Source organism: Kordiimonas gwangyangensis DSM 19435 = JCM 12864 (assembly GCF_000375545.1).
GTDB lineage: Bacteria > Pseudomonadota > Alphaproteobacteria > Sphingomonadales > Kordiimonadaceae > Kordiimonas > Kordiimonas gwangyangensis.
This window is the reverse complement of record NZ_AQXF01000001.1, coordinates 230,687-286,757: the sequence shown is the minus strand read 5'-3', so window position 1 is coordinate 286,757 and position 56,071 is coordinate 230,687. Positions and strand designations below refer to the sequence as shown.

General features: G+C 57.9%; 55 protein-coding genes (1 of these 55 only partly in view). 20 read left to right on the top strand and 35 right to left on the bottom strand.

What is annotated here, in order from left to right:
* The first annotated feature begins 191 nt into the window (after positions 1-191).
* The gene (locus B150_RS19195; protein WP_020398059.1) at positions 192-620 is read left to right on the top strand and encodes an iron-sulfur cluster assembly scaffold protein; all 429 of its coding nucleotides are present in this window, start codon (positions 192-194) and stop codon (positions 618-620) included.
* A gap of 98 nt (positions 621-718) precedes the next feature.
* Positions 719-1,780, top strand: coding sequence for a serine hydrolase domain-containing protein (locus B150_RS0101260; protein WP_020398058.1), 1,062 nt, complete (start codon positions 719-721; stop codon positions 1,778-1,780).
* Between the two features lie 4 nt (positions 1,781-1,784).
* On the opposite strand, the gene B150_RS0101255 is transcribed toward B150_RS0101260, so the two are convergent.
* The 6 genes from B150_RS0101255 to B150_RS0101230 all read right to left on the bottom strand — a co-directional run bounded on the left by B150_RS0101255 (position 1,785) and on the right by B150_RS0101230 (position 7,766).
* Positions 1,785-2,453, bottom strand: coding sequence for a hypothetical protein (locus tag B150_RS0101255; RefSeq protein ID WP_020398057.1), 669 nt, complete (start codon positions 2,451-2,453; stop codon positions 1,785-1,787).
* Positions 2,450-2,995, bottom strand: coding sequence for a hypothetical protein (locus B150_RS0101250; RefSeq protein WP_020398056.1), 546 nt, complete (start codon positions 2,993-2,995; stop codon positions 2,450-2,452). Before B150_RS0101250 ends, B150_RS0101255 begins: the two co-directional genes overlap by 4 nt.
* A 116-nt stretch (positions 2,996-3,111) precedes the next feature.
* A complete protein-coding gene (locus B150_RS0101245) occupies positions 3,112-4,533 on the bottom strand; it encodes a protein adenylyltransferase SelO family protein (protein ID WP_020398055.1) in 1,422 nt (473 codons plus the stop codon).
* A 26-nt stretch (positions 4,534-4,559) separates the two neighbouring features.
* A complete protein-coding gene (locus B150_RS23150; RefSeq protein ID WP_020398054.1) occupies positions 4,560-6,575 on the bottom strand; it encodes a GSCFA domain-containing protein in 2,016 nt (671 codons plus the stop codon).
* 113 nt (positions 6,576-6,688) lie between these two features.
* Entirely contained in the window at positions 6,689-7,276 is a 588-nt protein-coding gene (locus tag B150_RS0101235) for a nitroreductase family protein (protein WP_020398053.1), read from the bottom strand.
* Positions 7,277-7,283: 7 nt separating this feature from the next.
* Positions 7,284-7,766, bottom strand: coding sequence for a GNAT family N-acetyltransferase (locus B150_RS0101230; protein WP_020398052.1), 483 nt, complete (start codon positions 7,764-7,766; stop codon positions 7,284-7,286).
* A gap of 296 nt (positions 7,767-8,062) precedes the next feature.
* Here B150_RS0101230 and B150_RS0101225 point away from each other — a divergent pair, with 296 nt between their 5' ends.
* From B150_RS0101225 to B150_RS0101210, 4 genes are all read left to right on the top strand, one after another.
* Positions 8,063-9,340, top strand: a complete 1,278-nt coding sequence (locus B150_RS0101225; RefSeq protein ID WP_020398051.1) for a PQQ-dependent sugar dehydrogenase — start codon at positions 8,063-8,065, stop codon at positions 9,338-9,340.
* On the top strand, positions 9,327-9,737 hold the full coding sequence (locus B150_RS19190; protein ID WP_020398050.1) for a c-type cytochrome: 411 nt from the start codon (positions 9,327-9,329) through the stop codon (positions 9,735-9,737). Before B150_RS0101225 ends, B150_RS19190 begins: the two co-directional genes overlap by 14 nt.
* The gene (locus B150_RS0101215; RefSeq protein ID WP_081611258.1) at positions 9,652-11,715 is read left to right on the top strand and encodes a TonB-dependent receptor; all 2,064 of its coding nucleotides are present in this window, start codon (positions 9,652-9,654) and stop codon (positions 11,713-11,715) included. Before B150_RS19190 ends, B150_RS0101215 begins: the two co-directional genes overlap by 86 nt.
* Before the next feature lie 92 nt (positions 11,716-11,807).
* Positions 11,808-12,080 (top strand): hypothetical protein, encoded by a 273-nt coding sequence (locus tag B150_RS0101210; RefSeq protein WP_020398048.1) that lies wholly within the window; start codon positions 11,808-11,810, stop codon positions 12,078-12,080.
* 65 nt (positions 12,081-12,145) lie between these two features.
* On the opposite strand, the gene B150_RS22020 is transcribed toward B150_RS0101210, so the two are convergent.
* The 4 genes from B150_RS22020 to B150_RS0101190 form a co-directional block, all read right to left on the bottom strand.
* Complete coding sequence (locus B150_RS22020; RefSeq protein ID WP_020398047.1) at positions 12,146-12,742, bottom strand: methyltransferase family protein; 597 nt, start codon at positions 12,740-12,742, stop codon at positions 12,146-12,148.
* Positions 12,743-12,767: 25 nt separating this feature from the next.
* Complete coding sequence (locus B150_RS0101200) at positions 12,768-13,142, bottom strand: hypothetical protein (protein ID WP_040565116.1); 375 nt, start codon at positions 13,140-13,142, stop codon at positions 12,768-12,770.
* Positions 13,143-13,214: 72 nt separating this feature from the next.
* Entirely contained in the window at positions 13,215-14,465 is a 1,251-nt protein-coding gene (locus tag B150_RS19180) for a serine hydrolase domain-containing protein (RefSeq protein WP_020398045.1), read from the bottom strand.
* A 92-nt stretch (positions 14,466-14,557) separates the two neighbouring features.
* Positions 14,558-15,481, bottom strand: a complete 924-nt coding sequence (locus B150_RS0101190) for a fatty acid desaturase family protein (protein WP_020398044.1) — start codon at positions 15,479-15,481, stop codon at positions 14,558-14,560.
* 199 nt (positions 15,482-15,680) lie between these two features.
* On the opposite strand from B150_RS0101190, the gene B150_RS0101185 reads away from it, so the two are divergent.
* Both B150_RS0101185 and B150_RS0101180 read left to right on the top strand, forming a co-directional pair.
* Positions 15,681-17,597: an alpha/beta hydrolase family protein gene (locus B150_RS0101185; protein WP_020398043.1), complete on the top strand. Its 1,917-nt coding sequence runs from the start codon at positions 15,681-15,683 to the stop codon at positions 17,595-17,597.
* 149 nt (positions 17,598-17,746) lie between these two features.
* Complete coding sequence (locus tag B150_RS0101180; RefSeq protein ID WP_020398042.1) at positions 17,747-19,291, top strand: peptide MFS transporter; 1,545 nt, start codon at positions 17,747-17,749, stop codon at positions 19,289-19,291.
* A gap of 59 nt (positions 19,292-19,350) precedes the next feature.
* On the opposite strand, the gene B150_RS0101175 is transcribed toward B150_RS0101180, so the two are convergent.
* The 3 genes from B150_RS0101175 to B150_RS0101165 all read right to left on the bottom strand — a co-directional run bounded on the left by B150_RS0101175 (position 19,351) and on the right by B150_RS0101165 (position 21,572).
* Positions 19,351-20,226 carry a substrate-binding periplasmic protein gene (locus tag B150_RS0101175; protein WP_020398041.1) on the bottom strand — a complete coding sequence of 292 codons (876 nt, stop codon included), beginning with the start codon at positions 20,224-20,226 and terminating at the stop codon, positions 19,351-19,353.
* A 62-nt stretch (positions 20,227-20,288) separates the two neighbouring features.
* Entirely contained in the window at positions 20,289-21,059 is a 771-nt protein-coding gene (locus tag B150_RS0101170; protein ID WP_020398040.1) for a substrate-binding periplasmic protein, read from the bottom strand.
* Positions 21,060-21,215: 156 nt separating this feature from the next.
* Positions 21,216-21,572, bottom strand: a complete 357-nt coding sequence (locus B150_RS0101165; RefSeq protein ID WP_020398039.1) for a MarR family winged helix-turn-helix transcriptional regulator — start codon at positions 21,570-21,572, stop codon at positions 21,216-21,218.
* A 232-nt stretch (positions 21,573-21,804) separates the two neighbouring features.
* Here B150_RS0101165 and B150_RS0101160 point away from each other — a divergent pair, with 232 nt between their 5' ends.
* The 5 genes from B150_RS0101160 to B150_RS0101140 all read left to right on the top strand — a co-directional run bounded on the left by B150_RS0101160 (position 21,805) and on the right by B150_RS0101140 (position 26,706).
* On the top strand, positions 21,805-22,263 hold the full coding sequence (locus tag B150_RS0101160) for a VOC family protein (RefSeq protein ID WP_020398038.1): 459 nt from the start codon (positions 21,805-21,807) through the stop codon (positions 22,261-22,263).
* Between the two features lie 53 nt (positions 22,264-22,316).
* Complete coding sequence (locus B150_RS22015) at positions 22,317-22,787, top strand: SRPBCC family protein (RefSeq protein ID WP_020398037.1); 471 nt, start codon at positions 22,317-22,319, stop codon at positions 22,785-22,787.
* A gap of 75 nt (positions 22,788-22,862) precedes the next feature.
* Entirely contained in the window at positions 22,863-24,299 is a 1,437-nt protein-coding gene (locus B150_RS0101150; protein WP_020398036.1) for an amidohydrolase, read from the top strand.
* On the top strand, positions 24,296-25,558 hold the full coding sequence (locus tag B150_RS0101145; protein WP_020398035.1) for an amidohydrolase family protein: 1,263 nt from the start codon (positions 24,296-24,298) through the stop codon (positions 25,556-25,558). The genes B150_RS0101150 and B150_RS0101145 overlap by 4 nt, the downstream gene beginning before the upstream one ends.
* A gap of 89 nt (positions 25,559-25,647) precedes the next feature.
* Positions 25,648-26,706: a serine hydrolase domain-containing protein gene (locus tag B150_RS0101140; protein ID WP_020398034.1), complete on the top strand. Its 1,059-nt coding sequence runs from the start codon at positions 25,648-25,650 to the stop codon at positions 26,704-26,706.
* Positions 26,707-26,722: 16 nt separating this feature from the next.
* Here B150_RS0101140 and B150_RS19170 read toward each other — a convergent pair whose 3' ends face one another.
* Positions 26,723-27,331: a cytochrome b family protein gene (locus B150_RS19170; RefSeq protein ID WP_020398033.1), complete on the bottom strand. Its 609-nt coding sequence runs from the start codon at positions 27,329-27,331 to the stop codon at positions 26,723-26,725.
* 90 nt (positions 27,332-27,421) lie between these two features.
* Between B150_RS19170 and B150_RS22010 the strand changes: the two genes are divergently transcribed.
* Together B150_RS22010 and B150_RS0101125 are read left to right on the top strand one after the other, a co-directional pair.
* A complete protein-coding gene (locus tag B150_RS22010; RefSeq protein WP_020398032.1) occupies positions 27,422-28,384 on the top strand; it encodes a GNAT family N-acetyltransferase in 963 nt (320 codons plus the stop codon).
* A 356-nt stretch (positions 28,385-28,740) separates the two neighbouring features.
* Complete coding sequence (locus B150_RS0101125; protein ID WP_020398031.1) at positions 28,741-29,160, top strand: hypothetical protein; 420 nt, start codon at positions 28,741-28,743, stop codon at positions 29,158-29,160.
* A gap of 12 nt (positions 29,161-29,172) precedes the next feature.
* Here B150_RS0101125 and B150_RS0101120 read toward each other — a convergent pair whose 3' ends face one another.
* The 14 genes from B150_RS0101120 to B150_RS0101055 form a co-directional block, all read right to left on the bottom strand.
* A complete protein-coding gene (locus tag B150_RS0101120; RefSeq protein WP_020398030.1) occupies positions 29,173-29,490 on the bottom strand; it encodes a hypothetical protein in 318 nt (105 codons plus the stop codon).
* Between the two features lie 11 nt (positions 29,491-29,501).
* Positions 29,502-30,425, bottom strand: coding sequence for a hydrogen peroxide-inducible genes activator (locus B150_RS19160; RefSeq protein WP_020398029.1), 924 nt, complete (start codon positions 30,423-30,425; stop codon positions 29,502-29,504).
* Between the two features lie 699 nt (positions 30,426-31,124).
* Positions 31,125-32,108, bottom strand: a complete 984-nt coding sequence (locus B150_RS0101110) for a type II secretion system F family protein (RefSeq protein ID WP_020398028.1) — start codon at positions 32,106-32,108, stop codon at positions 31,125-31,127.
* Positions 32,109-32,110: 2 nt separating this feature from the next.
* Complete coding sequence (locus tag B150_RS0101105; protein WP_020398027.1) at positions 32,111-33,100, bottom strand: type II secretion system F family protein; 990 nt, start codon at positions 33,098-33,100, stop codon at positions 32,111-32,113.
* The gene (locus B150_RS19155) at positions 33,093-34,787 is read right to left on the bottom strand and encodes a TadA family conjugal transfer-associated ATPase (protein ID WP_020398026.1); all 1,695 of its coding nucleotides are present in this window, start codon (positions 34,785-34,787) and stop codon (positions 33,093-33,095) included. Before B150_RS19155 ends, B150_RS0101105 begins: the two co-directional genes overlap by 8 nt.
* Before the next feature lie 12 nt (positions 34,788-34,799).
* Positions 34,800-36,020 (bottom strand): CpaE/TadZ family protein, encoded by a 1,221-nt coding sequence (locus tag B150_RS19150; RefSeq protein WP_020398025.1) that lies wholly within the window; start codon positions 36,018-36,020, stop codon positions 34,800-34,802.
* An 11-nt stretch (positions 36,021-36,031) separates the two neighbouring features.
* Entirely contained in the window at positions 36,032-36,751 is a 720-nt protein-coding gene (locus B150_RS0101090) for a CpaD family pilus assembly lipoprotein (RefSeq protein ID WP_020398024.1), read from the bottom strand.
* Positions 36,752-36,766: 15 nt separating this feature from the next.
* Positions 36,767-38,206 (bottom strand): type II and III secretion system protein family protein, encoded by a 1,440-nt coding sequence (locus B150_RS19145; RefSeq protein WP_025896801.1) that lies wholly within the window; start codon positions 38,204-38,206, stop codon positions 36,767-36,769.
* A complete protein-coding gene (gene cpaB / locus B150_RS19140) occupies positions 38,203-39,105 on the bottom strand; it encodes a Flp pilus assembly protein CpaB (protein ID WP_020398023.1) in 903 nt (300 codons plus the stop codon). Before cpaB ends, B150_RS19145 begins: the two co-directional genes overlap by 4 nt.
* A gap of 76 nt (positions 39,106-39,181) precedes the next feature.
* On the bottom strand, positions 39,182-39,673 hold the full coding sequence (locus B150_RS0101075) for an A24 family peptidase (RefSeq protein WP_155859901.1): 492 nt from the start codon (positions 39,671-39,673) through the stop codon (positions 39,182-39,184).
* A 116-nt stretch (positions 39,674-39,789) separates the two neighbouring features.
* On the bottom strand, positions 39,790-39,978 hold the full coding sequence (locus tag B150_RS0101070) for a Flp family type IVb pilin (protein ID WP_020398021.1): 189 nt from the start codon (positions 39,976-39,978) through the stop codon (positions 39,790-39,792).
* Between the two features lie 585 nt (positions 39,979-40,563).
* Positions 40,564-41,139 (bottom strand): TadE/TadG family type IV pilus assembly protein, encoded by a 576-nt coding sequence (locus tag B150_RS0101065; RefSeq protein ID WP_020398020.1) that lies wholly within the window; start codon positions 41,137-41,139, stop codon positions 40,564-40,566.
* A complete protein-coding gene (locus B150_RS0101060; protein WP_020398019.1) occupies positions 41,126-41,686 on the bottom strand; it encodes a TadE/TadG family type IV pilus assembly protein in 561 nt (186 codons plus the stop codon). The genes B150_RS0101065 and B150_RS0101060 overlap by 14 nt, the downstream gene beginning before the upstream one ends.
* Positions 41,686-43,161 carry a pilus assembly protein TadG-related protein gene (locus B150_RS0101055; RefSeq protein WP_081611256.1) on the bottom strand — a complete coding sequence of 492 codons (1,476 nt, stop codon included), beginning with the start codon at positions 43,159-43,161 and terminating at the stop codon, positions 41,686-41,688. The genes B150_RS0101060 and B150_RS0101055 overlap by 1 nt, the downstream gene beginning before the upstream one ends.
* Positions 43,162-43,393: 232 nt before the next feature.
* On the opposite strand from B150_RS0101055, the gene B150_RS0101050 reads away from it, so the two are divergent.
* Positions 43,394-44,443 carry an alpha/beta fold hydrolase gene (locus B150_RS0101050; RefSeq protein ID WP_020398017.1) on the top strand — a complete coding sequence of 350 codons (1,050 nt, stop codon included), beginning with the start codon at positions 43,394-43,396 and terminating at the stop codon, positions 44,441-44,443.
* Between the two features lie 8 nt (positions 44,444-44,451).
* On the opposite strand, the gene hisN is transcribed toward B150_RS0101050, so the two are convergent.
* Entirely contained in the window at positions 44,452-45,270 is an 819-nt protein-coding gene (gene hisN, locus B150_RS0101045; RefSeq protein WP_020398016.1) for a histidinol-phosphatase, read from the bottom strand.
* A gap of 131 nt (positions 45,271-45,401) precedes the next feature.
* Between hisN and B150_RS0101040 the strand changes: the two genes are divergently transcribed.
* Positions 45,402-46,541 carry an NAD(P)/FAD-dependent oxidoreductase gene (locus tag B150_RS0101040; RefSeq protein WP_020398015.1) on the top strand — a complete coding sequence of 380 codons (1,140 nt, stop codon included), beginning with the start codon at positions 45,402-45,404 and terminating at the stop codon, positions 46,539-46,541.
* Positions 46,542-46,543: 2 nt separating this feature from the next.
* Here the strand turns inward: B150_RS0101040 and B150_RS0101035 are convergent, their stop codons facing one another.
* The gene (locus B150_RS0101035; protein ID WP_020398014.1) at positions 46,544-46,789 is read right to left on the bottom strand and encodes a GlsB/YeaQ/YmgE family stress response membrane protein; all 246 of its coding nucleotides are present in this window, start codon (positions 46,787-46,789) and stop codon (positions 46,544-46,546) included.
* A 12-nt stretch (positions 46,790-46,801) separates the two neighbouring features.
* On the bottom strand, positions 46,802-47,017 hold the full coding sequence (locus B150_RS0101030; RefSeq protein WP_020398013.1) for a YqaE/Pmp3 family membrane protein: 216 nt from the start codon (positions 47,015-47,017) through the stop codon (positions 46,802-46,804).
* A 201-nt stretch (positions 47,018-47,218) separates the two neighbouring features.
* Here B150_RS0101030 and B150_RS19135 point away from each other — a divergent pair, with 201 nt between their 5' ends.
* Positions 47,219-48,583: a methyl-accepting chemotaxis protein gene (locus tag B150_RS19135; protein ID WP_020398012.1), complete on the top strand. Its 1,365-nt coding sequence runs from the start codon at positions 47,219-47,221 to the stop codon at positions 48,581-48,583.
* A gap of 74 nt (positions 48,584-48,657) precedes the next feature.
* Here the strand turns inward: B150_RS19135 and B150_RS0101020 are convergent, their stop codons facing one another.
* Entirely contained in the window at positions 48,658-49,092 is a 435-nt protein-coding gene (locus B150_RS0101020) for a gamma-glutamylcyclotransferase family protein (protein ID WP_020398011.1), read from the bottom strand.
* 2,147 nt (positions 49,093-51,239) lie between these two features.
* Between B150_RS0101020 and B150_RS0101010 the strand changes: the two genes are divergently transcribed.
* Positions 51,240-51,746, top strand: a complete 507-nt coding sequence (locus B150_RS0101010) for a hypothetical protein (protein ID WP_020398009.1) — start codon at positions 51,240-51,242, stop codon at positions 51,744-51,746.
* Between the two features lie 59 nt (positions 51,747-51,805).
* Here the strand turns inward: B150_RS0101010 and B150_RS23145 are convergent, their stop codons facing one another.
* The 3 genes from B150_RS23145 to typA form a co-directional block, all read right to left on the bottom strand.
* Positions 51,806-51,943 (bottom strand): hypothetical protein, encoded by a 138-nt coding sequence (locus B150_RS23145; RefSeq protein ID WP_020398008.1) that lies wholly within the window; start codon positions 51,941-51,943, stop codon positions 51,806-51,808.
* 190 nt (positions 51,944-52,133) lie between these two features.
* Positions 52,134-53,291, bottom strand: a complete 1,158-nt coding sequence (locus B150_RS0101000) for a DUF547 domain-containing protein (protein WP_020398007.1) — start codon at positions 53,289-53,291, stop codon at positions 52,134-52,136.
* 131 nt (positions 53,292-53,422) lie between these two features.
* Positions 53,423-55,255 (bottom strand): translational GTPase TypA, encoded by a 1,833-nt coding sequence (typA, locus tag B150_RS0100995; RefSeq protein WP_020398006.1) that lies wholly within the window; start codon positions 55,253-55,255, stop codon positions 53,423-53,425.
* Positions 55,256-55,491: 236 nt separating this feature from the next.
* Between typA and B150_RS0100990 the strand changes: the two genes are divergently transcribed.
* On the top strand, positions 55,492-56,071 hold the 5' portion of the coding sequence (locus B150_RS0100990; RefSeq protein WP_020398005.1) for a hypothetical protein. It continues 365 nt past the right edge of the window; only the first 580 of its 945 coding nucleotides appear in the window; it begins with the start codon at positions 55,492-55,494; its stop codon lies beyond the right edge, outside the window.

The following is a 56,071-nucleotide window of genomic DNA, read 5'->3' as shown; positions in this document are numbered from 1 at the left end:
AGAGTTCGCCGGGGCAGTATGTTTTGATGCATCAGTTGCATATGCATCAACTAAGAACGATATGGTCAGGATTACAGGGATTTCAAGGCGAAGGCAAGTTTTGAGCGCGATCACGATATTGTCCCTTGGCAACGCTTCCTGAGCGTTTTACGTACATCACTGACCCATGGATCAAGTTTCCAGGCAAAAGCATGACCGACCTATACAATACCAACATCCTGCGCTGGACCACCCGCATCCCTCATCAGGAGCGGTTGGTGGCTGCGGATGTGACGGTCACCAAAACCAGCCGCATTTGCGGTAGCCGCATCAATGCGGATGCGCATCTTACGCTTGGCCGTATCCAGACCTTCGGTTGGGAAGTGAAAGCCTGCGCGCTTGGGCAGGCAACAGCCGCCATCGTGGGCCAGCATGTGGTTGGGCTTGATGAGGCGGAGCTGACTGATATCGCCGCCCGCTTCCGCCATATGGTGAAAACCGGCGAAGCCGACTTTCCGCAAAAATGGGCGGACCTCGCCATCCTCGCGCCGGTGCAGGACCACCCCGGCAGACACGGTAGCGTCATGCTGCCCTTTGAAGTGCTTGAGGGCATATTTGCAGCCGCTGAGAAAGCGGAGTAGGGTTCACCCCCAATAACCCGTATAACCGGCGACACCATAATTTCGCCCCGCTTGAAGCGGATGAAAGCTGATCGCTTTCGCCGCCATAAGGACTGCCCATGCGCCTCACCACCCTGTTTGCTGCCTTCATCCTTGCAGCCACACCCGCAGCACATGCCACGAACGGCACCACGGAAGCGCTGGTCCAGGCAATTGGTGGCGGCACCTTCAAGGGCATCACCAGTGTGTTGGTGGCCAAAGACGGCAAGGTGCTGGAGGAATATTATTTTGGTGATGGTGGGCCTGAGGTGCTGAATGACACGCGGTCTGTCACCAAGACACTGACCGGCATGGCGGTAGGTGCGGCCATCTATCAAGGCGCGCTTGAAAGCGAGAATGAACGTGTTTTCCCTTTCTTTGGTGACCATGCGCCGATTGAGAATATGACAGACACCAAACGCGCCATTACTGTGCGGGACCTGATGACCATGAGTTCCGCGCTCGACTGTGACGACAGCGATGCTGATAGCCCCGGCAACGAGGCACATATGCAAGGCGCGGATAACTGGACCGAGTTTGCGTTAAGCCTGCCCGCGCGCGAAGGTTACACGCGGGACGCTGATGGCCTTGGCCCGTTCCATTATTGCACGGCGGGTGTGTTCCTCCTTGGGCAGGTGCTTGAGCGTGCAACGGGCCTGAGCGTCGATGATTTCATGGCGGGTGCGATTTTCCGCCCGCTCAGTATTGAGCGGCGGGAATGGGCAAGGTCACCTGCAGGCGAGGAACAGGCAGGCGGTGGCCTCAAGCTGACGAGCCGCGATCTATGGAAGCTGGCGGAGCTCGCCCGCGCGGACGGGATCTGGAACGGCAGGCGTGTATGGGCAAAGGGTTGGACAGCGGCGTCCACCAAGCCATACCGCGAGGTGAATGAGCTGAAATCCTATGGTTACCTGTGGTGGCTCACGGACTTCAAAAGCGGCACCACGGGCAAAAAATATCCCGCCTATTTCATGGCCGGAAACGGCGGCAGCAAGGTGATCGTTGTGCCCATGCTCAAGCTCGTGACGGTCATCACCGCCACGGGTTTTGAAAACCCCGGCATGCATGACGAGACGACCGACATGTTTGAGCGTTACATCCTGCCCGCCTATGAGCGCGGCGCTATCCACATGGGTGGCTAGCGCTCTATTCTTTGGTGCCGCCTGGCTCCTTGCCATCCTCGATGTGCGGGACGCGCACCGAATCAATCTCGTACACTTCCTGCAGGAACAGATAGAGGAAAGCGAGAGAGAGCGTAAGCACCGTCACACCCGTCAGAGCGGACGTGATCTGTATGCCATCGAATCCTACTTTGATGTTGTTGGGCACTGAAGTAGTGCCGTCCGCGGCCACCTGGGGCTTACCCGCTTTTGCGGCCTCTATCGCACGCGCTTCGGCAGCTTCGGACGCCGCGATGGAGCGGTTAAGTTCCTTGGCGGAAAACAGCACGCCTGCCATCGTAACCACTACAACCACCACCAGAAGCGTGTAGGAGGCAATGTCCTGATAAAGGAATATATCCTCCTGCTTTTTGAGGAGCGCAGAGATGGTCTGGTTCTGCTGGGTCTGCGCCTCATAATAGGTCAGTTCCACTTTGCGAGCTGCGGCGGCTAACTCCTTGTCGGGCGAGGCTGCGGCCTTGAGCTTGTCGAGCTGCGCTGCAAGGTCAAGAAGAGCGGCCTCCTGCGCCTTGGCGATAGTGGCCAGATCCTCTTGGCTCATCGCGGCATACTGGTTCTCGTCTTGCGCGGTGGCTAGGTTGGGTACCCAACCCAGCAGGAGGGCAGTGCACAGTATTCTCAACGCATGCTTCATTGGTTGCTCCCCGTATTTCCGGTATCTGGGCATTTGCACAAAGGGCTGTCGGCGGGCAGGTGGCGGCAATAGGCTGGTAGCTCACATGGCGGGTTGGGCCTCAAGGGGGCGCCTGTTCCGGGCAGTGTTATCGTCGGTTGACCGGGCAGGGTTGGCAGCACCGGGTTGCCCACGGTGGGGATGCGGTACTCATATTCGGGCCTGCTCAGCCTTAGGGACATATGGTCCTCCCCCGCGCGCGCAGCTTCGCGTAGCAGGCGGCTGAGCGTCGCCGCATCATACTGTGCTTGTTGGCCGCTTGGCAGTTGTACAAGCGTTTGCGGTGCCGGGTTTTGCGCGGCCTGAATAAGCGCATTCAGCGCGCTTGAGTTCTGTGAGCCGAGCTGCGCCTGCAGGGCTTGCCTGTCAGCCTGGTTGAGCTGCTGCAGTTGGTTCGCGAGCGCGGAAAGGTCAGTTTGTGGTGCTTGTGGTGTCGCGTCCTGCGGCCATACAGGCGCGCTTAAGGCGCAGGCCAGCGCGGCCGCGGCGATAACTCTTGTCATGACAAAGCCCCCATCCAATGTGGGCAGGCGTCAGGGGCGAAATGAAAACTCAGGACGATGAAGCACCCGGCGTATGCCCTGATGAAAGCTTTTCATACAATAAATGCGGGAAATTTTCAATCTGAGACCGCTCGATTGTTCAGCGCTTCACCCATCTGCCTGATCTTGTCGATCTTGTCATTGAGCGGTTGCCAGTCGTCGCGCTCGGCGATGTGGGACCAGATTTCTTCCACTTCCTCAATCAGCATGGTGCAGGGCTCGCCCGCGAAGTAGGGGTGATTGAGCGCCTCGGGTCGTGCCGGTTCATAGGCTTTCAGTGCTGCTGTCAGCTCCTTATCGGCCTGATAGCGATTGACCTCGGGGCTTTTGAGCGCGCGTTCAGCACTCGCCTGACCGCCGTACCAGTCGAAGAAGAAGCGCTCATAGGGAAACTTCTCCCGCAGCATGAAGTTGTTGACCGTGGTCAGCAGCTCATCGTCCGCCTTGTCGCCCTTTGGTTTGACACCCATGCGCGCCAGCAGCTTGGACCGCAGCGCTTTAAGGTAAACCTGCGGGAAGGGTTCCAGCACGTCTTTAAGCGCTTGTTCTTCGCAGATGTCCGCCAGCGCGCCGCCAAGCTGGTAAATGTTCCAGTGGAGCGCGTCCGGCTGGCGGCCAAAGGCATAGAGCCCGCTTTCATCAAAATAGGCAGCGGTAAAGCCAAGTTCCATATGCGGCAGGAAGCGCCATGGCCCGAAGTCGAAAATTTCGCCGGTGATGTTGATGTTGTCGGTATTGAGCACACCGTGCACAAAACCGGCGGCCATCAGGTCTGCAGCCTGCACTGCGACACGCTCCATCACAAGACCAAGGAAATGCAAGGCTTTGTCTTCGTTGCTGGCTTTCATTTCGGTATCGAAATAATACTTAAGACAATAGTCAACCAGCCTGTTCGTGCGTTCGGTGTCAGTATAATAGGCGTGGCGCTGGAAGGTGCCGATACGGATGTTGCCGTGCGTGAGCCGCACCATGACGGCGGAGCGGGTGGGCGATGGTTCATCGCCGCGCATCAGGCTTTCGCCCGTCTCGATGATGGAAAAAGTACGGCTGGTATAGGCGCCGAGGGCCTCTAGCATTTCGCTCGCCATAATCTCCCGCACGCCGCCCTTGAGGGTCAGCTTACCGTCGCCGGACCGGCTGTAGGGCGTGCGGCCCGAGCCTTTGGTGCCAAGGTCCATCAGGCGGCCTCTCACGTCCCGCATCTGCGCGAACAGGAAGCCCCGGCCATCACCGATGTCAGGGTTGTAGACCTGAAACTGATGGCCATGATAGCGCTGCGCAATCGGGCGTGGCAGGTTGCGCGGAAGCTGCGCGAAATGTGCGCAATGCGCGACCCACTCGTCGTCGGTCAGGCCCTCTAGCCCCACCTCAGCCGCGGCGCGGTCATTCCTGTATCGCAGGATCGCCTTTGGAAACTTGGCGGCGTCCACCTCGTCCCCAAAACCGTCACCCAGCGTGAGGAAGGCAGGGTCAGCCTTGTAATTCCCTGATAGGGGCATTGTCGGTTCTCCTCTGCTCGGGGTCGTCAGGTGTCGAGCAATTCTTCATCGCACAGCAGCGCAGCCGCCTCTGTGCGGCGTGCCATCAGTTCGGCTTCATATGCTTTGTTCTCTTCATCCTCGGCTGCAGTGCCGGGTACAGTGTTTTCCGGGTTCGCATAATGCCTGAGGAACAGGCGCATGACATGGTCCACACCTTCCGTTTTCACGTTGCGCAAGTCGTCCCCGAAATAGCTTTCGCCGTGCGTGTGCGCGGTGATGATCTCATAGGATGGGAAGTAGGATACGTGCTTCCAGCGCCGTGCCGCCACATCTGCCGCCGTGCGGAGCACGCTCTTGCTATAAGTCGTTGACACCAGCACATGCCGGTTTTCAAAGGTCGCCATCAGGGGCACCGGAGAGACGGTAAGAATCACGCGGGCCTCAGGATTGAGCGCCTGCAGCCTGAGGATGAACCGGTCGATGTCACGTTCAACCTCCTGCACGGTGAAATTGACGAAAGCGTACCGGTCTTCGTCCATTGTGCCCGCGGCGACACCGGGGGCCAGTGGGAACACCGCGCCGTCTACCTTCGAGCACCAGCTTTCCGTCAATCCCAGCGTGAAGACAAAGACATCCGATTGCTCGAAAACCTGCCGCACTGCAGACAGATGGCCTTCCCTGTCGGCAAGCAGTGCATCAGCGTCAGCGTATCCATCCGGTTCGATTTGCGGGCGGAAGGGGTCGGCAAGGCGTCCATCCGGCCGGACCCAGAAATCGTCAACCGGGGTGAAGCGGCCATAGGCCCGGTCGAACAATTGAACGAGCTGCCGGGCCGTATAGATATTGCCGTAGCGGGCTGAGAAGATACCATGATTTGCGGCTTTTGCCACATCGGCTGGCATGTCTTCGGGCGGGGTTTCCGGAATGTAATAATTGAAGCCATGGGCTTGCAGCGCCCGGCCAATATGCTGTGCAAAGCAGCTCCCCGCTGTGACAACCCTGTCCTCTTGGGAGATTGAAAATGCGCCGCGCACCACGGGATCGAGCGCGCCGGGTGCCTTTGCAGTAACGGCGCGGCGCCAGAACTGATGGTCGGGCAGGTCGCTATAGGGGGGGCCGGTGCGACTTGAGCACCGCACGGGCCCCTTAAACAGTCCTTCAGCGACCGCGTCGAGCCGCGCTTGCTGGCGAGGATGGAGCGCGCGGTCGAAGTCGATATTGTCAGCGCCTGTGTGACGGTAGCGCTTGAAACTGTCGGCAATCATGTCCTGAAGTGACAGGAATCTCGCCGCGCCGGGCTGGCCGCCGGTCTTGAATTCATAAGACCCCTCAAAGCCCAGATTTGCCGCGAGGGCGGGATAAACCGGCCACACGGCACTGCTTGCCAGCGGGTCCCGGACAAGCGCGGACACGTCAAACGCTGGAACCTGAATGCCAAGGGCCGTCATACAGCGTCGCGCGATGCTGGCCATTACAAAAAATTTCGGATGGTTGACCGAATGCATGAAGGCACCGCGGCTGACCCAGTCCGCCACATCGTCAGCATAGGCCTGGCGGTGCTCGTCAACGTCGCCAAGCAAATGGGGCAGGTCTTGTGCAAAACGGTCAAAATAGCCAAGCGCTTCAAAGGCCTCATCTGCAAACAGCTTTTTTGCCTGCCCTTCGTCATATCCTCGCATGAAGGCATAGAGCGCGATGGCGGAGTGATAGTCATCCATCGCGGTCGAGATATGGGCCCCGGTGTCCTTGCGGGCGACATAGGCAAGGTCGGGGTGCAGGCCGGTGAAGAAGAGCGTGGGATAGTTGAGAACCGGTCGGCCGTGGCGTCGGAGCTCGTGCTCTGCAAGGGCGCCCAACGCCGTATCGTCTGCGCGCTTCTGGACCAGCATTACGTCATAATGGGGAAGCTGCTTTTCAATCTGGGCCATCTCGGCCGGCTCGACAGGCAAGCCGAGGTGCACGCTGTTTACCCGTGCCGAGGGCACCAGCCGTTTCAGCGCCATCGCGAGCGGGACACTTTGGCAGTTACCGGTCACCAGTATATTGACTGCAGCGCTCACTCTCTGGGCCTTTCATTCAGGGGGTCACGAGATTGGGCAGGGTCGGGTTCTCCCGTCAATAGCCTACATGGCTAGCGTCCGCAGCGGCGCGGCGCAACCCGGCTTGCCTCAGCTCAGGACGGGAAACCCCACTTCACATGCGCGTCAAATTCAGGCCGCGGGCGTTCTTCAGGCTCACTTGCCTGATTGCCGAAGAAGATAAAACCCGCAATATTTTCATGCGGTGCGAGGCCAAGGCCGCCTTTCACCGTCGGGCTATAGGACGCCCAACCGGTCAGCCAGCAGCTGGCAAAGCCAAGGGCGTTGGCAGCGACAATCATGTTCTGGCAGGCGGCACCGGCGGACAGTTCCTGCTCCCACACCGGGATGGAGCTTTCGCCCGTGGTGCTCGAGATCGCAACGACAAGGACCGGGCCTTGTGTTGCGTAGCCTTTCATTTTCTCGGCCGTTTTGGGATTGGCTTCATTTTCTTCCACCAGCGCGCGGGAGATAAGTTCACCCAGCTTCTCGCGCTCCGCGCCCTCAAGTACAAGGTAGCGCCAAGGGAACAGCTTGCCGTGGTCTGGCACCCGCAGCGCGGCGGCGAGGATTTTTTCCATGTCTTTCCGGTTTGGCCCCGGCCCCACCATGTCGCGCGCTTTAACACTGCGGCGGTTCATCAAAAGGTCGTAGGTGGCGGCGTTCGGGGTATTGAAAGGCATCAAATTCTCACTTGGCGGGGGTCAGGTGCTTATAGAAGAAACAGGTATCGTGGCTCGTGCCGTCACTGTCAATCGTGAAGGCAGGCACAATACCAAAGCGGGTATAACCCATACGGCCATAAAGGCCATCCGCAATATCGCCGCGCCGTGTGTCAAGAATAAGGAGCGTGCGGCCAAGTTCCCACGCTGTATGCTCAAGCGCTACCATCAGGCGTTTGCCGATTCCGTGCCTACGGGACCTTGGCGCCACCATCAGTTTCTGAACTTCAGCCCGGTGGCGGGCATTGTCCTTGCTGCTGGGCGCAAGCTGGACCGCGCCATATGCTTTACCGTTCTCTATTGCCAGCAACTGGATGACAGTGCCCGCGTCAATCATGGCCTGAACGCCGTGCCAATAAGCTTCCGCGCCGGCGCGCTCAAGCGGCGGCAGAAAGCCGACGGATGCCCCACTGGCGACCGTGTTTACCAGAATATCGGTCAAATCCGCCAAATACGGCGCTAAATCAGTAATCTGCTCAACTTGCATTCGTCTGAAAATCCAAGTCTAGAAATAAACTAGTTTATAAGGGAGACAGTATAGATTGTGTGCCCCACTTGCCCCTGCTGCAGGAATGCATGACCTGCAAAAAGGAGACTATGGGGTGTTGGAGTAAAAGGCCATAGAAAATTTGCATTCTTTTACAAAAGCTTAGCTAAGCATATATGTGTGACTTCATCACTTTCTTGTTGGTTTGCAAGCGCGCACGCATAGGTTATAGGAGAAGGCAAATTAGTGGGAGATTAACAATGAAACTGCAATTGCTGGCAGTGCTGATGATGGGTGCGGCGCTTGCGCCTGCGCATGCAGATGTGATGGGTGTGGACGAGAATGCACCGGTTTCCGAAGAAACCGGAATCAAACTCGCGCCGGGTTTCCGCGCCACCGTATTTGCGGACGGTATTGGTTCCGCGCGCCACATGGCAGCCGCAGAAAATGGGTGGGTTTATGTTGCGCTCATGAAACCGCAGGACGGTTTTGGTGCAGTTGCCCTTCATGACAGCAATGGTGACGGCGTTGCCGACGAGCGAGTGCCCTTCGCGGAAGGCATGATTGGCACGGGCATGGGCATCAATAACGGCTTCCTTTACTACGCGGAAGACGAGCGTGTGATGCGGTGGCCGCTGCCGGAAGCTGGTGCGCCGAAGGGTGAGCCTGAGATGATCATTGAAGGCTTTCCCAACAAGCGCCAGCACTCCGCTAAACCCTTCACCTTCGATGCTGACGGCCACATTTATGTGAATATCGGCGCGCCGTCGAACGCCTGCATGGAAAAGATGCGCACCAAAGGCTCACCGGGCATGGATCCATGTCCCATTCTCGAAGACTTTGGCGGTGTCTGGCGGTTTGACGCTAACAAGGCTGGGCAAACGCAAGCTGACGGCGTGCGCTACGCGACCGGTATCCGAAACGCTATGGCGATTGACTGGAACCCGCACGCCGGTGCGCTTTATATCGCACAGCATGGCCGCGACCAGTTGAACACCTTCTTCCCGGACTATTTCACCGATGAGGATAACGCGCGCCTGCCAGCTGAAGAGTTCCACCGTGTGGATGAAGGCGCCAACCTTGGCTGGCCCTATAGCTACGTCGACCCGGAAATTGAGGGCCGCATGAAGATGCCGGAATATGGTGGTGACGGTAAAATGACGTCAGACATCGGGCAATCGCCGCTTATCGCCTTCCCGGGCCACTGGGCGCCGAACGATTTGATGTTCCCCCGCACCGCAGCACTGCCGGACGACATGCAGCAGGGTGCCTTTATCGCCTTCCATGGTTCATGGAACCGGGCACCCAAGCCGCAAGCAGGCTACCGCGTTGTATTTGTGCCTATGAACGCAAACGGCGAGGTTTCCGGTGATTGGGTTACCTTCGCTGACGGCTTTGCCGGTGAAGAGCCCGTCATGAGCCCACGCAACGCAAAACACCGCCCCACAGGCCTTGCCGAAGGGCCGGATGGCGCGATTTATATCTCCAGCCTGATGTCAGGCGGTCGTGTATGGAAAGTGGTCTATGATGGCAAATAACTTTGTTGTGGCACTGGCCGTCCTCACTCTCTCGGGTGGCGCGCTTGCGCAGGACGATGAAGCGGATGGCGGCACGGGCCAGGCGCTTTATGAGGCCAACTGCGCAGCCTGCCACCAGTATGATGGTGGCGGTGTGCCGATGATGCAGCCCGAGCTGATCTTGAGCCCGAAAGCAAATGGTGATGTTGGTGAAGTGATCGACATGATCCTGCTCGGCAGCGCTGCTGTGCCCGCGGGTATGAGCGAATACTCGAACGAAATGCCCGCCTTTGACTATCTCTCCGACGAAGATATTGCCCTGATTGCATCCTATGTCCGCACGCACTTTGACAATACTGGCGGGGCTGTCACTGCCGCTGACGTCAGCGAACGCCGCGCTCTCCACTCAGGGGAGTGAGGCAGACGCGTTTGACGGGCAGGAAATCTCGGTCGTCGAGAAACGCCTGCCCGCGGACGCTGTCGGCCAGAAGAAGCTGAGCCTTGAAGTCGGCACCGCGCCCGGCTTCCGGCTCGATACCACGCTTGCTACCTTGCCCGGTGTCACGCTTTTCCGCCGCGCGGATAGCCTGACCGGCCATCCCACAACACAAGGTCTTTCGATGCGCGGTGTGGGCGTGAGTGCCGCTGGCCGTGTGCTCGTGACCCTTGACGGTGTGCCGATGGGTGACCCGTTTGGTGGTTGGGTCTATTGGTCCGCGCTAGACGCTTTCGAGCTTTCCGACATGCAGGTTAAACCCGGCGGCAGCGCAGGTGCATACGGTGCGCAGGCACTGGCAGGTGTGGTGGATATCCGCAGCCGCAGCATCAGCAGCATGCAGCCCGGCCTTGACGCCTGGTATGGCTCGGACGACAGTTTCAGTATTAAAGCCCGCGCGGGTTTTGAAGTGGCTGAGACCGGCCTCGCCATTGCAGGCGGCCATTTCCGCACAGACGGTGATTATTTGCTCAGCCCCGCTGACCGCGGTGCTGTGGATGTGCGTGCTGCCAGCAAGGCCTCCTTCGCCAGCATGAAGGCAGAGCATGACTTTGGTGGTGTTGAGGCACGCGGCACCTTGCGCTATTTCCGCGAAGAACGGGTCAATGGCCTCGCGCTCGCCACCAATGCGACAGAGGCTATGGATGCCTCGCTCACGCTTTCAGGCGATGCGGGTGAGGGCGCATGGGAAGTGGTGAGCTACTACCGCACGCGCGATTTCGCCAATGTGTTCTCCTCCGCCCGCGACGAGCGCACAAGCGAACTTGCGGTGCTGGACCAATATGACGTGCCCGCATGGGGCGCCGGTATGCTGGCGCGCCTGCAGTTTGACGGTTTCGAGTTCGGCATTGATGGCCGCCGCATGAGCGGGGAGACAAACGAACGATTCCGCAACTTGGGCACGGGCTTCACGCGCGACCGCACAGCGGGCGGCGACCAATGGACCTTGGGTGCGTATGGTGAGGCGGAGACGAAGCTGGGAGAGGCCACCCTTTCCGCGACGCTGCGGCTGGACCGTTGGCGCAGCTACAATGGCTCACGTATTGAAAGCGACAGTGTGAGCGGCGATGTGCTCAGGGATGACGTGGTGCCGAACAAGGGCGGCTGGCAACCCTCTGCAAGGCTTGGTGCCGTGGTGCCGGTTACCGGCGCGATTGATCTGCGCGCGGCGGCCTACCGTAGCTGGCGGTTGCCTACCCTCAACGAATATTACCGCCCGTTCCGGGTCGTGAATGACATCACCGAAGCCAACCCCGACCTTGTGCCCGAAAAGCTCTATGGCCTTGAGATCGGTGCGGACTATGAGCCGCTGAATACCTTCCGGGCCTCCATCACCTATTTCCGCAATTGGCTAAGGGACGGGGTGGGTAATGTGACCATTGGCTTTGGTCCCGGTTTCTTCCCGCTCGGTGGTTTTGTGCCCGAGGGCGGTGTGCTGAGGCAACGTGCGAATATCGACGCGAGTGTCACGGACGGTATTGAACTTGAGGGCGAGCTGAAGCTGCAGCCGGGCTGGACGCTTGGCGCGCGTTACCAATATGCTCGCGCGCGCATCACGGCATTTGATGCCATGCCTGACCTTGTCGGCAACCGCCCGGTGCAAACACCAAAACATGGCCTCAACCTCTCCCTCGCCTATGAGGATGGCGGACCGCTCAGCGCACGGGCGCAGGTGCGCTATGCGTCTGGCCAGTATGATGATGACCTGAATACGCGGAAGCTGGACAGCATCGTGACCTTCGATGCGCGGGCGGATTACCGTGTTGCGAAGGGCGTCACCCTGTTCACGGACATCCGTAACCTGTTTGACGCCAAGGTGGTCTCCGCCGTCACTGAAGACGGGCTTGAAACCCTTGCCCAGCGGCGCTTCTGGCGCGTGGGTGTGACGGTCGATTTCTGAACATTGGGCTTGCGCGTGGGCGCGCAGCCCTGTATCAATCCGATATATAAAAACCAAAACTATATAAACGACGACAGTTGAGGAGATACCCCATGCGAGCAAAAGACGCTCTGATTCTATCTATTTTAGGCCTTGGCCTTGGTGCCTGTTCCATCTCTGTTGAGGGGGAAGGCAACGGCTATGGCCCACGCCACCACAATTGGGATGGCGGCCGCGCAACCGTGAAACTGCCGGACGGTGACAAGGTGACCTTCGGCTGCCCGGAAGGCACCACGCTTTTTGTGCGTGACCGGACCGACAAGGGCGGTGACCTTGTGTACGGTTGCCGCACGGGCGGCAGTGACGTCACCATCGATGTCGACTGACATCTGATACTTCTGATTTGATAGACTGTGGCCGGAGCGCGCATCATCGCCTCCGGCTTTTTTATTTACAGCCAGCGGCGAGTGTGGGTGCAGTAGGCTTCAAATTCCTCGCCGAAGGCAGTGCGAAGGAAGGCTTCCTCGCTGTCGATAATCTTGTTCACAAACACCCATGTGAGGATGAGGGACAGGATGGTCACCGGACCCGGTGCCGCGATCACACTACCGACAATGAACAGCATGATGCCCACATAGATGGGGTTGCGCGAAAAGCGGTACAGCCCGGTCGTGACAAGGCTTTGGCTTTCTTCTGCCGCGCTGGGCACACCAATACGCCACGCCTTGCCCATGTCCGCTTGGCTAAGCACGGCAATAGCAATGCCAAGCGCCATGACGGCAACACCATAGTGGGCATATAGGTTGGGGGCTGTCATCACGAAACGGTCCAGCCCCGGCGCGAAGGGCCGGGCGATCAGGTAGCCATCAAGCGCGATTGCCGTCAGCGCCAGCACGCTCTCAGCCCCCGTGCGCTTGCGCCCGACGAAGGCCAGAACGCTCACGCCTTTCGTGCGGCTCAGGTACGTCATGCGCGCAAAACCCCACACCAGCGCCAGCGCAATCAGCACCAGCGGCCCATAAAGTGTGATCATGTCGTACTTGGACATCAGCGTTTCGCTACCTCACATCTGTTTAGTCATCTAATTGTACAGGTAGCCAAGCTATTATTGACCGAATATTTTCAGGAGAGAAGCTGGCGAATGTGAGGTAGGTCTTACAGGTGCCTTCTTCAGCGCGCCACACAAGTTCCAGATGCGCACTTTTTATTCTCAAAGCACCATTATACCTAACAAATTTCGCCCGCAATATCATGTCGCGGGGTATGCAGATGGGATTGCTAAAGCTTAGCCAACGATGTCTATAGAGCAGCTGCTCCTTCTGGAGTTCGACCCGAAAGCCAAAAAGCCATTGCTCCGCTGCAGCAATCATGATCAAGGCAACCGTAACCCCCTGCCAAGCACTGTCCACATGAGTCTTCATTGTCCAGTTATGTATGCTGATCGCCATCAGAAGAGCGGGAATCCAATACACCGACGCTCTGTTAACCCACCAAGTTCTTATGATCATGTGTGACACAGATTATCTGTTGAACGATGCGAACTCGCGGCGGCCGTCCATCTCGCCCACCTGGGCGCTGATGGCCTGGAAGGCGGTGATGATCATGTCCATGTGCAGTTTGTTTTCGGGGTCGTTATAGCCTTTGTTGGCGCTGGTTTTGGCGATCACGGTACGGGTGGTCGGGTCCACATAGATATATTGGCTGTAGATGCCCGCAGCCATGAAGTCGCCGTGCGGGTTTGAAGGGGTCCACCACTGGAAGCCGTAACCGTAGGGGCTGTCGGAATCAGGGTTATCAAAGCCTGCGCGCAGGTACGGCGCGGACGGTGTGACGGAAGCCTCCACCCAGTCAGACGGCACGATCTGCTCCCCCTCCCAATTACCTTTGTTGAGGTAGAGGCGGCCCATGCGGGCCATGTCGCGCAGGCTGGCCTGCAGGCCACCCATGGCCACTTCCATGCCGTGGCCGTCAATGAGGAAGTAGGCGTCATGCTCCATGCCGACGGGTTTCCAGATCTGTTCTTCGAGAAGCGTGGTCAGCGACTTGCCGGTCACGCGCACCAGCACCATGCCAAGCACATGGGTGTTCACGCTGACATAGTCGTTGAAGGTGCCGGGCTCCCGTTCCCGCTTGAGGCTGGTGGCATAATCGTCAAGGCTCGCGCCTGTGCCGATGACCATGGACATGCGGTTCACGTCTGAAGTGAGGTCGCCATAATCCTCAGTAAAGCGCACGCCGGTGGACATGGTCAGCACGTCGCGGAGCGTGACGCCGTCATAGGCTGTGCCTTTCATCTCAGGCAGGTATTTGCTGACCTCGTCCTCGATGCTCTCGATCTGGCCTTTCTCAAGCGCGATGCCAAAGAGGGCAGAGACGAAGCTTTTGGTGACCGAGAACTGGATGTGCCGGTCGTCCGCCTGTTCACCCTGATAATATTCTTCAAAGAGCACCGTATCGTCGCGTACGACAATGAGGCCGGTGGTGCCGGTCTCGACCATCAGGTCCTTGATCGAACGTGTTTGGCCGTCATAGACGAAGGTGTCGGTGATCGGCTGTTTGGCGTATTTGAACTGCCACGGGTTGTCGCCCGCGTGCACGGTGGTGGTGTCGAAAAAGTCCTTGGTGCGGCGGTAGTTTTCGGTGATGTGCTCAAGGTCATAATAGGACGCCATGCGCGCAAAAGCGCTGCCGATCGTGACGCCGTAGTAAATAGCCGGCGCGAGCACAACAACAAGGATAGCAAGCGCGACGCGCTTTGTGGTTTTCGACATATGACCCCCGCTTGGTGGCCCCAAGGGCCCCGGTTATGAGTTTATTCAAATTGCATACACCGGCGCTGTTGCCTGTGCCGCCTCGAAAATATTTAGGCGGTCGCGTTCAGTTTCAGCACGTCCCAATACCCGCGCCGGATTTCCATGGTATCGCCGAACCCGCGTTCAATCATCAGCTTGTGCACTTCCCGCAGGCGCCAACATGGCACATAGGGCAGCATGTGATGTTCGATGTGGTAGTTCACGAAATAGGGCGCGAATGTCATGCGCTCCCACACGCTCACAAGCGTGGTGCGGCTGTTCTTCAAGGGGTGCGTCAGGTCCGGCATGGTGGAATGTTCGGCAATATTGCGCACCCGCAGGAATAGCTGCTGCGTGGTCATCAGCGGGATAAGCCAGCACAGGACTAGGAGATCCAGGCGCCCGGCAAGCGCGAAGCCGCCGATGAACACCGCGTAAAAAATGATAGGCCCGAGGTAAAAGCCCTTCAACCGCGCCACGCGACCCTCCCGCTTGCCCCAGATAAAGCGGAAAATGCCAAGCTGGGTGCGCAGAAAGACAATACCCGTCAGGTCCCGCGCCACCTTGCGCATCATGCTTTCTTTCGACACCGGGAAGGGTGTGTAGAGGAAATTCTCCGGGTCCGCGTCGGTGCGGGTGAAGCGGTGGTGCGCCATGTGGCGTTTGCGGTAGGCGTCCATCGACAGCACCATCGGCCAAGCGGCAAACCAGCTAGTCAGCCGCTCGTTGAAGCTCCGCGTTTTGAACAGCATGCCATGGCTGCCCTCATGCATGATGATGGCGAGCCCCAGTTGCCGGGACCCTACAAGAATGGCGCAGATAAGGAAGGTCAGCACATTCGGGAACAGCGCATACAGCGCAATGGATAGCGCGATCACGCCCCAGCAGTGGACGAGCAGCCATGCACCCATCAGGTCGGAGCGTTGGCGGAGCCGATGCGATTCCTCACTTGTCAGGATGTCTGACGGTTTGATGGTGCGCCACTGTGTGGACATGTTTTTCCCTCTTCCCCTGAACGTGCGCAAAGTTTCCTTAACCACTTACTGTGACAATACTGGAATGCGCAGTCCAAGAATTAGAATAGCGTGTATTCGCCGCTTTTCAAACCACCCTCAGTTTAGAAGGGGCCATCAAAACTGCTTGAAGCCCTGCTGCACCGATTGCAGCGGGACGGAAGCTTGGTAAAATAGGACCATGAATACAGTCGTTGCCCGTTTTCTGGTTATTTTCCTCATCTGCACTGCGCCGCTAGGTTTTGGTGCGGCTGGGGCCGCTGATTCTGCGCTGCTTGAGAAACTCATCCGGGTGCCAAAGCTTGCGGCGGTGGCATTGTCCACCGACGGGCATTTCCTCTCCGCCCTTCGCCGGAATGGGGATGAAGCGGACCTTGTGGTTTGGCACGTGGATGCAGGCATCGAAACCGCCGATGTACTGCCTTACAAGTATAACGACCTCAGTTGGATTTCCTGGGTGGGCAACGGGCGCCTGCTCATCTCGCTCGATGAACATGGGCTGGTGCTTTACGATGCTCATATCGGACGGTTGCGACCGCTGATCGAAGGCGAGGGGCCGCGCCCCGACCAACTGCCGCCGATCCTGTTGAGCGCGTTACCGGACGATCCGACCAAAATACTGCTACAGTGGGAAGACCCTGGTGTGCCCGGCTTCCCTGCCGTTTACCGCGTGGATGCGGTGACGGGCGAAAGCGAAAAGATTGTCAGCGGTTGGGCACCCGTTATTCGCTGGTGGGCGTCGCCTGAAGGCACGGTGGAGCTGGGTGAAGGTTATGACGGGCGCGAGCAGAAACTGTATGGCCGAACCGCTGAAGGTGGCTGGCGCGAGGTCAGCCGCGAAGATTATTTCGACGATCGTGTACGTTCCGTGCTTGCGGTGGAGGCAGGCGGTGCAACGGCGCTCGTCCTCGCAGCTCATGACAGCGATACGCGCGCGCTGTGGCGCTACAACATTGCGGACGGCCAGTTCATTCGCAGGCTGGCGGGGCATGAACGCTATGACATTTCCTCAGCCATTTTTGACCCGGTGACGACCATTGCCGTTGGTGCCTCCTACGCGGCGGACGAAGTGCAGGATGTTATCTGGCAGGATGCCTACCGCGCCAAACTGACAGAGGTATCCTCGCAACTGGGGGCGGAGGGGCTTTCGCTGACGTCCGCCAGCTATGATGGCCGCCGCCTGCTATTCCGCCAGCAACTGAAATCCGCGCCGCCGCGCTATTACCTTTATGATGTAGAAACAGGCACCATCACGGCGCTTCCATATGAAAGTGACGACGACAATCTGCCCGAACCTAAAACACAGGGCGTGTGGATTCCGCTGCCGGGGCGTGGGAATTTGACCATGCATGCACTCTTGAGTGAGCCGGAAGATGGTCGCACCGGACGTGCCGTTGTGCTTATTCATGGCGGGCCGGTCAAGCGGGTGACGGACGGCTACACCCCGCTTGTGAGCTGGCTAACGGCAAACGGCTATAGCGTGCTGCAGCCCAACTTCCGCGGATCAAGCGGCTTTGGTGAACGCTGGCGGCGCGCAGGCTATACCGAATGGGGCAGGGATATGCAGGAAGATATCCGCACCAGTCTTGAGTGGATGGTTGATAACGGCGTGGCCGCGCCAGGACGTATCTGCGCCATGGGAGGCTCTTATGGGGGCTATGCATCGCTATTGTCGGCCATCAAGGACGATGATCTGATCTCCTGTGCCATCAGCCTTAACGGTGTGACCTCGTTGCCCCTTCTGGTGGACTATCTGGAGACCCGCCGTTTCCATGCACTGACGGTTCCGCGTATCAAGGGCAAACTGTCTGATTATGCACTGCGCCGGCGGTCACCGCTGAACCGTGCGAATCTGATCCGTGTGCCGGTGTTGCTGCTCCATGCGACCGAGGACATGAATGTGCCTTTCCAGCACGGCCAGCTGATGGCAAGAGCCCTCAAGAAGCTTGATAAGCCTCATGAATATATCGTGCTCAAGGGCTCGGAACACCAGCTTAAGCGTACCGCAGACAGGCGGATATACTATCAAAACGCTGTCAGGTTCCTCGATGCTCACATCGGGCCGAACGTGACAATTGCGCAAGAGAACATATGGTGAAACTGGCGTTTTTTAGCCAATTTTGCTTTTTCCCTCCCCTAATTTGTGGTTTCTAAAGCGGGTGAACCCGGCATAAGGGTGCACGGGGAGTGGTCGCCTGACACAAAAAAACAAACAGGTGGCCCGATAAAAACAATTAAGGGGTGAAGATGTCCGACACAGTCGTTTCGACCGAGGGGTCGCAGGAGCGTCAGTTCCTGGGGCACCCGATTGGCCTTGTGGTCTGCTTCCTGACCGAAATGTGGGAGCGTTTCTCCTACTACGGCATGCGCACGATCTTGGTCCTGTATCTGGTGAAATACCACCTGTTCAGCGCTGAAAAAGCCAGCATGATCTACGGCGCGTACGCCGGTCTCGTTTACATGATGCCGATCATCGGCGGTTATATGGCCGACCGTTACCTCGGCAGTCGCAAAGCGGTTACCTATGGTGCCATCTTGCTGGTGCTTGGGCACGGCCTCATGGGCTTCCACGGCCCTGCTGCCTTCATGGACGGTGAAACCGTTGTCCGCAACGAGTTCTACCTGAACATATTCTTCCTCGCGCTCGCGCTTATCATCGCTGGCGTTGGCTTCCTGAAAGCGAATATCTCCACAATTGTGGGTGCGCTTTATGGCCCGAAAGATCCGCGCCGAGATGGTGGTTTCTCCATCTTCTACATGGGTATCAACATGGGCTCGCTCATCTCCACCGGTCTCGTTGGTTATGTGGGTGAAACCTATGGCTGGAACTATGGCTTCGGCCTCGCCGGTATCGGCATGCTGTTTGGCCTTCTCGTGTTCCTCGGTGGCCAGAAGCTGCTTGATGGCCGCGCTGAGCCGCCAAACCCTGAAGTGCTGAAAGAGCGTTCGCCAATCGGTCTCAACAAGGAACACACCATCTATCTCGGTGGTATCCTGATGGTGGTGGCAAGTTGGATCCTGATGCAATATCAGACCTTTGTAGGCCAGCTTCTGGGCGCTTCGGGCTTCGTGATGATTGCGCTGATCCTCGTTTACGCCTTCCGCTCCTGCACGAAGGTGGAGCGTGACCGCCTGATGGTTGCCTGCTTCCTGATCGCGATCCAGTCGGTATTCTGGGCGCTGTTTGAACAGCAAGCTGCAAGCCTGACGCTGCTCGCGGACCAACAGTTCAACCTTGATGTGCTGGGCATGAATGTGCTGGCGAGCCAGGTTCAGCTCATGAACCCGCTCTTCATCGTGCTGCTCGCGCCCGTGATGGCGTGGCTTTGGGTGGCGCTTGCCAACAAGAAGCTCGAGCCGTCAACACCCGGCAAGTTCGGTATCGCCATGCTGCTGATCGGCCTTGGCTATATCGTCTTCTCATGGGGCATGAGCCTTGACGACAGCACGAGCAAAAGCTTCATCTGGCTGGTGTTCATTTACCTGTCGCTCACGCTTGCTGAGCTCTGTCTTAGCCCGGTTGGCCTGTCGATGGTGACCAAGCTTTCGGTCTCCAAGATCGTTGGCATGCTGATGGGGACGTGGTTCCTGTTCACGGCCCTTGGTAACTATGTGGCAGGCTGGATCAGCTCGCTCACGGGTTCAAGCGGCCACGGTGCAGACTCTGGTGTGCTTGATATCGTTGCGACGATGGATGTCTACACCACGATTGGTTATCTGTCCGGCGGTGTGGGTGTCTTCATCCTGCTGCTGACGCCAATCCTGCGTAAAGGCATGCACGGCGTGCACTAACGCGCACCGTATCGCACAAAAACCAAACCCCCGGGGCGCAGGCTTCGGGGGTTTTTTCTTTATCTGGCCTTGAGGCTTTGTGGGCCGCTGTCGCTGTGCTCCGGGTTGATGGCCGGCGATGCGCTCAGAAGCGGATAGCGGCTAAGGTACTCTTCCGGCACATAGTGCGAGATGATCTTGCGGTAGGTGGGGCTGTGCTGGAACGCACCGATTGCGGCGTCGATCTGCTCAACGGTTTTCCCGGGCACGGACTTTCGACTGAGCATGAAGTGGGTCATGCCATCATTGACCACATGGGGGTGAATGTCGGCGCTTGAGAGCAGGTCCTGCCGTTTCAGAATGGCGTGCCCGTTGAAAATGTCGTCAATCACCACATCCACACGGTCAGAAAACAGGGCGCGGTATAGATTTTCATAATCCACTGATTGCAGCACCTGCATGCGGAAGTCGGCGCTACGTTCATGCAGGCGTGCATACTCATACCCGTACCAGCTGCCCAGGTGTGCCCCAATCCGCACCTTTGCAGCGGCCAGGTCCGCGAGGCTCACGATTGTTTGCGGCACGCTTGTGGTTTCACCCTTTCGCACGAACATGACCATTAGTTCGTGCCGGTAGGGTGATGTGAAGTATGCATATTTTTCGCGCTCGGGCGTGGCTGAGGCACCCATGGCAACATCTGCAAGGCCCGAGCTGATGGCGGAGAGCGAACGCTTGAGCGGCATCTTGGTGTAGCGCCATGTACACCCTGCAGCTTTTAGCGTCTCTTCGAGAATTTCGACATCGAGCCCGGTGAGCTGTCCGTCAGCCGCTTCATAATGATAGGGTTCGGAATTGAAATAGACGACATTGAGTTCATTGTCGCAGGCCTTCGCCGTGCCAATACCGAGTAGAGACACACCAAGGTAGGTCAGAACTTTTAGTCCATTGAACGCCACACCATCACCTCATACAGGTATATAGTGTGCCACATACCCGTTCGCGATACGATAAAAAACGTCTAGTCCTGCCCGGCGGCCAGCTCGCGGGTCAGGTTTTCAGGGCCGTAACTCAGGATAAGTGCTCTGTATGCATCGGTCTTGCGGTACCGCGCCAGCGCATCATCAATTGCTTCAAGGTCTGCGTTGGTCGTCGTTGCACGGCTTAGCATAAGATGCAGGGTGTTGACGTTTATACGAAAGGCCAGGGGCGCGATATGCGTTTGCAAGCCGGCGTCCTTGCTGACGTGATAGCCGCTCAGCAGGTCGACGACGGCAACATCCACAATGCCGGCTTCCAGCCAGCGGAAGAGCGTAACGAAGTCGCTGCTGGCCTCAATGCGGGCATGGAATGCGGGATTGGTTTCCATTGCATTCGCAAACTCGGCACCGTACCAGCCGCCAAGTACCACACCGACCTTGAGGTCTGATGCGATGAGTGCGTCGAGCGACGGGATTTCACTGGCTTTCTTGTCGGTGTTCCGAATAAAGCCGCCCACCACCTCGCGGCGCATTGCCGTGGTGAAATAGGTGGCTTCTTCGCGCTCAGGCGTTTTGGATACGCTGGGCATGCCGTCGAGATCACCCAGCTTCACGTCGCGCAGCGCGCGCTTGAACGGGACTTCATGCAAAGTGAAGGTGCAACCTGCAAGGTCCATCGCGCCTCGCAAAATATCAACATCAAGGCCATGGGCGGTGCCAGACGCATCAAAATCGATATAGGGCGGGAATGCCAGCATGCCGAGGTCAAAGGTTTTGCTGCATTCGGCATTGGCGGAAAGGGGGGCGAGCATGAGCAACAAGCTTGCCCATATGCACCGAAATGCATTTTGCCTTGTCGCCATGTTCTTGCGTTGCCTGTCGTTCACCAACTGTCACACATTTTGTCTTGCCCACGCGGAAGCCGTCAGCGGCGCGCCGTCTGTTCAAGCATATTGCATGTGCAAAGTTTATGACAGTTTAACAAGGTTGGCCCGCAAGCGGTGCGCATCGGAATTTCCGATCATATCATCGACCTCCTTGTGGGTCGCTTCCCATGTGGGGAAAGCCTCTGCCAGCAGGGTGCGTCCTTCGTCGGTCAGCGACAGGCAGCGGCTGCGTTTATCGCTTTCCGGGATTGTTACCGTCAGCAAACCACGTCGTTCGAGTGGCTTGATATTCGCCGTCAAAGTGGTGCGGTCCATCGCAAGCAGGTTCGCGACAGAGGTGATCGTGGGTGCATCCGGCCGGTTCAGCGACATCAGGAGCGAGAATTGCCCGCTCGTGAGGCCATGAGGTCTAAGCGCATCATCAAAATGACGGGCCATCGCTCGCGCTGCCCGCTGCAGGTGCATGCAAAGGCAATGGTCGCGTACCAAGTGGGTGATCTCTAACGGCAAAAAATCTTTCTTTGACATGTTTTAATTATGTTGATATCAACCCTCAAGTCAATAACGTTGATATCAACGTAAGTGAAATAATTCACAATCAAAGTGTTTTCGATCAAGGGCGCGCGAAACCCGGGTCCACGACAGTCAATCAAGAAAAAAGGGACGACAGATGAAACTCAATCCGTATCTGAATTTCGACGGCACCTGCCGCGAGGCGATGGAATTCTACCAGGCTTGCATCGGTGGTGAAATAGAAGCAGCAGTCACCTATGGCGACATGCCCGCGCCGGAACCGGATGATAATCCTGCGGGCTGCGCTGAAGGCATGGACATGTCTAAATGTGCGCACCTGATGGCACACATGCGCCTTGTGGCGGGTGATCTTGTGCTGATGGCGTCCGATTGCCCGCCGGGCATGTTTGAGGCAGCCGCAGGCACCGCCTGTTCGCTTCAGGTCGATAGCCCTGAGGAAGCCAAGCGCGTTTTTGAGGCGCTTTCCGCGGGCGGCATGGTGTTCATGCCCTTCGGTCCCACCGACTGGGCTGAGGCCTTTGGCATGTTCAAAGACAAGTTTGGCATTCCGTGGATGGTTAATTGCGAAGGCAACAAAGCCAACGCCTTTGACTGATCACGCTGGGCCGCTCGACCCCATCCGGGCGGCCCGACCACGGGGGAGAGATAATGCCGCAGCCAAATTTTGAAAGCGTCACGCTAGAGCGTGTCCTAGACGCGCCTATTGAACGCGTCTTCAGTGCCTGGTTGAAGCCTGAGGTGAAGGCGCAGTGGTTTGCGCCCAAGGGGGCCATCTGTGCCGTCGATGGCGGCGGGGTTAAAACCGGTGCGCACGAAAGCATCATGCTGCGCACGCCCCAAGGCTTGCAGCTTCTCGACATCACCTATTGTGATGTGCGACACAATGCGCGCATAAGCTACCGCTGCGACACCTATGTAGCGGGCCGGCATGTCGCCGCTTCTGCGGTGGTGGTGAAATTTGAAGCGCATGGCGGACAAACCCTGATAACCATCCGCGAAGAAATCATGCATGTCGCCATGATGACGGCACCGCCTGGTTCGCGAACAATTGACCAACAACCGTTTATCGCACCAGAAGAACGGCTGGTCGCACGAAGCCGTTACCACGCGCCTTTTTAATGACTCTGGTTAGACCGGCTGATACGCTCCCCGGCGTTACCGCCTCTTGGGGGGCGAAAAAGGGAGACATATACAATGAGGACAGCACGCTCGCGGACCAGTCTGGTTCGGCGTGGGCTTGCCGTTGCGGCGATGGGGCTATCGCTTGCAGCATGCCAGCCAGGCGCAGAGGAACAGGGCGCATTTGTTGAGATCAACAAAGACCCGTTCCCGTCAAGCTACACACCGCTTGAAAGCGGTATCACTTTCATCACCAACGCTACCATCCTTGATGGCAAGGGCGGCCGTATCGATGGCGGTTCCGTGCTTGTTGAAGGCGGCAAGATCAAGGCTGTCGGCAAGGACATTGCGGCGCCTGAGGGCGCGACTGTAATCAACGCCGAAGGGCGCTGGGTAACACCCGGCATCATCGACGTACACAGCCACCTTGGTGTGTACCCGAGCCCCGGTGTGCAGTCACATTCGGACGGCAACGAAGTGGGTGAGCCGGTCACGGCTGACGCGTGGGTCGAACACTCCAACTGGCCGCAAGATGGCGGTTTCATCCGTGCGGCTGCTGGCGGTGTAACCGCGCTCCAGCTTCTGCCGGGTTCCGCGAACCTTGTGGGTGGCCGTTCGGTCACGCTCAAGAACGTGCCGGGCCGTGTCGCACAGGACATGAAGTTCCCGGGCGCGCCTTACGGCATGAAAATGGCCTGTGGCGAAAACCCGAAACGGGTTTACGGCAGTGGCAAGAATAGCCCTGAGTTCCGCCCGCACACCCGTATGGGTAACGTGGCTGGCTACCGTCAGGCGTGGTCTGACGCACAAGCCTATCAGCGTGCCTGGGCCAAGTATGAGCGTGACTATAAAGCCGGTATCGACGCGACCCCACCGGCACGTGACCTGAACCTTGAAACGCTTGCAGGCGTGCTTGACGGCGAAATCCTCGTACACATGCACTGCTACCGCGCAGATGACATGGGCACCATGCTCGATGTCATGAAAGAGTTCGGCTACAAGATCACCTCCTTCCAGCATGCGGTTGAAAGCTACAAGATTGCTGACAAACTGGCTGAGGACGGCGTATGCAGCGCGATGTGGGCTGACTGGCATGGCTTCAAGATGGAAGCCTATGACGGCATCCGCGAGAATATCCCGTTTGTGCACAAGGCTGGCGCATGCGCCATCGTCCACTCGGACGATGCTTATGGCATCCAGCGCCTCAATCAGGAAGCTGCCAAGGCGCTTGCTGATGGCCGCAAGGCCGGTGTGGATATCTCCAAGGAAGAGGCATGGCAGTGGCTGTCGCTCAACCCCGCCAAATCGCTCGGCATCGCCGACAAAGTTGGCACCATTGAGCCGGGCAAAGACGCAGACATCGTTCTATGGTCCGGTGATCCGTTCAGTGTCTATACCAAAGCTGATGTTACCTTCGTGGACGGCGCGGTGATCTTTGACCGCAACGACCCGAGCCGCCAGCCGGTCATGGACTTCGAACTTGGCCAACCCGGTGAAGGAGACGTGAAATGAGCATCATGAAAACGCTTATGGGTGCGTCCCTCCTCGCAATGGCTGCCGCGGGCGCTAATGCCGAAGATGTCGCCATCACAGGCGGCACCGCCTTCACCATGGGCGGCAAGGGCAAGGTGGAAAACGCCACCATCCTGATCCATGACGGCAAGGTGCAGTCTGTCACCTCTGGCGGCGATGTGCCGGCGGGTTACCGCACGGTCGATGCTTCCGGCAAATGGGTGACTGCAGGCTTCATGGCCTCTGGTACCGAACTTGGCCTGACGGAAGTCAGCCTGTCGGGCGGCATCAACGATGCCCGCGCGTCGGACGCCAAGAACGGTGCTGGCCTCGAAGTGACCTACGCTTTCAACCCGGCGACGACCTTCATCCCTGAAACCCGCATTGAGGGTGTGACCCGTGCGGTGACCGGTTTCAGCTCGACGAAGGACATGTGGCGCGGGCAAAGTGCGGTTATCGCGCTTGCCGGTGACAACATGATCGTCAAAGAGCATGCGGTGCTTAGTCTCGACATGGACGAAGGTTCAGCTGAGAAGAACGGCGGCAGCCGTGCTGCCCTTTGGGACACGGTCATCACCAAGCTTGAAGAATCACGCCCGAACGGGGACGACAAGAAAGACGATGACAAAAAAGACAAGAAGCCGAAGTACGATAGCGCCAAAGCGGCGTTTGACCGGCTGTTTGCGGGCGAAATCCCGCTGCTTGTCGAGGTTGAACGCAAGGCGGACATCCTCAATGTCATCAAGCTAAAAGAGCGCTTTGGCATCAAGGTTGTCGTAACCTCAGGCGCGGAAGCATGGATGGTAGCGGATGAGTTGGCTGCAGCTGGTATCCCGGTTGTGCTCAACCCGCTCCGCAACCTCGCGGAAGACTTCGACAGCCTCGGCACCACTGGTGCGGCTGCCGCGCGGCTGCATGCAGCGGGTGTGAAAGTGGCATTCCTGCCGCCAGACACCAACAACACGCGCCTTGTGCCTCAAAACGCGGGTAACGCGGTTGCCATGGGCATGCCGTGGGAAGCCGCTGTTGATGCACTAACCGTCAACCCGGCTGAAATCTTCGGTATTGCCGACAGCTACGGCACGCTTGAAGCAGGCAAGGACGCAGACGTTGTGGTGTGGGATGGTGACCCGCTCGAGGTGATGACAAGCCCGGATGCAGTGTTCATCCGTGGTGAGGAAGTGCCGCTCGTGAGCCGCCAGACCAAACTGCGCGACCGCTACATCGACCTGCCGCGTTCGCCGGCATACGTAAAATAAAAAGGCACATGACGTGCTTGGGTAAAACACGGAAGCCGGGGCCTTTGGTCCCGGCTTTTTCATAATAATATCAGACAGGGAGGGCGCTCATGCGCACAATCATTTTTTCAGCCTTCATCAGCCTCGCGGTGCTGGCACCAAACTTTGCAATTGCGGCAGACTGGCCGCCGCTATCCAAGACAGTGGAAGCAAACCTTCAGGCGACTGATGTAGCGCTCTATGGCGTAACCGCAAGTGGTGACGAGATGAGCTTTGGGCAAGGGGTTCTAAACGCCACTACGCCGCTCCGCATCGCAAGTGTGACCAAAACCTACGTGGCCGCGACCGCGCTCAGGCTCTGGGAAGACGGCAAGCTCGATCTTGAAGCCCCCATCGCGCGCTATATTGACCCGGCCTATGCCACCACGTTGGCCGAGGACGGCTATGACGCGAACGTCATCACAGTAAGGCAATTGATGTCGCACACCTCTGGCATGGCAGACCACGCACAAACCCAGGATTTTTTTGACACCATCCTGAAGGACACCAGCCATATGTGGACGCGGGAAGAGGACCTGCGAGGCCTTGTGGATTGGACAGACCCTGTGGGCACGCCGGGCGAACGGTTTTTCTATTCCGACACCGGATATGTCCTCCTCGGCCATATCATCGAGAAGCAGGCAGGCATGAGCCTCGCCGCGGCTGCGCGTGCCTACCTTGGCCTTGATGCCATTGGCCTGCCGGATACCTACTGGGAAATCATGGAAGCAGGCGAGGGTATCGCTGACCGCCGTGCGCACCAGATGTTTGAAGGCATGGACACCTACGGCTGGAGCGCGTCCTTGGACCTTTACGGTGGTGGTGGCATTGTCAGCTCACCGCGTGACATGGCGCGTTTTTTCCAAGCGCTTTTCTCAGGCGAGGTATTCAAGAAAGCAGGCACGCTTGAAGTGATGTTGTCTGCTGACGGCTTGCCGTCAGACAGCCCATACCGGCTTGGCATATTTGTGCGGCAGCTCGGCGATGTTACCTATTATGAGCACTCAGGCTTCTGGGGCACGCTTGCACTCTATAATCCGGCCACGGGCGCGGCCTATGGTGGGGCGGTAACCGACAAAACAAACTTCCCCGCCATGCGGCAGGCGCTTCTGGATGCGCTGGTGAAATAAAGGCCGGGGCGGCCGTCTAAGCGGCGGTCGCCTGCTGTTTGCGTTTGCCTTTCTGGTATGCCGCGATGCGCAGGAGAAGGGCGAGCACACAGAGGGTGGGGATCCAAAGCGTTGCGAAGCTGGCGCCGCTCTCCGGCACCCGGCCAAGCGACGTGACGGTAAAGATCGCCCAGATATAGTAGCTGCCCACCTTGTGCAGGCGTTTCCAGCGCTTGGCGCCCAGCTTGCGCACAGACGCGTTGTTGCTGGTCAGCGCCATCAGGCCAAGGAACACATAGGCCAGTGCACCCACGGCCAGCACGCCAAGCGGGCGGGTGGCATCCGTCAGCGCAAGGTTGGAAAGCACCAGCACCGCATGGGTGAAATGCACCAGCGCAAAGGACAGCCCGATATAGCGGCGGTTGCGCATCAGGTATCTGGGGCCGGGGCCAGGGGCAAGGCGCATCAGCGATGAGGCGGTGAAAGCAAAAAAGAACAGCGCAAAAGCCATGTCTGCGGTCGGCGCCATCACGCGCGGCAGGCCAGCCACATAACCGCCTGCGGCGTCAAGCTGGCTGAAAACAAAGCCGTAGAGGATCAGGGCAACCGGAATGAAAAGCTTTTTGCCTTCAATCAGTTTGAGCATGAAATGTCCTTTCCCCAATTGCTTTGCGCACCAAACACTGGGATAGTTTCACATAATTCCAACACGTCAAAATAATTTGAAAGCAAGACCATGAGCATCGAGCTTAGGCCGGTACCGGACGAGGACTTCCAGGCATTCTTCGAGCTGATGAATGACAGTTCCATCGCGGTCATGGCAGGCACGGTGCCGCATCCCATTACGCCCGAATGGGCGGAGGAACGCATCAAAAGCCGCCGCGCCATGGAGCGTGAGGGCACAGGTGCACATCGCGGTGTCTATCAGGGCGACGTGCTGGTGGGTGACGCTGCCTATTTCTTCCGCGATGACGAGGTTGAAATTGGCTATGCCATCGGCAAGGACTTCCGGGGACAGGGCTTAGCCACGAAGGCTGCACAGTTGGCGGTGGATCTTGTGCGTGACCACGGCATTGCGGGCCCCATTTATGCCGGTTACGCGCAGGACAACCCGGCCTCTGGCCGCGTGCTGGAAAAGGTTGGCTTTGTGCGCGTGGGCGAAAGTGTGGTGCATTCCATGGGGCGTGAAGGTGACATGCCGCTTTTCAAGTGCGCCTACCGTGACGATATTCGCTTGCGCCCCCATCTGGCCGCTGACTTTGACGTGCTTCATACCTTCCTTGACGAGGATGCCTTCTATCAGGCTGGTGGCGGCAAGCGGGACAACAGCCCGGCGGAGATGCAGGCGCGCATTGAAGGCTATATCGCCAAGGGCGCGCATTTCACTGTCATCCTCTATGAAGGCGCGGTGGCGGGTTACATTGGTGCTTTTACGCGTGAGGGTCGCTGGGAGGTCAGTTACTGGCTTGGGGCAGCTTACCGGGGGAAAGGGCTGGCGGAGCGCGCACTGAGCGCGTGGTTGATGGGCGCACCTGAATTTGAAGGCGGGCTCCATGCCTGCGTGGCAAAAGATCACCCTGCATCGATCCGCGTGCTTGAGAAGTGCGAGTTTGAACGCATCGGCGAAGACAGCTTCCATTCGCCACACCGCGATGCCGTGGTGGAAGAGTGGGTTTTCCAAAGCACTCATGATCGCTAGAGGCGATCACAATCAGAATTTTAATCAATTGGACCAATTGATCCAGTGGTGCCATCTTTACCGTATCAAGTCACGGGAAAGAAGCGCCCCTCCCCCGATCTGAGGGTGCCCACTCCCTGAACCGCCCTCTGGCGTTTCTTTCCCGTCGTGATTTCCTCGCACGTCCATATAGGACGCTGTGCCCGCTGCCTCGGCGTGTCCTCCTATCCCCTCGCTGGCAGCGGGCATTTTTTTGCCCGAAACTTTGGAGGGGCAACCCCGTGCCATTTGTCCTGACAAGAGGGGTGGATTATTTTTTATGAAGTGCCGTCGCTTTGGGGCAGGGAGCGGTGTGCGCTGCATTATGGGGAGCCACAATGCCCGGAAGCGATTTTGCGGCCCGGATTGAGCGCATTGTTCGTATGCTCAATCACGGCGAGGTCCTGCCTGTGCTCGAAGAATTTTATCGGCACGACGCCCGTTTTTTTGAAAATGATTTTCTCTTTGCCGAGGGCCCGCAGGAAGCGCGGGAACGTCAGGCCAACTTCCTTGATACCTGCTCCAGCTTTGAAGGCATTGTCGACCTTGTGCATGCTGATGCCGGGCGCGGCATTTCAGTGCTGCACAACCGCAGCCGCTTCGCGCACGACGATTATGGTACGGGCGCGGTGAACGGCATTCATGTGCAATATTGGCAGGGCGGCATGGTCGCGCGGGAAGAATATTATTCTGGCGACCGGGTAGAAGAGATGCTTGGCTTCTGGCGTGGCGTCGCCAAAGCAAGCCCACGGGTTTAGGGCTTTCGCTCGTCAGATTGCGTGATAGGCCAGCGCAATACCGCCATCGGGGAGGGGTATGCCAATACCAGTGCATGCGGTTTGGCCCTTCTTGCTCCAGCTCAACAGATAGGCTTTCCCATTGCGTTCGATCGTGAGGTCAAACTGCGCGGCAACACCACCCTCTGCACAGAAATAGGTAACCTTGTAGCTGCCTTCAACACTGTCGGCAGGGCCACCAACGGCGCAGCCACGGCACGGCGCTGCCATGCCGGGTTCCAGCCATTCCGCGTCAAGCGTGCCGCTTTCAATGCCGCGGCGATAAATACAAACACCATAGTTGGCAGACATAGTTGTGTCCCTCAGGAAGCACAGGCAAGGTTCTCGCCGTGGTGGTGCATCACCTTCTTGATCACATTGCCAAGCGCCTCAAAGGTTTTGGCGCGCGGGTTGGTCTTGCGCCAGATCAGGCCGATGGTGCGCGTGGGCACCATGTCCTTGAATGGCACTACATGAACGCCGGCCCCTTCCGCAAGGCCCGCTTCGACTGCCATGCCGGGCAGGAGCGTGATGCCGTGCCCGGCCGCAACCATTTGCACGATGGTATTGAGGCTGGTGCCCGAAAGCTCACGCCGCGCACCGCGGCCAAGCAGTTGGCAGGCTTCAAGGGCATGTTCCCTCAGGCAATGCCCTTCCTCAAGCAGCATCAGGCGGCTTTCATCAAGCTCGGTGCTGTTGATGCCGTTCTCGGGCCCCTCGCCAGCCGGGAAAGCGACCAGGAAGGGGTCATGGAAAAGCGGCATTTCAGCCACGTCACCACAAGCGAACGGTAGTGCGAACAGCACAAGGTCAAGCTCGCCGGTTTTAATCAGCTCGCACAGTTCGGCGGATTTATCTTCCCGCAGGTGTAGCTCAAGGTCCGGGAGCGCGTTGCGGATTTCGGGCATGATCTTCGGCAGCAGGAACGGTGCAATGGTGGGGATAATCCCAAGCCGTACAATGCCTTTGAGTGGGTCTTTCGCCGCCGCCGCCATGTCGGTCAAGTCATCCACGTCATTCAGGATCACCAGCGCACGCCTGACCACCTCTTCCCCAAGGGCGGTGAACATCACGCTCCTTTTGGTGCGTTCCACAAGCTGGGTACCGAGGAGGTTTTCAAGCTCCTGCAGGCCGGCGGACAAGGTAGACTGTGTCACGTGGCAGGCGTCTGCCGCTTTGCCAAAATGATTGGTGCGGTGCAGCGCAACAAGATAGCGAAGCTGTTTGAGGGTAGGAGGAAAGCTCATCGAACGACCCGATTATAATATTCAAATCTATTTGTTGGATCGATATTACGTCAGGCGGCATGATAGGGGCAACAGAAAACGAGCAGAGCATTTGCCTGCAAACCAGTACTGCCAAGGATGGTCGTTTTCACCCAAGTTTCAGGCTGCCGCCTAATTCTCGTCACATTTCGGCAGTCTGTTAAAGCGCGGTTCCGGTTCGCCGGGACCGCCTTTTCCTTTTGTATCCGATTTGTCTGTGAGTTCTGTGTATCCGCACACTGTGCATGATGTGTGCGAAACGTGTGCGGAATTTGCGCAAAAAAATGGCCGGGTAAAAACCCGGCCCGAGTCACGACAGCGAGGATAGTGCGGCGGCAGTCACGCACACCGCAATAGGAGTGAGCACGAACGAGTCGTGCCCTCTCGCTCCATTAAGAAACCAAATATCGGCCTCGCGGTCAATGCCTGTCTGATCACATTCCCCCAAACTGTTGGAAAATAGCCAAAAAAGCTGGGTGCAGCGCAACAAAATAAGCGATTTTTGGCAGTTTTCGACACAAGGTTTAGCGTTCGTTGAACGCCTATTCACGTTCCCGAGAGGGTGATTCGCTACATTTTGATGACAGGTAAATAAAACCGCCACTGACACCGGGGTCAGTGGCGGTGTGCTGGCAGCACTTGGAAAATTTCCGGGCCGGAAATGCCGCCGACGATCTGAAGCTAGCCCTTGCCGATGAAGTCGTCCGCTACCTTGCAGGCAGCAGGGCCGATCAGCACCACAAAGAGCGCAGGCAGGATGAAAAGAATGAGCGGTACGGTCAGCGTAGCAGGCAGGCGCGCTGCCTTTTCTTCCGCCTTCATCAGCCGCTCGTTCCGGAATTCATTTGAGAGGACACGCAGTGAGGACGCGAGCGGTGTACCGTAACGTTCACTCTGGATGAGCGTGGTGACCACACCGCGAAGCGCGGGCAGGTCCACCCGTTCCGAGAGGTTGATGAGCGCTTGCCGCCGTTCAGGCAGGAAGCCAAGCTCGATGGAGGTAAGGGTAAATTCGTCAGCCAGTTCAGGGCAGGCGCGGCCCAGTTCCTTGGCGACACGGTTGAGCGCGGCATCGAGCGTGAGGCCGGCTTCGGCGCAGACCACCAGAAGGTCGAGCGCGTCCGGCAGGCCCTTACGGAGCGCGTCTGTGCGTTTCTGTTTGATGTTGGCGATGTAGATGTCCGGCAGCTTGAGGCCGAGGAAAACGGCGGCGGCTGAATAGACCGAGTGCATCTTCTCATGCCCCGGCATGAAACCAAGGCCATAGAACAGCATCACCGCCACAAGGCCCATGATAAGCGGGAGTGTGAGCCGCGCCACCTGATAGATCACCACAGCGTCGGACGAGCGCAGGCCCGCCTGGGTCAGCTTTTGGGAGACTTTGGCTGTCTGCTCCTTCTGCAGGAGCTGGAATTTGTCCGCAAGCGCACGGAGCGCGCCAACACTGTCCACTTTCTTGACTGGCGAACGGCGCTTGGACGTGGTCATGAGACCGGCCTTGAGCGCATCACGCCGGCCTTGCAGCGACTTCACACGGCCTTTCATCGGGTCGCGCACAAGTGCCGCCTGATAAACGGCGAACATCACCAGAAGCGCCACCAGCCCCGCCGCAAACGACAGGAGGTCAACAACCGCGATACCGAGCATGTCTTCAATTGCCTGCATGCCTATACCTCAAACTTGGTCATGCGGGACATGATGAACACCCCGATGGACATCCACACCAGCGCCCCGATACCGGCCATCATGGCCTTGGGTTCGGTGAAGAGGATGATGCCATAGTCGTAGTTCATCATCATGATAACGCCGAGCATGATGAAGGGCAGGGAGCCCACGATCCACGCACTTGCCTTCGCTTCCGATGACAGCGCTTTCACCTTCAGTTTCATCGCCTGCCGCTGGCGCAGAATGGTGGCGAGGTTGCCAAGCGTCTCACCAAGGTTACCACCGGTTTCGCGCTGTACGACGAGCGAGATGACGAAGAATTTGAAATCGGGTGTGTTGAGCCGGTCCGCGGTTTCCCACAGCGCTTCCTCAAGCTGCTTGCCGAGGCGCATGGCGTCCGAGATGCGTTGGAATTCCACACCCGTGGGCGCGGGCAGTTCCTTCGCCACGTTCATGATGCATTCGTTCACCGGCAGGCCGGACTTAAGGCCGCGCACCATAAGGTCCATGGCTTCAGGGAACTGTTTGGTGAATTTGGTGGTGCGCGCGGTGATGCGGTTCGAGACCCACATATGCGGCAGGCCCACACCCGCGATGATCGCCATGAAAAGCGCGAGCACAAGCCCCGCCCCCATGGCGAGCAGGCCAATAAGCGCAAAGACAGCAAGCCCAAGCGAGATGACGGTATAGCGCGAGAGGTCAGTGCCGAGCCCCGCTTGTGAGAGGCGACGTTTGATCTGGTCACGGCGTGGCAGCAATTCCGAAAGGCTGGCCACAAGGCCGGACTGTTGCTGGTTCACACGGATGGAACGCGCGCCTTCGCCCTTCAGGCTGGACTTGGCTTCAAAGCGTGCTTTGAAACGCTCCAATTTCTGCCGTGTTTCCTTGCGGCCCTTGCTGAGCGCGTTCGAGAGCACGATGACAACCACCAGCACCACAAACACAGCGATGCCGCCAACGGCCAGAACCACATCAAGATTGGTGTTATCCATTCATGGCCTCCATCAGTGCGCGGTCGAGACCGAAGTATTCCGCCTTGGTGAGGAAGTGCGGGCGAACACCGGTGGACTTGAAGTCACCGACCAGGCGGCCGCTCTCGTCCTCACCCGTAAATTCGAACTTGAACAGGTCTTGCGTGGTGATCACATCACCTTCCATGCCCACCACTTCGGTCACGTGGGTGGTGCGGCGGCCACCGTCGCGCATACGCTGCACCTGTACGATGAGGTCAAGCGAGGCGGAAATCTGTTCACGGATGGCTTTTGCAGGCAGGTGCAGGCCTGCCATGTTGACCATGTTCTCAAGCCGGGTCAGCGCCTCGCGCGGCCGGTTGGCGTGAATGGTCCCCATGGAGCCGTCGTGGCCCGTGTTCATGGCTTGCAGCATGTCGATCGCTTCACCACCCCGGATCTCACCAAGGATGATACGGTCCGGGCGCATGCGAAGCGCGTTTTTGACGAGGTCACGCATTGTCACCTCGCCCTGGCCTTCAAGGTTTGGCGGGCGGGTTTCAAGGCGTACCACGTGCGGCTGCTGCAATTGCAGTTCCGCCGCATCCTCGATCGTCACAACCCTTTCGCCCTTGTCGATCATACGCGACAGCGCGTTCAGCATGGTGGTTTTACCCGAGCCCGTACCGCCCGAGATCAGGATATTGAGCCGGCAGGCGCCCGCGATCTTGAGCAGCTTTGCAAGCGGTGGCGTGATGGAGCCGAACTCAAGCATGCGGTCGAGGGTGATTTTATCCTGCGTGAACTTCCGGATGGAGATGGACGCACCGTCGATGGCGAGCGGCGGTGCAATCACGTTCACCCGGCTACCGTCCGCAAGGCGGGCGTCACAGATGGGGGAGCTTTCGTCCACCCGGCGGCCTACGGCGGTCACAATACGCTGCGCCACGTTCATCAGGTGCTGATTGTCACGGAAATGCACGTCCGTCAGCGTCAGGCGGCCCTTCTTCTCCACATAGACCTGCTTGGGGCCGTTGACCATGATGTCCGAGATTTCATCGTCCGCGAGCAGGGGCTCAAGCGGGCCAAGGCCCAGCATGTCATCCAGTAGCAGGGTAACGAGGTCGCGCTGCTCAGTCAGGTTCAGGTTGATCTTTTCCTGTACCAGCAGCTCGCCAACCACTTCGCCCACCTGGTCCGCCAGTTCAGCGCGCGGTAGTTCCGCCGCCGCACCGGGGTCGATATGGTCCATCAGCAGGACCTGAATACGGTCCCGCGCTTCAAAGAGGGTGTTTTTGTCTTTGTCTTTTTTTGCCGTGGTGCCGCTATCACTGGTGTCGCCAATCGGCCCGATGGTGGCTTCGGCCTCATTAAGGAGATAGGTGGCGAGGTCTTTCTGTTCCGCGCCTGAGAGGCTTTCGCCGCTCTCGGCCAGAAGTTCACCAATCAGGGCATCGATCTTTTTCGATACCTCACCCTTGGTGGACATGCGCAGTTCATCCGCCGTGAAGTGGGATTTGAGCGCTTCCTCGCCTTTCTCCGCCAGCCGGTCAACAAGGTCAGCCGCGCTAACGCCCGACTGTTCGTTGGCTGCGAAGGGGGCGGAGCCCGCCGGGTCGTGATCAAGGGCAGGGGCGGCGCTGCTGCGGCCAAAACCGCCAGCAGTGCTGCCAAAGCCAGTGCTTTGACGCTTGAGACCCTGCTTCTTTTTGCCGAAACCTGCTTTCATCTTCACCTTGCCTTAGCGGCTGAACAGTTTACCGAACCAAGAGGTCTTTTCCTTGCCGATGCTGTCATCGGACGTGACCTTGCGCAGAAGATCGAGGTAGGCCTGCGACAGCTTGGCGCCGGGCGCGTTTGCGACCACTACTTCGCCTGCCTGTGTGGCGGTCATCATGGTTTTGATGTCAAACGGGATTTTAGCATCAACCGGACGTTCGATCGAGTTCTCGAAATCCTGCTCGCTCACCTCGTTTGGCACCATGCCCACCTTGCCGGCGGCCACATAGATGTCAGCCTGCGGTGCAATCTGTTTGATGTGCGCGAGCAGGCGGATGCAGTCCCGCGCGGCGGTCAGCGAATAGTCAGTGAGCAGAACGATATCGGTGGCGGAGCGCAGCACATCCACATGGGTGCCGAGCATCTGGCGCGGTACATCTACCACAACGCAGTCGAAGTTTTCACCAAGCGCATCAACAAGCTGCTCAAGCGCACCCTCAGCCGGGTCACTGAGACCACCGATCGGGGCTTCACAGCCGAGGATCGAGAGTTTGTCATGGGGTTTGACCACAGCGCGCTCAAGAAAGAGGCCATCAACCCGGCGCGGGTTATCAAGCGCGTCCGATAGGCCACGGCCCGGCTCAAGGTCGAACTGCATGGCGGATGTGCCGAAAAAGAGATCAAGGTCCAGAAGCGCGGTCTTTTTGCCCTGGTCTGCCATCATCCAGGCGATGTTGGCCACCATGGTGCTGGTGCCGATCCCGCCACGCACGCCAAGGCATACAAGCTGGCGGGTGTCGTTCTTGGGCGACGTGTCTTCGACTTCTTCTTCGTAGGCGAGCGCTTCTTCCGCGGTGCGGATCGCGTCGCGCAGCATCTCTGCCGTCAGCGGTTTCACGAGATAGTCGTGCACACCGGCGTGCAGAAGGTCGCGGTACAAGGTCACGTCATTGAGGGTGCCGAGCGCGAGCACCACTGTGCCGGGTTCACATACGTCCGCAAGGGACTGCATGTCGGCGCGTGGGTCGTCACTGTCCGAGAGATCGACAATCAGGAATTCAGGGCAGGGCATGCCGCCAAGCGCGCGCACAGCAGACACAACACCGCCTGAGAAGATCATGTCCGGGTTCCAGCCGCGTTCCGATATTACGGGCAGCAGAATCTGCGCCGACATTTCATCGCAGATGAAGGCTGCGTAGGTTTCGCGCTGGTCGGACGCTGTCAATTTTGAGGTCGCAATCATGATAGCTCCCCTTATTTGCCTGTTGGTGCGGCATCACCGCCACCTGCGCCGCCGCCCGTGCTGCCAGCCCCCGTTGTCACCGGCATATCCGCGAAGGATACGGTGACAGCCGGGCCTTTGGCTTTTGCCTTGGGCGAATAGATTGCCGCGACAGCTGCGCCTGTTGAGTTGCCGCCGTTCCTGCCTGCCACAAGGTCACGCGGGTCCGCGACCATAAGGCCGAGGTTTGCGGTATTGGCGCAGCCATAATAGCTGCTGGCATTGTTGCGGGTGTTGTTGGTTGGCTCGTTCGGCCATACGCCGCAGTTGGGCGTGGTGACCACATAGCGTTCCACATAAAGCGCGATATCGCCAATGGCCGGGGTTTCGCCAAGCGGCGCTTCCCCGCCATACACAAGGCCGCGTGCCTTGATCATTTTGGCGATGGCTGCGGTGCGGGCCGGTGATGCACCGCTGTCGATCATCACAATGTCGCCATAGCCTGCATCAACACTTGCGAGGAAGGCATGCAGGTTGGCTGCAACCGCTGCGGACGGCGTGTCCGTGCCGTCATCCTCTGCCTGGATCATATGCGCGAGGCGCACCATGGTAACCGCGTTCCTGTTGACCACCTCGCCCGAGACCGGGTTCGCGATCTGGTCGTGCACGCATGCGGTGGTGGAGAGGAGCGCAATTCCAAGAAGGGCTGGCTTCAGGAGTGCGGCTGCAAAAGTTTTTGAAGTGTGCGTCATGGTCCTGTCCTTCCCTTAATCAAGCTGGAAACCGGCGCGCTTCTTCATGGAAGCACCTTCGGTGGTATCAAGCGTGGTGGCGGCCTGCGCTTCGGTCGGGACCCAGCGTTTGCCATTGAGGAACCGGTCCATGTCGCCCGGTGCGATGTATTTGTCGGTCGGCAGCACCATTTTGTGGTCCGATACCGGGCGCACAACATAGGGTGTTACCACGATCAGCAGTTCGGTCTCCTCGCGGCGGAATTTCTCCGACTTGAAGAGCGCACCGAGGATCGGAATATCGCCAAGGCCGGGGAATTTGTCCGCGTCTTGCACGATGTTGTTCTGCAAAAGGCCAGCGATCGCGAACGACTGGCCGGAGCCAAGTTCAATCGTGGTTTCTGCGCGGCGGGTGCTGATGGACGGCACGCTGATGCCCTCCACCCGGATTGCGCCCGCGCTCGAGAGATCACTCACTTCCGGTTTTACGTGCATGGAAATGCGGCCGGAGTTGAGGACAGTAGGGGTAAAATCAAGCTTCACGCCAAACTCGCGGTATTCAATGCCAAGGCCGTCACGGCTTGGTACCGGCACCGGAAACTCGCCGCCCGCAAGGAAATTGGCCGACTGGCCGGTAAGCGCCGTCAGGTTCGGTTCCGCAAGCACGCGCAGGAAGCCTTCCCGGTCCATCGCGTCGATGGCCCAGTTGATATCAAGCCCGCTGCCGCCGATGTTGCCCACAATGCTGGAGGCATCCTGCACGGTGTTGAACACACGCTGCGGCAAGCCTGTTGCCTCATTGAGGATGATGTCAGATACGTTGCGCGTTTGCAGTAGACCAAAGACCGAGCTGCCGCTCGTCGCAAAACCTTCCCACGACACTCCAAGGGACTTGAGCACAGTGCGGGAAACTTCCGCGATGCGGACGCGCAGGTTCACTTGTGTGGGCTGCAGGATGGCGATGCTGTTCATCACGTCCTGCGTGCCAAGCACGGTGTGCGCAAGGCGTTCGGCCAGCGCGGCTTCATCGGGCGCGCCAACCGTGCCTTGAAGCACGATGAGCTGGCCGACGGTGGTGATCTCAATCGGGGTGCCCGGCAGCATGCGCTCATACGCCTGGCGGAGCGCACCAAGGTTGCGCGTTACCTGCACGGTGGCGCCATAGATGGTGTTGTCGTTTTCATCAAGCGCGTAGAAGGTGGTCTCCCCCTGCGTTTTGCCGAAGATATAGACAACGCGGTTCGATTTTACCTGAACGTCAGCCACTTCCGGGTTTGCGATGAAAACTTCGGTCGCCGGACGGTCAAGGCGGATAAGCGTGCCTTTGTTGACCTCGATGGTGAGGTTCTTGCCGTCGGCGTTCAGCACGCTGGCACCGTGTTCCTTCATGAAGTCAGCGGCGGATGCGCCCTGGCCCATGAATGTGCCGAAACCGATAATGGCGGCGGCAAGGATATGGTGGATACGAGCCTTCATTTTTTGCCGTCCTTCTCGATTTCTTCAACCGCCACGAAAGTGCTTTCGCCGCCGCGGGTGACGCGCACCGTTGGGCCATCGCTCTCTTTTTTGCCGAGGGCGGGCAGGAACTTGCTGATCTCATTCGCGGTGGTGTGAGATGAGGTCTCGCCCACTGGCGGGCTGTCCGGGTCGGCGGTCATACCGTCACCGCTTGCCGACAGGCTACGCAGGATAAGGGAGAGATTGCCGATGCTATCGAGCATCACCATTTTCTCGGCCATCTTCGGGGTAACCTCAAGCGTTGCGGTTTTTGCGATCCGCACTTCACCGGCCACGGTGTCGCTTTTCTGGTCAACACCCAGAACGCGTACATTCTGGAATACGGTTTCCGCGAGATTGTATTTCTCTTCGCGGGATTTCTCGATGGTGTGATTGAGGATCACGTCCACGCGGTCACCGGGGAACACAAAACCGCCAAGACCGGACGTGGGAGACAGTTGCACTGTTACGGCGCGCATGCCGGGCGACAGGATGGCGGCGAGGAAACCGCGCTCACCCTGGCTGACAAGCGACGCACGCGTTACGGGTTCACCTGCCGCAAGCGGGGTGCGCACAACCTTGCCAGCAAGCCCCTTGGGCGTGGCAGGGGCTTCGTCACCCACTTTGTGCGAGGAAAAATAAGCTTCATTGATGCCGTCCTCGGGCCATGCCTGCCAGCGCACGTCTTCGGGCTTGAGGATGGTGCCAACGCTCAAGGTGCGGGCGGCGACCATTACCTTGCCGCTTTCAATGCGCTTGACCGCGACTTCCGCGCCCTGCTGGCGCTCCAGACCGCCAAGGTAGCTGCGGGTCAGCATGACAACCGCGAGCACGCCAACGGCGGCGAGGACAATAAGGATCAGACTTCTGGGGTTCATTATGCCCCTCCCGGTTTCCAAACTGCCTGTGCCGTGGGTTCCCCACCAAAGGGCACGAGGCCAGAACTTTCATCACTCAGGCTGAAACTGCGGAAACTTTGTGAACACAAACCCAGAGGCCACCGGCCATGATGGCCACACCGTAAGGTACCTTGAACGCGTTGGGGGAGGTGCTTTTGGACGTGCGCTGCCACACCAGAAGTGTGAGAGCCACAAAGCCGCCCGCAATCGCGGTATAAAGGACCATGGGCACTGCAAGCGCTGGACCGGCCATCAGGGCCGTTGCCGCCAGGAGCTTCACATCACCCCCTCCCATCGTGCCTGTGGCGAAAGCCGCGAGGCCAATAAGGAAGACGGTGAGCCCGGTTACAAGCGGCCAGAGGAGGGCGGCGGTGACTGCATCCCCGGTCACGATCCTTGCTGTGGCTGCCACCACAAACAGGGCCGCGATCATGAGAGGCAGGCGGTTGGCAATGCGCCGGTCGCGAAGGTCGCTGATGGCGGCACTGACCAGAATGCCTGCAAGCGCGATATAGGCGCCTGTCTCCACTAAAGTTGCTGCCTGCATTTTGTTGCCTGAGATCTGGTTCGAGATCCGTGTTTCAGTAAAAAAGCCGCCGGAAAACACGTCCCCCGACGGCTTTTGATAAGCTTGCGCTTTGCTGTTTAAGTCCGCCTTGCGGATTAACCAGCCGGTGCGTCGCCTGCTGTGTCTACAGCGGTTTCGATCTCACCGAATTTGGTGTCGAGCGCGCCACCGAGGGTTTGCAGAGCACCGATGAGAGCGATAGCGATGAGGGCTGCGATAAGGCCATACTCGATGGCGGTAGCGCCTTCCTCGTTACGACGGATTTTATTCAGAAGTTTAAACATTGGTTTTTCTCCAGCTGCCAAGTTTGGATGTCCTCGTTATAGCGCTGGGGGGCTAAATAAAAAGTTAACGGAAAGCAGAAAAATGTGTTTTAAAACAAATACTTAACATAAAATGAATGGCGAATTTGTTTCAAATTTTACATAGTTTTTTAAAGCCATGTTTTTATTCAGAGAATCCCGGCGCGGGTGGGCGGCAGGCGGGCGCGAAATGGTTAAAATGGGGCGATTTATGTGCAGTTTTATACGCAAATTTCGATGAAGTTGCGGTCTCGCGCCGGTGCTTTTCGGGCTAAACTTTAATAAGTTTAACCGGCTTTCGACCAAAAATGAGCGATTCTCCAGCCCTCATGCACACCAGATAGGGGCGATTCTCTCATGTGGCGTGAGGCGATTCTCCCGCCGGTCACGCCAAAACCCTCACAAATGTAGGCTTTTGAGCGCGTCCGCAGGGGCGAGCAATATGGGTTCTGGGGGTGTGCAAAGCCTGTGCGAAAGCTGTGCGGGGCGAGTCTCAATGCCACAGGGGCGAAATAAGAATGTTCAGATGGGGAAACGGTGGGCCACCAAGGCCCAGGGCAGGCGCTATCAGGGTTCGATTTCCTGAAGGGAGCCGATGCGCGGGCGGAAGTAGGCTACCTTGCGGATGGTTTTCGGCAGGATGAAATCAAAGACCAGCGGCTCGTAGCGGTAATAAACCTCGGTCGCGAGAATGGTTTCATTGTCGCGGAGGGTGAGGCCCGCGGGCAGTTCCACCGGGTCACCCTCAGCGCCGAACGTGCTGGCGGCGTCATAGGAGCCTCCACCGGCCCGCTGCCAGAAGATGGACGCGGGTGTATCGGCGTTCTGACTGATGGCTGAAACGATGGCGACCGAACGCTCGCCGGTCGGGAACGGGGCCATGATTTGTGGCACCGCCTGAAAGATATCAGCCATCACGCCTTCGGTGATGTCCTCGTCCCGCGTCACAAGGTCGGATACGGAAATAACGGTATGCTGGACCTTCAGCGTCATCAGCAGGTAATTGCCAACCTCGACCACGCCGGTGAGCAGGGTGAGGAACAGCGGGATGGAAACCGCGAGCTCAACAAGGATCGAGCCGCTTTCGTCCCGCCTGAAGCGCGAGAGCAGGGTTGAGGATTTGAGGCTGTTAAAAAGGCTCATTCCGTACCGCCACAGTCGCTGAAATATTGATCCGCCGCGTCGCCCAGTTCATGACGCCGCTCAGGCTTGGTGCTGCATAGCGCACACGGTAGAGTACAATGTCCCCCGCGTCGCCAAGGCCGGCGACCGCCATGTCATCGTCCCAGACACCATTGCCGTTCACGTCCGAGAAGGGTTCCCCGGATTCATAATTGCCGCTGCCGTTCTCGTCCGTATAGGGCTCGGCCTCGCCGATATCGCCAAATTGTTCGTAAACAAGTGTCTCTATCTCGATCTCGTTCATATCTACCTGGCCGAAGGTCTGCTCGGCGATGATGGAACGAACCAGCTCTTCCCGGGTAACCCCTTCCTCGGCACCACCGGTGATACCGAAGCGTGATGCGCGCAGGACCGCGTTCTCAAGCGAGACAGAAAGGAAGATGAGATAGGAGATCTCCAGCACACCAATCAGGAGTGTCAGGAGGATGGGGAGGCCGATCGCGGCCTCCACAGCCGAGACACCGTCCCGGTCGCGCCACAGGCGTTTTATGAGCCCGAGGGCACGCATCAGCGGGACAGCCTCAGGTTCGAGAGCTGACGACCGATTTCATTGAAGGCATCGGTCAGCGATTCCGCGGTCGGCGCATGGAAATAGAACGCCGGGTTCGAGGCACAGGTACGGTAAGCGTCCTGGGTGTTGGCGTCCGGCGTCGAGCCGAAGGTAATTGTATAGATGATGATCTCATCCTGCTTGATGTTCTGGCAGATACGGTCAAAGCGGGCGTCAAACTCGTCACGCGCTGCGCTGATGCTCGAATAGCCAAATTCATCAAGGCGGCCGAAGGCGGTATAGTCAGACCCGCCAAGCTCCGCGTCCTGGCTGATGAGCTCATTGACACCGTCCGTCAGCATCACAATGACCTTGTCCATATAAGGCGTGTCATGTGCCAGCGGCAGGCCGGGCGGGCTGCCGGCCCACATGCCCTGCCAGCGTGGGCTGACTACACGCCACCCCCACACGAGGCCGTAGTTTGCGGCGGTGCCGCCGAAGCTCCAGGGCTCCATCACATCGATGGCGGCGAGGATCTTGCTTTTCTCGGCCACAAGAGGGGTGATCTCGCTTGCGCAGCCGCGGTTCGGGCCAAGCGCGCTTGAGGCGTTCACTTCACTGATGGTGACGGTGCCCGTGTCGTCATCGATCCAGTTGTTGTCCCGGTCGACCTGATACCAGCCACGTTTCTTGTGGTACTGCCAGTAGGGGTCGGTATCGGCCCAATAGAAAGGTTCGAACGGAATCTCGCTCGGCGGCGTGTCGGTTTCGTCTTCGCCGTCGGCGCGGGCGCGCAGGCAGCCCTTCCACTCAGTGCCATAATATTCATTGTCCACCCGGTCCTTGCCGGTTTCGGACAGCCAGTTGTAGTTGGTGTTGCCCACATTCACGTGGGTGATATAGGGCACCACACCCGCCCACAGGTTGGTGTTGGTCTCATCATCGCCGAATACAACATTTATAAGGTCGGTCGCGGCCTGTTTCATGGTGCCGATTTTATTGTCGGTGCGCATGGAGCCTGTGTTGTCCATCACCAGCACAAGTTCCATGCCGCGGGTTTCACGGCTCACTTCGGTGCTGGCACTGACGGTGATTGATTCGTACCCGAACAGGCGCATGAAGGTGGCTTCAACCGTTGCACTTGCGGTCAGGGTGATCAGTTCATTGTCGGGGCTGATGTCGACGGTCATATTGCTGGTGGTCACCACACCGTCGATGGAGCCGACGTTGGCGTTGAAAAACTCGCGCGCGTCATTTTCCATGTCGGATACCGTCATCGCATGGCCTGCGGCGAGGCCGGCGCTGTCGAGCGACTTTTGCAGCACGTCTTTCACATAGAACATGCGCGCGCCGTCGATGGCCATGCCTGCCGCACCGGTAAGCATCAACATGCTACCGGCCACCATGGGAAGAAGGCTGCCACTTTCGTCCCGAATTATGCGCCCTAAAGACGCACCCGTCCGACGGGTATACTGCTGTAACCTGTGTTTCATGGTCTGGTTGCCTGAATTTTGCCTGAGGCCGATCTTCGCGCCTTGAGTTTGAAAATCCGTAAATGAATGGCGGCAATTTTAACAAAACTGCATGTTCCCATGAGCGCAGGCAGGGTGGTGCGCCACTTTAAAAGATGTCGGGTGCGCCAAATTTTCGCCTTGTCTCGGGGGATAATTGGTGGCTAGGCTCCCATTTGGGGATTTGAACACTAAGCGAGGACATAAGGTTACAATGGCCAGCATGAAAGCGACCGAAATGGAAGCAGCATCCGGGGCGGCGATGCCGGGCCCTGCCTTCATGGCTTATGCCAAGCAACACCGGCGTGACGTGCCGGAAGACGCGGTTTTCGGCCAGTTTGAGGCCGATGATGGCGAATCAATCCGCTATGCACGCTTTCCGGCCAGCAAGGTGATTGAACCCAAGGGCACGATTATTTTCATGCCGGGCCGTACCGAGTTTATCGAAAAGTTCCTCGAGGATGTGCACCTCTTTAACCAGATGGGCTTTGCCTGTGCCGCGATGGACCTGCGCGGGCAGGGCATGTCGTTCCGGCCGCACCCCAACCGCAACAAACATTTTGTCAAAACTTTCGATACGCATATCTCGGACGTGCGCGCTTTTTTTGACAAAAAGCTCATAAACAAGATGCCAAAGCCCTTCATTCTGATGGGCCACTCGGCAGGCAGTCATGTGATTCTCCGCTTCCTGCACGACCATCCGGATTATGTTGAAGCGGCCATTACCGTGGCGCCGATGGTGAAAATTTACACCAAACCGCTACCGGCCTTTTTCGTGAATGGCCTGCCCGCTGTGATGCGGGCGCTTGGGCAAGGTGCGGCCTATATCCCCGGCCATACAGCCTTCAAGGAGGGCCGCTGGGGCTGGCGCAAGAAACTGACGCACGATGATGAGCGTTTCTGTGACGAGGACTTTTTCATCAAGAACAAGGACGCACGGCTTGCTGTTGGCGGTGCCACGTACCGCTGGCTTTCAGAAGCGCTGAAGTCGTGCGAGAAGCTGAACGCCCCTGGCTACCCGGAAGCGATCAAGACACCGGTTTTGATGCTGCAGGCGGAAAACGACCGTATTGTAGACAATGAAGGCCAGACTGCCCTTGCCGCACGCATGCCGCACTGCCGCCTTGTGGTGGTGAAGGGGGCGATGCACGAAATCCTGAAAGAGACGGACGAAATCCGTGCCGAGCTCTGGAAAGCCATCGCTGAGTTTATCGACCTTGAAAACGGGCCTGACTTCGGCCCGTTTGTCGCGCCGGCGAAGTAGCCGCGTGCCTAGGGCGCGCGGTCCAGCTTTGGTTTGGTGTCCTTGAGGATATCGAGCACGACAGGCACAAGCGCCGGGTCGCCGACCGCCAGCAGGCGGCCGCAGTCGCCCGGTGCGTCACCTTCCCAGTTGGTGGCGCTGCCGCCCGCGCCGCGAATGACAGGAATAAGCGCCATCATGTCATAGGGCTTGAGGCCACTTTCGATCACAAGGTCCATGTGCCCCGCGGACATCACCGCATAGGCGTAGCAGTCAAGCCCGTACCGAATGAGGCGGGAGCCTTTGCGCAGTTCTTCGAACGCGCCGCGCTCATGGTCCTTGAACAGCGCGAAATCGGTGGTGGAGATAGTGGCGGTATCAAGTGTCGGGCAGGGGCGGGTTTTGATCGGCTCGCCATTGAGGCTCGCACCACCCGGCCAACCAAGGTAACGCTCGCGAATATAGGGTTGGTCCACTACGCCGATGATCGGCACACCCTTGTAGCGAAGTGCAATGAGCGTACCCCATGTCGGCAGGCCAGAGATGAAGGCGCGCGTACCGTCCACGGGGTCCAGCACCCATTCAAATGGGCCATTCGCGTCCTTGATGCCATACTCTTCGCCAAAAATGCCGTGGTCAGGGTAGCGCGCGTCAATCAGCGCCCGGATGGCTCTCTCCGCCCCCTGGTCTGCCTTGGTCACGGGGTCAAAGCCTGTGCCCTTGTCTTTGTCGTCGATGGAGATCGGCTTCTTGAAGTAGGAGAGCGTAACCTCGGCGGCGGCATCCGCCAGTTCAAGCGCGAAGGCCTTCAAAGTTTCGATCTCTTGGCTTGGAAGGTCTGGCGTCACGGTTTGTCCCCTTAGGTTTTTACTCACAAGTCCGGCTTTTGTGCCGGGCTTCAAATTTTCATGTGGCCACGCCTTGCATGCGCGGCCACTTTAGATCACATATTGCGCTGTGATGAGCAACGGGAACCAGCATGTTTGAGTGTGATTTTTTGATCATCGGCGCAGGGATTGCGGGCGCAGGCGCCGCATACCGGCTGGCGCCGCATGGCCGCGTGATCATGCTCGATATGGAACCGCAGGCGGGCTATCACACCACCGGCCGCTCCGCTGCCTTTTATGCGGAGACCTATGGCGGGCCAAAGGTGCAACCGCTGACGACCGCATCAAAAGCGTTCCTGATGTCACCGCCAGAGGGGTTCACGGACGTTCCGCTCCTGACCCGGTTAGGTGCCATCCACATCTACCGCGCGGACCAGAAAGCAGCGGCTGACCGGCTGTATAATGAACTGCGTGCAGCACTACCCGGCGTGCGCTACATGAGCGTGGATGAGGTAAAAGCCCGCGCACCGCATGTGGATACAAGCAGCCTGATGGGCGGTATTGATGACCCCGACTGTGGTGACCTTGATGTGGCGGCGCTGCATCAGGGATACCTACGCGCGGCGAAAGCCCTTGGTGCCACATTGATGCTGGATGCGCGGTTCGAGACCGCGGCATATGACGGTGCGCGCTGGCATGTGAAAACCCGGCAAGGGCCGGTGAAAGCGCGCGCCATCATCAACTCGGCGGGTGCCTGGGGGGATGATGTCGCCAAACGTTCGGGCGTTATGCCGGTGGGGCTATTGCCGCTCAGGCGTACAATCGTCACGGTGCCCAAACCTGAAGGCCAGCCGTTTGACCGGCAGGGCCCGGTGGTGCTGGACATGGATGAAGAGTTTTACTTCAAGCCAGAAGGTGATGGCTATCTCGTGACCCCGGCGGATGAGGTGCCAAGCGCGCCTTGCGACGCGCAGCCCGAGCTTGAAGATGTTGCCCGCGCCGTACAGTTTTTTGAAACCGCGACACAGAGCAAAGTAAGCCGGATTGACGCCAAATGGGCGGGCCTGCGCACCTTCGGGCCAGACCGCCTGCCGGTGGTGGGCAGCGCGGTGGATGAACCCAGTTTCTTCTGGAACGTGGGCCAAGGCGGTTACGGTATCCAGACTTCGCCTGCATGGACCGATATGCTCGCAAGCTTTGTGCTCGGCACAGCTATGCCGGACTATCTGGTGCGTGCGGGTGTGGATGCGCGGAACTTCAGCCCCGCGCGTCTCATCACTGAACCAGCTTAAACCTAGCGGTGGCGCCTGCGCCGTGTTTCGCCAAATGCGATCACAAGGATCGACGCGCCAACCACACCGGCAATGATGTCACCCAAAAGGTTTGAAGGCCCGAGCCCCGCAATCCCGAAGATGAAATGGCCAACGATGCCGCCAAAGATGCCAAGGATGATGTTGCCAATGGCACCAAATCCTTCGCCGCGCATGATGTGCCCGGTCAGGAAGCCCACAAGGGCACCAATCAGAATGGTCGAGATCATGATATCACCCTCCTAGTAGCGGCTGTAACGGCCATAGCGGCGTTCATCGTCAAACTCGCGCCGAAGCTCGTCATTCCGGTATTGGCTCAGGGCATAAACGGCCCAGATCGCGGCCACAGGCCAGCCAATGAAGGTGATCCACAGGATCAGGTTCATGAGACCCTGGAAGGGCCTGTTGATGGTAAAGAATACCAGGGGCGGGAATATAATGGCCAGTATGAGGCGCATCAGTTCCTCCTATTTCCTCGCGTTGTCGTTTCTTTATTTGTTTTGTTCTTGATATGTGGGAGTGCAGCGCACGCCTTTCAAGACAAGACACATGTGGGACATAGTGTCCGGCACGCGTTTTTTTGTTCAGCCCGCAGCTTTCCTTATGCTAAGGAGCGGATAAGGGGCCGCTTTTGGCAGTGATGGGGCATTAGGTCAGGTATGATTAATCTGTTGCGTAACTTTAAGGTCAACGTACGCATTTGGGCGTTGACGGTACTCTCTTTTATCGGCATGGCGCTGATCATCTTTGAATACACCGTACTGCTGCAGGAGTTGCAGGCAGGCAACGTAAGCGAAGCGCAGTTCGCGGCTGACCAGCAATTTGTGTGGATCATCACGGCCATAATGGTGGCGCTTATCCTTGCGCTCGCGGTCTCCATCACCGCCAGCATCATGCGTCCCTTGCGGGTGCTGCAAGCCGAGCTTGGCGGCCTGTCGGACGGTAATTACGACAAGGAAATCTCGGACCGCGACCATAAGGACGGCATTGCCGCCATGGCAAAAGCGGCTGAGGTGATGCGCCAGAAGGCGCTTGAAGCTGCCCGCCTGCGTGAGGAGGCTGAGGAAGCCCGCAAGCTGCGTGAAGCGGAAGAACGCGCGTTCGAGGAGCAGCAGCACGAAGAGGAACGCCGCAAACGCGAGGAAGAGATCGCCCGCGACCGTGAGATGGCCGAAGAGCGCCGCCGTATGCAGCTTGATATGGCGTCTAGCTTTGAACAGGAAGTCTCAAGCGTGATCCAGTCGCTTTCGGGCGCGGTGGTTGAGCTGCAGATGGCCGCCAACACCATGAGCGAAGCGATTGAACAAACCTCACTTGAGGTAAACGCCGCCGCCAGCGCGACCGACGCCACCAGCCAGGATATGATCACCGTGGCGGACGCCGCCGAGGGTCTCACAGGTGCCATCGGCGAAATCCGCACGCAGGTGGAGCAGGCAAACACCATCACCACCAACGCGATCACGGTTGCGCAAGCTGCGGAAGGGCGCGTCAGCTCGCTCTCCAGCGCGTCGGAGCGTATTGCGGAAGTGATCCACCTCATCAACGATATCGCGGAGCAGACCAACCTGCTCGCGCTCAACGCCACGATTGAGGCGGCGCGTGCGGGCGAAGCAGGCAAGGGCTTTGCCGTGGTGGCCAGCGAGGTCAAATCCCTCGCGAACCAGACAGCGCGTGCGACGCAGGAGATTGAGGAGCAGGTCAACGCGATGCAACTCGCTACCCGCGAGACAGTGGACGCGGTGAACGACATTCGCAAAACCATCAATCAGGTGAGCGAGATCTCAAGCATGATTGCCGCCGCGGTGGTTGAGCAGGAAGCCTCCACCGGTGAGATCGGCCGCAGCGTGCAGAATGCGAGCCAGGGCACGGCCACTCTCGGCCAGAATGTGGGCCGCGTACAGGAGATGACGCACAAAAGCTCAGGCGCGGCGCAAGTGGTGAATGAAAACTCGGGCGAGCTCACGGAACAGGCCAGCCGACTTGAAAGCGCGGTGAACCGCTTCCTTGAGCGTATGCGCGGCTAGCACGCCCCCGCACCTATCAAAACAGAAAAGGCCCGCTCAGTGCGGGCCTTTTTCTTGGTGAGTGCTCGGGCGCCTTACGATTTGAAGGAAGCGATACGCTCCACATACCATTTGGGGAAACCGTATGTTTCCGCAGGCTTCAGGATCGAATCCACATAGGTGTTGTCGGCGAAACCGGGCTTCATGTCATGGGCGATATAGACCATGGCCGGCGTGATTTTACCGCCGCGGGTATAGACCAGCATGGCTTCCGGGAAATAGGGCACGCCAAGGCGCTGGTTGATGTTGTCGCCATAAAGCTTTTCAAGCTCTGCATGGGTCATGTTGGCGAGGATGCCGTAAACAACGCCGTCACCGGCTTCGACAAGGTTGGCATGCGGCTGGATGACAAGCTCGTACCCATGTACGCTCGCGGGTGCAAAGGCGCGCTTGGCGACCCCCGCTTCCTCAAGCGTTTTCATGTTCATGTAGCCGCCATAAAAAAACACCTGCAGCTTACGCTCTGCCATACCTCGTCCTTTTCCCATCTCGCCCACCCGCGGCTATGTGCGCACGGAAGGCGCCTCGCGTCAATATTTGTAGCAAGATTGAGGGGATAGCATGCACACAAATGGTTGCAGCCACGCGACCATGAGCGGCATAGTGATCGGGTGTGCAAGGAGAGGGTGGGGGTATGGCGGAAAAAAATACAAACAGTGAGCCGGAGTATGTTGATGCAGCAACCGGCAAGCCGATTGTCTATGCGGACAATGTGCCGGAGATTTTGCGTGGCTTGACACAAGACAGCTTTGGAGTGGAACTGCACGATCCTAGCATGCTTAGGTACAATAATGAATCCTACAAAGGCAAGCTGGCAGAGGGAAGCGAACGTTGGAATGAATGGGTCCAGTGGGCCGAACTTAAAAATGCGCGTTGGCTAACACGAACGGAAAAAGATCGGTGTATTGAAGTACGTCTCAAAACCACCGAAAATCTGGTTGAGTTTGAGGGGGATGGGAGAAATCGCTACAATATTCGAAACGGGGTGTTTTCCGGGTTTGTATTCCCATTCAGGGTCTCATTTGGGTGTGCCAACTTTGTTGGCGATACGTACTTTGAAGCAGCAGTGTTCTGCCAAGACGTCAGCTTTGAGAAAACTGAATTTGGAGGCGATACTTTTTTCGCCGACGCAGTGTTTTGGCGATCTGCAGATTTTGCGCATATGACTGTTCAGGGTAGATTTGAGGCGGGAAAGACAAGTTTTCATGGTACCGCATCCTTCAACGGCGCAAAATTCTTACGTNATGCGATGTTTTCTCAATCTCACTTTAACGGGACAACCCATTTTCATGGCTCAAAATTCCATGGAATAGCGGACTTCTCCCAACGAACATTTTTCCACAAAGAAGCGTTCTTCAATCAAGCAAGTTTTCAACGAAGAGTAGATTTTTCGCGCTCCGAATTTAGAGGTGTCTGCAATTTTGTTCAAAATACAATATTTAACGGTATAGCGCTCTTTGAGAAGGCCAAATTTCACGGAGGCACCAATTTCACTGCTAGCTTCACGTCTGAGGCTCTTTTTACACAGGCAAGGTTTAAGCGATCGGCTATTTTCCTTCGCTCAAATTTTACCGTTGAGGCAACCTTTACGAAGGCGCTGTTTACTGGAGACGCCTCGTTCAGTATGTGTGTCTTTCAAAGCTCCGCATCCTTTGAGGGGGTGGTCTTCGATCGGTGTGCCCACATATCAAGTAGATTTATGGGAAGGCTGAATTTCAGCAGTGCGTTGTTCATGGGTGAGGCAGACTGGACAGACTGTTCTGTCGAGATGGCCGTAAATTTTAACGACTCTCAGTTTCTTGGAGTTGCAACTTTTGCCAACACAACGTTCGGCGGTTATGCAAACTTTGACGGTGTCATGTTTGGAAAGGGGAATACCACTTCGAAGTCTTTGGCGCTAAGGGCGCAGCCGGTGGCAGCCCAAGAAAAATATATACTTACAAAAATGGGCCAAAACAGTATGACGGTGCCTGACTTCAAAGGCACGCATTTTAAGATTCCACCGAATTTGGGATATACAGAAGTAGCAGTTCCTGTTGCTCCCTACTATCCGAACTGGAGTCCTATTAAAAACATACGGGTACTGTTTTCAGAGGATAGTCAAACCAAAGACGCGGATGCAGCATCGAAACTTCGCCGGTTGCAGGAATTGGCTGCAGCCGGTCACCACCACCTCGCAGAAAAACGTTTCTTCCGCGCAGAACTACTGTGCCGTCGCGGGCACGAAGCTAGCACATGGCCTGAAATTACCATGATCAACCTGTTTGAGTTGTTCAGTGGTTGCGGGCTGAGCGTCATTAGGCCTGTGCTGTGGCTGCTTGGGCTTATTGTGGTATGCGGGATGGTCTATTTCAGTCAGATTGACTGGACATTTGCTGAGATGAATTCAGACGGTGAAAGCTGGTTCGACCTTGTGTCCTATAGCGTGCTCAACAGCCTGCCGCTCATTGGCTATGCGTCCGACACTTACGGCGTGTCGGTGGACGTCCTGTTTGGCGGCATCGCAAATGTACCGTGGTTTGTGAAGCTCACGGCCTTCTTTCAGAACATCGCATCTGCGGTTCTGCTCTTCTTCGCGCTCCTCGCCATCCGTAACTATTTCAAGCTGGGCTGATATATGGACTATCCGATTATCATTGATTTTGACATGCGCAAGGCACGGCTGCTGAGGGCATCGTTTTATCTTGGGATTGCGACGCTCGTGGGGATTGTCGGTTGGGCAATTTTCACGGGGCAGGAGCGGATTGGTACAGTAGCCGCCGTGTTTGGCCTTCTGATCATCTTGTTCCTTTTCCTTCCCATAAATCATTATTTTCTGAAGCCACGCTTCAAATGCCCGCATGCACTTGAGATACACGCCGATCATCTGGTGTGGGCGACCGCTGACGGGCCGTTTGTTATCCCGCGGCAGGCTGTGCTCTCTGTGATTGGCGGTGACAAGCTCCAGTGGGGTGGCGTGGTTCACGTGGTGGAGCTGGAAGTAACGCCAGACTACTGTGTCCGATCCTTATATGGATCAGCAGTGACCCCGAGCCTCGAGCAGGAGTTTGCGAACGGACACACGGAAGTGTCTGTCTCCATCGCGCTGGAGAATTGGCTCAGGGACCGGCCTTCAGGGCAATAAAAAGCTGTGCAGCGTGACACTCTCACGCTGCTGATGGGCTTTGTTTTCAGGCTAGCGTCTTAGCTGAAGCGCTTGCGCAGGCGGGTGAAGAAACCTTCGCCGGTGCTTACTGCAGCGCGGGCTTCTGCTTCGCGTACCATGCGCGCATATTCAACTTTGGTGATGCCATAAACACGGAGGGGTGCTTGCTGTTGCATTTTTCATCTCGCTTGTCGTTGTCGTTCCGGACGTTGCCGGTTTGTTTTATTTTTTCACCGGTCGTTGCCGGTAACTCAAATATTGTGAGCCTTAGGTGTATTACAAGACTATAACACCTAATTTTTTAAAAATAAAGATGGCGCATGTAAACCGGGCATCTGTGAGCTGTGGCGCGGCTGCGACGAGCCGTTAATTCTCGCTGTCGGTGCCGCTGTCCTGCGGCAGTTCATCCACTGTGACATTGGTGTTAGCAGATGGGTTGCGGCGGAATTCGCGTTCATGCTTGCGGTTTACCTCCCGCATGTAAACCCCCACGTGGCTGGGCCAGCCGTTCCGTACGGCGACGCTGAGAGTTTCGCGGCCAAGGAGCGCGAGGGCTGTGTCCTCCAACATGTCATCGCCCTTCTGGTGATCGAAGGTGATACCCATTTCAATGTCCGTGGTGTAATAGTCGTCAGTCTCTGCTACGACCGAGCGGCTGTTTTCTGCCAGCGCGGCGTAACCAGGCTGCAGATACTCGATGACGTGTTTTTTGACGTCGCGGTCGAAGTTCGGGAATAGGGCGGCATTAATGCGGTATAGCTCCGAGACGCGCAGCTTGCCGCCACGCACCTTTGCCCCACGGTTGGAGTTTATGAACTCAACCGCATTCTGGTGCAACTGGCTCCAGACGGTTTCAGGCTTGTAGGCTTCGCGCCGGATGTTGGGGCTGCCCACGTAGCCGTGGAAGAAGCCATACATCACAAGCGGGTTGTCCCACTTCGCCAGCACGATACGGTGGTGGATGTCGTTCAGTGACAGGGGCACACCGCCCACCTTAAGCACCTTTTGGTCGAGAAGCGCTTCTTCGCCATAAAGAAGGTCCTTGAGGATGCGTTTGGGATAGTGTTTCGCAAGTTGTTCCACCATCGCAATGTTGTAGAGGTTGAGCCAGTAGGCGAGCCTCTCATCCGGTGTCCATGTGTCCATCGGATTGGTGATGGGCAGGCCCTCCATCCGCTCGCGGATCTGGATGAGAGTGTTGAGGTTTTCGCCCTCAAAGGCACCAAGGTAGATGCGGTTGCCCTCAATCGCGGTCGGATTCTTGTTACCCCAATGGAAGCGGGAATTGTCTACCTTTATGGTCACAGGGTTGCTGGTGCGGTCTGACATACCAGGGCTGATCACGGTCGTGCGCAGGATATAGTCCCAGTAAGGGTAGGCAAAGTCGTCCGCTTTCTCAGCCGCCGGCGTTGGGTCTGCCATGAAATAGGCGCCTGTGCTGGCTGCGGTGGCATTGATGCTCGTGAGCGCGAGGGTGATTGCGCTGACGGAAATGATGCGGGCAATACGTGTGCGGTGAAACAAGGCTAACCTCCCCAAAAGGTTTAAATTGTTCATCTATAGGGAGCATAACATGATTCGCTGCGTGCCCAATACAAAAAGCCCCGGCGGGGCCGGGGCTTTGGAATTTATAACTAAAGTTTGATGTCTTTAGTTTATTCAGCAGCTTTTGCAGCGCGTTTACGCTCGTGCGGCAGCAGGAAGCGTTTACGCAGGCGGATGCTCTCCGGCGTTACTTCAACGAGCTCGTCGTCGTTGATGTAGGCAAGGGCTTCTTCAAGCGGCAGCTTCTTCGGCGTTGTCAGCTTCACGGCGTCATCCTTGCCTGCGGCGCGGATGTTGGTGAGCTGCTTGGCTTTCTGCACGTTCACGTCAAGGTCGTTATCACGGCTGTGTTCGCCGATGATCATGCCTTCGTAGGTCTCGTCACCCGGCTCGATCATGATGAAGCCGCGCTCTTCCAGGTTCCAGAGCGCATAAGCCACGGCCTTGCCGGCGCCGGTTGCGATCAGAACGCCGCGCTGACGACCCGCGATCGGGCCTTTGTAGGCGTCGTAGCGGTCATAGGTGCGGTTCATGATGCCGGTACCGCGCGTGTCGGTCAGGAACTCACCGTGGTAGCCGATAAGGCCACGTGCCGGTGCGTCAAATGTGAGGCGAACCTTGCCGCCGCCCGACGGTACCATGCCCGTCAGCTCAGCTTTGCGGAGCGACATTTTCTCAACCACGACACCTTGGTACGCTTCGTCCACGTCAACCTGTACGGTCTCGTATGGCTCAAGGCGGCTACCGTCTTCGGCTTTCTTGAACAGAACGCGTGGGCGGCTGATTGCAAGCTCGAAGCCCTCGCGGCGCATGGTCTCGATGAGAACGCCAAGCTGAAGTTCACCACGGCCAGCAACTTCAAAAGCGTCCTTGCTTTCGGTCTCGGTGATCTTGATGGCCACGTTGCCCTCAGCTTCGCGGAGCAGGCGGTCACGGATCACGCGGGATGTCACGAGCTTGCCTTCACGGCCCGCGAGCGGGCTGTCATTCACAGCAAACGTCATTGCGAGGGTTGGTGGGTCAACCGGCAGCGCATGCAGCGGCTCAGTCACTTCAGGTACACAAATGGTATCAGCAACGGTGGCGTCAGCGAGGCCAGCGATGGCAACAATGTCACCTGCTTGTGCTTCTTCAACCGGTACACGCTCCAGCCCACGGAACGACAGCAGCTTGGAGATGCGGCCTTGCTCAACCATTTTGCCGCTCGCGCGCAGCGCCTTGATCGGGTCGCCCACTTTCACACGGCCGGTCTCGATACGGCCCGTCAGTACACGGCCGAGGAAGTTGTCACGGTCCAGCATGGTCGCGAGCATGGAGAACGGCTTGTCGGCATTGCCTTTACGCAGCGGGGCTGGCGGCTCAACATGCTCAAGCACGGTCTCGAAAAGCGGGTGCAGGTTTTCGCGCGGATCATCAAGGCTGCGTACACACCAGCCATCACGGCCCGAAGCATAAAGGATCGGGAAGTCGAGCTGGTCTTCGTTCGCGCCAAGGTTCACGAACAGGTCGAAGCAAGCGTCGGTCGCTGCGTCCGGGTCCCCGTCCGGCTTGTCCACCTTGTTCACAACCACGATCGGCTTCAGGCCGAGGGCCAGCGCCTTCATGGTCACGAATTTGGTTTGCGGCATCGGGCCTTCTGCGGCGTCAACGAGCAGAACCACACCGTCCACCATCGAGAGGATACGCTCAACCTCGCCGCCGAAGTCGGCGTGGCCGGGAGTGTCCACGATGTTGACGCGGGTGTTCTGCCACATCACGCTCGTGCATTTCGCGAGAATGGTGATGCCACGCTCACGCTCGAGGTCGCCACTGTCCATCGCGCGTTCGGCAACGCGCTGGTTGTCGCGTACCGTGCCGGATTGGCGGAAAAGGTTGTCCACCAGAGTGGTTTTGCCATGGTCAACGTGCGCGATGATCGCGATGTTGCGAATGTCTTTGCTCATGTTTGCTGTCCTGGGGTGGCTGCCCTGCGCCCGTGCGCTTGTGCTGCCATCATCATATAAAAAAAGCCCCTGCGGGGGAGGCCGCGGGCTTTTGCGCTTAAAAACTTTGCGCGCCTTATACGCGCGTTTCGGCTTTCCGGCAAGCTTAAAGGCTTCATGTTACAGAATGGTAAAAATGAAGGATTGCATTTTTACACGCGCAGGCTAAATTCGTGAACAAAGGGGGAACGATATTTATGCTGAGCACGGTACTGAAAGGGGCGTTTGGCCCGGTCTTCAAACTTGATGATCGTATGCTACGGCTAATCTGGCCTGCGCTGGCGATCTATCCCTTTAGTTCGGTACTGTACTGGCTCTATGACCACTCTCCCCTCGCAGATCAGCGTGTGCCGTATGAATTGCTATTGGCGGTTTTGTCCTTTGCAAATTTGCTGGTGAATGTTGGCCTGCTGATGTTTCTTGCCGTCGCGTGGCAACGTACCCTGCTGCTCCCTGATGAAAGTAAGTTAACGCTGTTCGCAAAACCGGTGCGCCGGGCTTTAGAGCGGTTCGTGCTGCGCTTGGTCCAGCTTGGGCTTGTTTTGCTGCTTTTTGTCGGGGCGGCAATCTTGCTTCTCAGTATTCTTGGGCAGGGCTGGCGCGGCGAAGGGTTTGAGCTGCCGCTCCCCTTGCTCGCACTTATGGCAGTCTTTGTTCTCGGTATGTGGGGGTCGGCGCTGACCGCAGCATCAATCGGTGCCGCGCGGGATAGTATTATGGATAGCTTTCAGGCAGGCCGAGGGATAGCGCGTAAAACGATGCTTGCTAATCTCATTG

What these genes read in the sequence shown, in the direction of transcription:
- B150_RS19195 (WP_020398059.1), top strand. Translation starts at nt 192, where the DNA reads ATGACCGACCTATACAATACCAACATCCTGCGCTGGACCACCCGCATC.
- B150_RS0101260 (WP_020398058.1), top strand. Translation starts at nt 719, where the DNA reads ATGCGCCTCACCACCCTGTTTGCTGCCTTCATCCTTGCAGCCACACCC.
- B150_RS0101255 (WP_020398057.1), bottom strand. Translation starts at nt 2,453, where the DNA reads ATGAAGCATGCGTTGAGAATACTGTGCACTGCCCTCCTGCTGGGTTGG.
- B150_RS0101250 (WP_020398056.1), bottom strand. Translation starts at nt 2,995, where the DNA reads ATGACAAGAGTTATCGCCGCGGCCGCGCTGGCCTGCGCCTTAAGCGCG.
- B150_RS0101245 (WP_020398055.1), bottom strand. Translation starts at nt 4,533, where the DNA reads ATGCCCCTATCAGGGAATTACAAGGCTGACCCTGCCTTCCTCACGCTG.
- B150_RS0101235 (WP_020398053.1), bottom strand. Translation starts at nt 7,276, where the DNA reads ATGCCTTTCAATACCCCGAACGCCGCCACCTACGACCTTTTGATGAAC.
- B150_RS0101225 (WP_020398051.1), top strand. Translation starts at nt 8,063, where the DNA reads ATGAAACTGCAATTGCTGGCAGTGCTGATGATGGGTGCGGCGCTTGCG.
- B150_RS19190 (WP_020398050.1), top strand. Translation starts at nt 9,327, where the DNA reads ATGATGGCAAATAACTTTGTTGTGGCACTGGCCGTCCTCACTCTCTCG.
- B150_RS0101215 (WP_081611258.1), top strand. Translation starts at nt 9,652, where the DNA reads ATGTCCGCACGCACTTTGACAATACTGGCGGGGCTGTCACTGCCGCTG.
- B150_RS0101210 (WP_020398048.1), top strand. Translation starts at nt 11,808, where the DNA reads ATGCGAGCAAAAGACGCTCTGATTCTATCTATTTTAGGCCTTGGCCTT.
- B150_RS22020 (WP_020398047.1), bottom strand. Translation starts at nt 12,742, where the DNA reads ATGTCCAAGTACGACATGATCACACTTTATGGGCCGCTGGTGCTGATT.
- B150_RS0101200 (WP_040565116.1), bottom strand. Translation starts at nt 13,142, where the DNA reads ATGGCGATCAGCATACATAACTGGACAATGAAGACTCATGTGGACAGT.
- B150_RS19180 (WP_020398045.1), bottom strand. Translation starts at nt 14,465, where the DNA reads ATGTCGAAAACCACAAAGCGCGTCGCGCTTGCTATCCTTGTTGTTGTG.
- B150_RS0101190 (WP_020398044.1), bottom strand. Translation starts at nt 15,481, where the DNA reads ATGTCCACACAGTGGCGCACCATCAAACCGTCAGACATCCTGACAAGT.
- B150_RS0101185 (WP_020398043.1), top strand. Translation starts at nt 15,681, where the DNA reads ATGAATACAGTCGTTGCCCGTTTTCTGGTTATTTTCCTCATCTGCACT.
- B150_RS0101180 (WP_020398042.1), top strand. Translation starts at nt 17,747, where the DNA reads ATGTCCGACACAGTCGTTTCGACCGAGGGGTCGCAGGAGCGTCAGTTC.
- B150_RS0101170 (WP_020398040.1), bottom strand. Translation starts at nt 21,059, where the DNA reads ATGCTCGCCCCCCTTTCCGCCAATGCCGAATGCAGCAAAACCTTTGAC.
- B150_RS0101165 (WP_020398039.1), bottom strand. Translation starts at nt 21,572, where the DNA reads ATGGCCCGTCATTTTGATGATGCGCTTAGACCTCATGGCCTCACGAGC.
- B150_RS0101160 (WP_020398038.1), top strand. Translation starts at nt 21,805, where the DNA reads ATGAAACTCAATCCGTATCTGAATTTCGACGGCACCTGCCGCGAGGCG.
- B150_RS22015 (WP_020398037.1), top strand. Translation starts at nt 22,317, where the DNA reads ATGCCGCAGCCAAATTTTGAAAGCGTCACGCTAGAGCGTGTCCTAGAC.
- B150_RS0101150 (WP_020398036.1), top strand. Translation starts at nt 22,863, where the DNA reads ATGAGGACAGCACGCTCGCGGACCAGTCTGGTTCGGCGTGGGCTTGCC.
- B150_RS0101145 (WP_020398035.1), top strand. Translation starts at nt 24,296, where the DNA reads ATGAGCATCATGAAAACGCTTATGGGTGCGTCCCTCCTCGCAATGGCT.
- B150_RS0101140 (WP_020398034.1), top strand. Translation starts at nt 25,648, where the DNA reads ATGCGCACAATCATTTTTTCAGCCTTCATCAGCCTCGCGGTGCTGGCA.
- B150_RS19170 (WP_020398033.1), bottom strand. Translation starts at nt 27,331, where the DNA reads ATGCTCAAACTGATTGAAGGCAAAAAGCTTTTCATTCCGGTTGCCCTG.
- B150_RS22010 (WP_020398032.1), top strand. Translation starts at nt 27,422, where the DNA reads ATGAGCATCGAGCTTAGGCCGGTACCGGACGAGGACTTCCAGGCATTC.
- B150_RS0101125 (WP_020398031.1), top strand. Translation starts at nt 28,741, where the DNA reads ATGCCCGGAAGCGATTTTGCGGCCCGGATTGAGCGCATTGTTCGTATG.
- B150_RS0101120 (WP_020398030.1), bottom strand. Translation starts at nt 29,490, where the DNA reads ATGTCTGCCAACTATGGTGTTTGTATTTATCGCCGCGGCATTGAAAGC.
- B150_RS19160 (WP_020398029.1), bottom strand. Translation starts at nt 30,425, where the DNA reads ATGAGCTTTCCTCCTACCCTCAAACAGCTTCGCTATCTTGTTGCGCTG.
- B150_RS0101110 (WP_020398028.1), bottom strand. Translation starts at nt 32,108, where the DNA reads ATGCAGGCAATTGAAGACATGCTCGGTATCGCGGTTGTTGACCTCCTG.
- B150_RS0101105 (WP_020398027.1), bottom strand. Translation starts at nt 33,100, where the DNA reads ATGGATAACACCAATCTTGATGTGGTTCTGGCCGTTGGCGGCATCGCT.
- B150_RS19155 (WP_020398026.1), bottom strand. Translation starts at nt 34,787, where the DNA reads ATGAAAGCAGGTTTCGGCAAAAAGAAGCAGGGTCTCAAGCGTCAAAGC.
- B150_RS19150 (WP_020398025.1), bottom strand. Translation starts at nt 36,020, where the DNA reads ATGATTGCGACCTCAAAATTGACAGCGTCCGACCAGCGCGAAACCTAC.
- B150_RS0101090 (WP_020398024.1), bottom strand. Translation starts at nt 36,751, where the DNA reads ATGACGCACACTTCAAAAACTTTTGCAGCCGCACTCCTGAAGCCAGCC.
- B150_RS19145 (WP_025896801.1), bottom strand. Translation starts at nt 38,206, where the DNA reads ATGAAGGCTCGTATCCACCATATCCTTGCCGCCGCCATTATCGGTTTC.
- cpaB (WP_020398023.1), bottom strand. Translation starts at nt 39,105, where the DNA reads ATGAACCCCAGAAGTCTGATCCTTATTGTCCTCGCCGCCGTTGGCGTG.
- B150_RS0101075 (WP_155859901.1), bottom strand. Translation starts at nt 39,673, where the DNA reads ATGCAGGCAGCAACTTTAGTGGAGACAGGCGCCTATATCGCGCTTGCA.
- B150_RS0101070 (WP_020398021.1), bottom strand. Translation starts at nt 39,978, where the DNA reads ATGTTTAAACTTCTGAATAAAATCCGTCGTAACGAGGAAGGCGCTACC.
- B150_RS0101065 (WP_020398020.1), bottom strand. Translation starts at nt 41,139, where the DNA reads ATGAGCCTTTTTAACAGCCTCAAATCCTCAACCCTGCTCTCGCGCTTC.
- B150_RS0101060 (WP_020398019.1), bottom strand. Translation starts at nt 41,686, where the DNA reads ATGCGTGCCCTCGGGCTCATAAAACGCCTGTGGCGCGACCGGGACGGT.
- B150_RS0101055 (WP_081611256.1), bottom strand. Translation starts at nt 43,161, where the DNA reads ATGAAACACAGGTTACAGCAGTATACCCGTCGGACGGGTGCGTCTTTA.
- B150_RS0101050 (WP_020398017.1), top strand. Translation starts at nt 43,394, where the DNA reads ATGGCCAGCATGAAAGCGACCGAAATGGAAGCAGCATCCGGGGCGGCG.
- B150_RS0101040 (WP_020398015.1), top strand. Translation starts at nt 45,402, where the DNA reads ATGTTTGAGTGTGATTTTTTGATCATCGGCGCAGGGATTGCGGGCGCA.
- B150_RS0101035 (WP_020398014.1), bottom strand. Translation starts at nt 46,789, where the DNA reads ATGATCTCGACCATTCTGATTGGTGCCCTTGTGGGCTTCCTGACCGGG.
- B150_RS0101030 (WP_020398013.1), bottom strand. Translation starts at nt 47,017, where the DNA reads ATGCGCCTCATACTGGCCATTATATTCCCGCCCCTGGTATTCTTTACC.
- B150_RS19135 (WP_020398012.1), top strand. Translation starts at nt 47,219, where the DNA reads ATGATTAATCTGTTGCGTAACTTTAAGGTCAACGTACGCATTTGGGCG.
- B150_RS0101020 (WP_020398011.1), bottom strand. Translation starts at nt 49,092, where the DNA reads ATGGCAGAGCGTAAGCTGCAGGTGTTTTTTTATGGCGGCTACATGAAC.
- B150_RS0101010 (WP_020398009.1), top strand. Translation starts at nt 51,240, where the DNA reads ATGGACTATCCGATTATCATTGATTTTGACATGCGCAAGGCACGGCTG.
- B150_RS23145 (WP_020398008.1), bottom strand. Translation starts at nt 51,943, where the DNA reads ATGCAACAGCAAGCACCCCTCCGTGTTTATGGCATCACCAAAGTTGAA.
- typA (WP_020398006.1), bottom strand. Translation starts at nt 55,255, where the DNA reads ATGAGCAAAGACATTCGCAACATCGCGATCATCGCGCACGTTGACCAT.